Below are 55771 nucleotides of genomic sequence, written 5' to 3' on the forward strand. Positions count from 1 at the left end.
CAGCCGCCGAGCCCCAGAAACACGAGCAGTGAGAAAGCCTGGAATGTGCGCCAATGACCGAGCATGGTTTAACTCCCTTTGCTGCCCAGTCTAGCCTCAGCTGCCGAAATACCCCGCACAGCATTTCTTGAACTTCTGGCCACTGGCGCACGGGCAGGCGTCGTTGCGGCCCAGCTTCAGTTGCACGGTCGGGTCGATGAAGTACCAGCGCCCGCTGTTCTGCACGAACGACGAGCGCTCGCGGTGGCTGTGTTCGCCCTGACCGTCATGCCAGCGCGCGGTGAAGGTGACGAACGCGTGTTCCGGCTGGCCACCGAGCACTTCCGAGCTTTCCACGTCCAGACCGAGCCAGGTGCTCTGGGCGCTCCAGTTGCTGATCGACTGGCGATCCAGCCCCGCTTGCTGAGCGGGCAGGGTGGTGGCCACCAGATAATCGATCAGGCCCAGCACGTAGGCGCTGTAGCGCGAGCGCATCAGGGCTTCGGCGCACGGGGCCGGGTGGCCGGCGTGATAGTGACCGCAGCAGGCATCCAGCAGGTTGCCGCTGCCGCAAGGGCAAATGGCTGTACTCATTGCATTACCACCAGTATTTCCCGAAGTTTTCCGGATTGGCCCAGAACCGTGAGTTGAGCCAGTCGGGGACTTGTTTGTAGTCAAGCAGATCGTAGGTGAACAGTGTCAGTACTTGCTCGTCGCGGGCGAAGCGTTCGCTGGCCTGCAGGGCCAGGGAATAAAAGTCGGTTTCCTGCCAGCCGCTGGCCGGCAGATCCGCCAGCACCGCGATGCGGCTGGCGTTGAGGTTGCGGATCCCGCCCAATAGATTCAGGCCGTCGCGCTTGGGCAAATGTTCCAGGCAATCGACCACCAGCGCCAGGTCGAAACGGCGGGCCGCCAGTTCCGCCGGCAACGCACCGGGCGCGGCGTGCGCGACGCAGGTGTCCGGGTGTGCTTCCTTGAAGGCAGCCAGCGCCGGGAACTCGCTGGCGCCGATCAGCAGCAGGCGTGCAGGGGCGTAGCGGTCGAGCAGGGCGGCCAATGCCTGCTGCGGCGTGCGGGAAGAAATGGCGACGTTCATCGAAGCTCCTCAATCAGAGCGCCAAGACTAGCCTGCCCGGGCGCCAAGGCCTAGATCTCTGTCCTGCGGGTTTGCGGCAAACTCGTCGAAGTCCCGTGAACAGGCGCACAAACAGCAATGGCCTATTGCTGGCGGAGATTAAAACTCCGGTCTTTACTCCCTGAATCGGTTCTAAGCCGATCCCTCAGGAGAAAACTAGATGAGCATAGTTCGGACAGCATTACCCTTGGTTCTGCTAACCAGTGTGTTGACTGGTTGCGCAGGTTTGCAGAAAACCGACTGGCCGACCTGTGCGGCAGTCGGTGGTGTCGTCGGTGCGGGTCTCGGTGCGACCGAAAGCTCCGCATGGGCGGGGTATGGCGCGTTACTCGTCGGCGGTACGGCAGCGGCCTATTGCTGGGTTCACGGTGACGGCGATGAAGACGGCGATGGTGTGCCGGACAGTCGCGACAAGTGCCCGGGCACGCCTAAAGGCGTTCAGGTCGATGCCGACGGCTGCCCTCCACCAGCCCCTGCGCCAGTGGTCGAAGAAGCTGTGGTGGTCAAGGAAGAAACCATTGTCATCCGCGATGTTCACTTCCAGTTCGACAAGGCCACGCTGACCCCGGCCGACAAACTGGTCCTGGATAAGGTCGCTTCGCGCCTGAAACAGGAATCCAGCACCGCGCAACTGACCGTGACCGGCCACACCGACAGCGTCGGCAGCGATGCCTACAACCAGAAACTGTCGGATCGCCGCGCGCACTCGGTGGTCAAGTACCTGGTTGAAAGCGGCGTCCCGCAAAGCAGCTTCGTGTCGGTGACCGGTGCCGGTGAAAGCCAGCCGGTGGCAGACAACAAAACTGCGGACGGTCGCGCGCTGAACCGTCGTACCGAAATCAAAATCAACCGCTAGCCCCCTCGCATCCGCGGCTTGTGCAGTCGCGGATGCGGGTCTTTACTCCTGTGTAACCGGTATGGGCCGGTGACACAGGAGCTTTAACGATGAGTGTTCTTACAAGGTCCGTCTTGCCGGTTCTGCTGCTGGGCAGCCTGTTGACCGGTTGCGCCACCCACAGCGATGGCACCGCTCCCCTCAATCAACGTACCTGGCCGATCTGCAGCCTTATTGGCGGACTGGTCGGCGGCGGTCTCGGCGCGCTCGAAAGCAGCGGTTGGGCCGGCGGAGGCGCTGCGCTGGGGATCCTCACCGGCGGATTGATCTGCTATGCCCAGGATGGCGATGAAGACGACGACGGCGTGTTCGATCGCCGCGACCGTTGCCCCGATACCCCGGCCAACACCCCGGTCGACCACCGTGGCTGTCCGCTGCCGCAATATCCGGTCACCGAGAAACCGGCCGAACCGGCCCCGCAAACCGAAGTCATCACCCTCAACGATGCCGGCAACGTGCTGTTCGACTTCGACAAGTCGGATTTGAAACCGGCCGCAAAAAGCCAGCTCGACACGCTGATGGACAAACTGCGCAATGCCGACGTGGTGAGCATCAAGGTCATCGGCCACACCGACAGCAAGGGTTCGGATGCCTACAACCAGGCGCTTTCGGAACGTCGCGCCAGCAGCGTGGCGGAGTATTTGCTGAGCCAGGGCCTGGCGCCGAACAAACTCACCAGTGAAGGGCGCGGCGAGAGTGAACCGGTCGCCGACAACAACACGGACGAGGGGCGTGCGCAGAACCGTCGGGTGGAACTGCACATCAATCGTTAGGATGGGTCTGTAGTCCGCGGGCTAGAGCTGTCGGTCGATGATCATCGTCGAACCGGCAGCCATCCGGCGGTGGATCGGTTTTTTTCATTTTTCCCTCTGGCTTATCCCCTGCAGAAGCCGTTACTGTGCGCCCAAAGAATAATTCGCAACACGGGGGAGCGTATGAAGGTGTTCTGTGGGCTGGGGCGATTGTTGACCCTGCTGTTCTGCTGCGTGGTGCTGGCCAATCAGCTGGTGCCGTTTGTTCATCCGCTGCACCTGCTGGTCAATCTGGCCGGCGCTCTGCTGCTGGCGATCCACGTGCTCGAAGTGCTGCTGTGCAATCGCAGTCTCAAGGGGCGTCCGCACCCCTGGCGTGATCGTGGCCGCATCCTGCTGTTCGGCGTATTCCACCTGCAAACCATCCCGGCCCCGGCCGCTCCGGAGGCTTCCCATGCGTAAACTCTGCCTGCTCGCTGCATTCATCAGTCCATTGGCCTGCGCCCAGGTGGTCAGCGTCGAAACCAACTCGCTGATGCGTCTGCCGAACACCGCCAGCACTTTGCAGTTGGAAAAACTGGTGGTCGCCGACTACGGCACCTTGCTGATTCCCTCGAACGTGACCGAGCTGAGTGTCGGTGAACTGCAACTGGGCCACGAAGCGCGTATCGCCATCGTGCCGAGCGAACAGGCGCTGGAGATGAAAGTCAGCCGCGCCGAACTCGCCGAAGGCAGCCAGATCACTGCCCGTGGCGCACCGGGCACCTACGAAAAAGCTGCCCGCGCCGGGCGCAATCTGAATCTGCAGTTCAAGGCGTTGAACGCGCCGAAACTGGTGGTCGATGCCCGTGGCGGCACCGGTGCGCCGGGATTTGTCGGGCTTGATGGCGCCAACGGTCAGGAGCCGGGTTGCACCTGGGGTCAGGCGGGACACGGTTTTGATGGCAGCAACGGCAGCGATGGTCAGCCGGGTGCACCGGGCGCGCTGGTGCGACTTGAAGTACCGCGCGAGTTTCCGGCCGAGCTGATCAAGGTCGAAGTCGCCGGCGGTGCCGGTGGGCCGGCCGGTCCTGGCGGCAAACCGGGGGCGGGTGGCAAGTCCAAGGGCTGTCTGGTGTATCGCGCCGACGGCGGCAAGAGCGGCAAGCCGGGGGCTGACGGGCAGCCGGGGCCTGCGGGTGCGGCGGGGTCTGTCACCGTACAGCGCCTGTAATCGATTGTTTGATCGTTCCCACGCTCTGCGTGGGAATGCAGCCCGTGACGCTCTGCGTCACTGGACGCGGAGCGTCCCTTGAGGCATTCCCACGCGGACGGTTCGACGCCTCGACGTGGGAACGATCAACGATGCTCTAGTCAGAACGAGGGGCGCGCAGCCGCCACCGCCACCAGCACCACCCCGACCAACAGGTTGAACCCCACCACCTTGCGAATCCGCCCCAGCACCGCCGCGCCCGCCGGCCAGTCCTTCGCCTGCACCGCCGTGCGCAGTTCGGGCAGCATCAAGGCCTGAATCCGGATGAACAGCGCCGTCATCACCACATACAACCCCATCATCACCTGCACATAACGCGGCGCGTTGTCGAAGGCGATGTGTTGCAGATGCAACATGCCCACCCCGGTCACCGGGAGCAGAATCACCGCCCCCCACACCCAACGAAAAAAACCTTGAAACACTTCCACCCAGAGCGTCAGGCGCCCGGGACCGTCCAGGGCCTTCATCGCCGCAGGGCGCAGCACCATCCAGGCGAAAAACATGCCGCCGACCCAAACCAGCGCGGCCAGTACATGGATGGGGTAAACGAGGCTAAAAGGTGTCATTGGGGTACTCCGATCTGCGCAGGATTGATTCGCGGGGTATGATAGCCCCCCATCCGAACCACTGAAAATTTATCCAGCGTTTTTTGCGCCCGACACTCAATGATCAGCACTGAACTCAAAACCACGATCCAGGGCGCCTACTCGCGTTTTCTAGAGGCCAAGAGCCTCAAGCCGCGTTACGGCCAACGCCTGATGATCGCTGAAGTCGCCAAGGTCCTCGGGGATATCGACACCGACGACGAAGGCCGGCGCAGTGGCGACCCCGCGATTGTCGCGGTGGAAGCCGGCACCGGTACCGGCAAGACCGTGGCTTACAGCCTGGCCGCGATCCCGACGGCCAAACTGGCCGGCAAGCGCCTGGTGATCGCCACCGCCACCGTCGCCCTGCAAGAGCAGATCGTCTACAAGGATTTGCCCGACCTGATGCGCAACAGCGGGCTGAACTTCAGCTTCGCCCTGGCCAAGGGCCGTGGCCGCTACATGTGCCTGTCCAAGCTCGACATGCTGTTGCAGGAAGGCCACGCACAGACCGCCACCGCCCAGCTGTTCGAGGAAGAAGGCTTCAAGATCGAGGTCGACGAGGCCAGCCAGAAGCTGTTCACCAGCATGATCGAGAAGCTCGCCGGCAATAAATGGGACGGCGACCGCGACAGCTGGCCCAACGCGCTGGAAGACGCCGACTGGGCGCGCCTGACCACCGATCACAGCCAGTGCACCAACCGCCATTGCCCGAACTTCGGCCAGTGCGCCTTCTACAAGGCGCGCGAAGGCATGGGCAAGGTCGACGTGATCGTCACCAACCACGATATGGTGCTGGCCGACCTCGCACTGGGCGGCGGGGCAGTGTTGCCCGATCCGCGCGACACCATTTATGTGTTCGACGAAGGCCACCACCTGCCGGACAAGGCCATCGGCCACTTCGCCCACTACACGCGCCTGCGTTCCACCGCCGACTGGCTGGAAACCACCGCCAAGAACCTCACCAAACTGCTGGCCCAGCACCCGCTGCCGGGCGATCTCGGCAAGCTGATCGAGCAGGTGCCGGAGCTGGCGCGGGAGATCAAGACCCAGCAGCAGTTCATGTTCACCGCCTGCGAACAGATCGCCGACTTCAAGCCCGGTGAAGATGTCGAAGGCCGCGAACGTCCGCGTCACCGCTTCATCGGCGGGGTGATTCCCGAGCACATGCGCGAGATGGGCATCGAGCTGAAAAAAGGCTTCGCCCGCCTCAACGACCTGTTCACCCGCCTGACGGATCTGCTCAAGGAAGGCATGGACGGCGAAGTCAACATCGGCATCGCCAGCAATCAGGCTGAAGAGTGGTATCCGTTGTTCGGCAGCCTGTTGTCCCGTGCCTCCGGCAACTGGGAGCTGTGGACCGCGTTTACCGCCGAAGACCCGGAAGACAACCCGCCGATGGCCCGCTGGCTGACCCTGGCGGAAAGCGGTTCGCTATTCGACATCGAGGTCAACGCCAGCCCGATCCTTGCCGCCGAAACCTTGCGCCGCAGCCTGTGGAACGTGGCCTACGGCTGTCTGGTGACCTCGGCGACCTTGACCGCCCTCGGCACTTTCGACCGCTTCCGCATGCGCGCCGGTCTGCCGAAAAAAGCCGTCACCGCCGTGGTGCCGAGCCCGTTCCATCATGCCGATGCCGGTGTGTTGCGGGTGCCGGACCTGAAGGCCGACCCGCGGGATGCCGCTGCCCACACCGCCGCGATCATCCGCGACCTGCCGGAACTGGTCGAAGGCTCGCGCGGCAGTCTGGTGCTGTTCTCGTCGCGCAAACAGATGCAGGACGTGTTCGACGGCCTCGACCGTGACTGGCGCAAGCAAGTATTCATTCAAGGCAACCTGTCGAAACAGGAAACCCTGAACAAGCACAAGGCGCGGGTCGATGGCGGCGATTCCAGCGTGTTGTTCGGCCTCGCCAGTTTTGCCGAAGGCGTGGATTTGCCGGGGGCCTACTGCGAGCACGTGGTGATCGCCAAGATCCCGTTCTCGGTGCCGGACGATCCGGTCGAAGCCGCACTGTCGGAATGGATCGAAGCCCGGGGCGGCAATCCGTTCATGGAGATCTCGGTGCCTGACGCCTCGCTGAAGCTGGTTCAGGCCTGCGGCCGACTGCTGCGTACCGAAGAAGACCGCGGCACCATCACCTTGCTGGATCGGCGGCTGGTCACCCAGCGCTACGGCAAGGCGATCCTCAACGCGTTGCCTCCTTTCCGTCGTGAAATATCCTGAGACATCGGTGGGCAGTTTTGCCCGCCGCGCTGTCTATCTCTCTGTCACTGCTTTTCCATTGGCCCTTGCGGGTCGTTAGGGAGAATTCCGTTCTCATGATTCGTCGTTCGTTGCCTGCCGTTTTTGCCCTGGTTTTCGCTGCGCCTTTATTCGCGGCACCTGCCGGCCAGCAGACCCTGTTCAACTTTGTTCGCCCCGCCGATGTGGTGAAAGTGGCGACCGAAAACGCCGACCTGCCGCAAGCCAACGCCGAGCAGACTCCCGAGGGTGAAGTGCTGCGCCGGGTGACGTTCAACCCGACGGCTCGCCCGACCTTGCGTCTGTCCCCGCAGACCGGTGCCTGGGACTGGTCGCAGTCCGGCATGATGAGCCTGCGCATCCAGAGCGCGATGAACTGGGCGGTGACCGTCTACGTGCAAATCCAGAGCAACGACGGCAAGACCCTGGTCAGCCGCGTGGACCTGCCGGCCGGTCCGGCGCAGACCTTGCTCGTGCCGTTGACCGCGACCTCGCCACTGAGCCAGGGCATGAAGGCCGGGCCGGTGATGCCGATGACGATCGACGGGCAGCGCATCCTGCTGGCGAGCAGCAGCGGTGAGCTGGATCGCAGCCAGGTGGTATCGGTCAGCCTGTCGATGGACCAGCCGAAAGCCGCGCAAAGTCTCTTGCTCGAGCGCTTTGGCGTGCAGGACGAAGGCGAGGTGATCAAATCCGCCTACGGCAATCTGGTGGATGCCTATGGCCAATCCACTCGCGGCAAGTGGCCGGAGAAAGTCGCCAATGACGAACAACTGAAATCCGCCGCCGCCAAAGAACAGCAACAACTGAACACCTGGCTGGCCGAGCGCGAAAAATCCTCGCTGGACAAGTTCGGTGGCTGGAGCAAAGGCCCGGCGTTCAAGGCCAGCGGTTTCTTCCGCACCGAAAAGCGTGACGGCCGCTGGTATCTGGTGACACCAGAAGGCCATCCGTTCTATTCCCTGGGCGTGAACACCGTCAGCCCGGAGGTCAACCAGACCTACGTGGCCGGTCGCGAATACATGTTCGAATCCCTGCCCAAACCAGGAGAGCCGCTGGCCAGCCACTTCGGCGAAGGCGACAACCGTGGCGGCAACGGCGCCGATCAGGGCCGTGGCTACAACTTCGGGCGTTGGTACGACTTCTACGGCGCCAACCTTCAGCGCCTGTATGGCGAGCCGTGCACTTCGGACAGCGGCAACAAGGCCGGCGTGGCCGAAGCCGCCAAGGCCGGGGCCGCTGAAGAAGCGGCGACCAACGCCAGTGCGCCGGTCGCCGCCTCCGAACAGCCGAAAGCCGGGGTTGCCGAGTCGGCAGCCACCAGTGGGCAAAGCGTCTCTGTACCCTGCAAAAACACCGTCGACGAGCAAAAGTGGGCCAGCCACACGCTTGATCGTCTGCAAGCCTGGGGCTTCAACACCGTCGGTAATTGGAGCGCCCCTGTCCTTGGCGACGCCGAGCGCATGCCTTACACCTTGCCGCTGTCGATCGTCGGCGATTACACCAGCATCAGCACCGGCACCGACTGGTGGGGCGGCATGCCAGACCCGTTCGATCCACGTTTCGCCATGGCCACCGAACGCGCCGTGGCGATTGCCGCCCGTGACCATCGCGATGATCCGTGGTTGATCGGCTATTTCGCCGACAACGAACTGGCCTGGGCCGGCCCCGGCGATGATCCGAAATCCCGTTACGCGCTGGCCTACGGCACCCTGAAAATGACCACCGACGTTCCGGCCAAACGCGCGTTCCTCAAGCAGTTGCGCGACAAGTACCGCAATCAGGCGGGGCTGTCGAAGGCCTGGGGCATTGATCTTCCGGCATGGGAATTGATGGAAGACCCGGGTTTCGAAGCGCCGCTGCCGAACCCGGAGCATCCGGAAATCGAGGCCGACTTCAAATACTTCCAGAAGGTCTTCGCCGACACCTACTTCAAGACCATTTCCGACTCGCTGAAATGGCACGCGCCGAACCAGTTGCTGCTCGGCGGCCGTTTCGCCACCAGCACCCCGGAAGCCGTGGCGTCCTGCGCCCAGTATTGCGACGTGCTGAGCTTCAACATGTACACCCTGCAACCGCAGGACGGTTATGACTTCGCAGCGCTGCGCAACCTCGACAAACCGGTGCTGATCACCGAATTCAACTTCGGCTCCACCGACCGTGGCCCGTTCTGGGGCGGCGTGACCCCGTTGAGCAAGGAAGAAGATCGCGGCCCTGCCTATGCCAACTTCCTCAAACAGGCGCTGAGCGAACCGTCGATTGTCGGCGTGCACTGGTTCCAGTATCTGGACCAACCGGTGACCGGGCGCCTGCTCGATGGCGAGAACGGCCACTTCGGTCTGGTTGGCGTCACCGATCTGCCGTTCCAGGGTTTTGTCGAAGCCGTGCGCAAGAGCAACCTGGCCACCGTCGATCAGTTGAGCAAAGACGCGCAGAAAGCGGCTGCCGCAGCGGTCAAGGCCGGCCACGAAGCCGAAGGCGGCCGCAAGGCTGACGCCGGCAAAGGCCCGGGGCAGGGCGCAGGCCACACCGGCGGGCATTCCGGCAACGGCCACTGATCAATACGAAACCTGAAGACCGCCCGGCCCGCAGCGGTTCCCAAAAGCCTCACGGGCTGGAACAATGCGGGCCACTTTGTAGAGCGTTTTCGCGGGGGAGTTGCGGGTGCAGATTCAGGGACATTACGAGCTTCAATTCGAAGCGGTGCGCGAAGCCTTCGCTGCACTGTTCGACGATCCCCAGGAACGCGGCGCCGCGTTGTGCATCCGGGTCGGCGGGGAAACCGTCCTCGACCTCTGGTCCGGTACCGCCGACAAGGACGGCGCCGAAGCCTGGCACAGCGACACCATCGCCAACCTGTTCTCCTGCACCAAGACCTTCACCGCCGTCACTGCGCTGCAACTGGTCGCCGAAGGCAAGTTGCAGCTCGATGCGCCGGTCGCCCGTTACTGGCCGGAATTCGCCGCTGCCGGCAAGGAATCCGTCACCCTGCGCCAGCTGCTTTGCCATCAGGCCGGTCTGCCGGCCCTGCGCGAATTGCTCGCGCCGGAAGCGCTGTACGACTGGCAAACCATGGTCGACGCCCTCGCGGCCGAAGCACCGTGGTGGACGCCGGGCACCGGTCACGGCTATGCCGCGATCACCTACGGCTGGCTGATCGGCGAATTGCTGCGGCGTGCCGACGGTCGCGGGCCGGGGGAAGCGATCGTGGCGCGGGTCGCGAAACCGCTGGGGCTGGATTTTCATGTCGGTCTGGCCGACGCAGAATTCCATCGCGTGGCGCACATTGCCCGTGGCAAGGGCAACACCGGCGACGCCGCTGCCCAGCGCCTGCTGCAAGTGACCATGCGCGAGCCGACGGCGATGACCACCCGGGCCTTCACCAATCCGCCGTCGGTGCTCACCAGCACCAACAAGCCGGAATGGCGCCGCATGCAGCAACCGGCGGCCAACGGCCACGGCAATGCGCGCAGTCTGGCCGGGTTCTACGCCGGTCTGCTCGACGGCAGCCTGCTGGAAAGCGAAATGCTCGACGAACTGACCCGCGAACACAGCCTCGGCGAGGACAAGACCTTGCTGACCCGCACCCGTTTCGGTCTCGGTTGCATGCTTGATCAACCCGACGTGCCGAATGCCACCTACGGCCTCGGCCCGCGTGCATTCGGGCATCCGGGTGCGGGTGGTTCCATCGGTTTTGCTGATCCGGAGCATGATGTTGCCTTCGGATTTGTGACAAACACCCTTGGGCCGTATGTCCTGATGGATCCGCGCGCGCAGAAGCTGGCGCGGGTACTTGCCACTTGTCTGTAAAGCGTCGTCCGAGGGTCCAGGGCCGGAACCTCATGGCGAATTTCGTTTCAAAGCGTCTGTTTATCCGGGCGAAAGTCCTCTGATTGTTCACTAATTATTTTTGTGGGTTTCCAATGTCGTCCAAACAAACTCTCGCCCTGGCCCTGTGTTTCGCAATGACCGGTTGTGCACAGACTCCGAAGAACGACGCCGATGGCGGCAGCTGGTGGCCGTTCGGTTCTTCCGACAAAGTCGCAGCCAAGGAGCCGGCTCCGGCGCCTGCACCGTTGAAGCCGGCCGCCACCGCGCCGGTGGCCAAGGCCGAGAGCAGCAGCCCGTGGTACTGGCCGTTTGGGTCGGACGACTCGGCGGCCAAGCCTGAAGTGAAAGCTGAGGCCAAACCCGAGGCCAAACCGGTCGAAGTCGCCAAGGCTGAAGCCGACAAGGGCGGCAAATGGTGGTGGCCGTTCGGCGGCAAGGAGCAGGACACGGCCAAAGTCGTGCCGATGCCCGATCCGAAAGTCACTCAAGCCTGGCTGGATGACTACGAACCGCGCCTGCGCACCGCGATCAAGGACAGCAATCTGCAACTCGAACGCCGTGAAAACGTGCTGGTCGTGACCGCGCCGGTGGAAGGCTCGTTCAACCCGGATCGCCCGGCCATGCTGCTGCCGGTGACTCTCGGCCCGTTCACCCGCGTCGCGAAAATCCTCGAAGCCGATCCGAAAACCGCCGTGTTGGTTCTCGGTCACAGTGACACCACCGGTGCCGCTCCGGCCAACATCAAGCTGAGCCAGGAACGCGCCCAGGCCGTGGCGGCGATCTTCCGCCTCAGCGGTCTGCAGCGTGATCGCCTGATGCTGCGCGGCATGGGTTCCGAAGCACCGCGTGCCGCCAACGACAGCGTTGAAGGTCGCGCCCTGAACCGTCGTGTCGAACTGCTGGTGACCCCGCAGAACACCATGGTCGCGCTGCTGAGCAAATACAACATGCCGGCACCGAAGCCAGTGACCATGGTCGCTGTTCAGGACGTCAAGCCTGCCGCCAAACCGGTGAGCCCGGCGCCAGCTGCGAAGAAAGCCGCTGTACCGGCCACCAAAAAGGCCCCGGCCAAGAAAGCCGCTGCCAAGGCTCCAGCGAAAAAGGCCCCGGCCAAGACTCCGGCGAAAAAGACCGCGCCCGCCAAAGCCGCTGCAACCGACAAGAAAGTCGCTGCGACCGATACCACCAAAAAGTGATCCGCTAACGAAAAGGAATGCGCCGTGACTCAGTCTCTGGCAGATATGCGTCGTGATTACACCCGGGACGGCCTGACCGAGGCGCAAGCCCCGGCGGAGCCCTTTGCGTTGTTTCACCAGTGGTTTGCCGAAGCGGTGAAAACCGAACAGGCGCCAGTGGAAGCCAACGCCATGACCCTGGCCACAGTGGATGCGGACGGCCGTCCGCATTGCCGCATTCTGCTGCTCAAGGGGCTGGACGAGCAGGGCTTCACCTTCTTCACCAACTACGAAAGCGCCAAGGGCCAGCATCTGGCGGCGAACCCGTTCGCTGCCATGACGTTCTTCTGGCCGACCCTCGAGCGCCAGGTGCGGATTGAAGGGCGGGTGCTGAAGGTCTCGCCTGAAGAGTCTGACGCGTATTATCAGGTGCGGCCGCTGGGCAGCCGACTCGGCGCCTGGGCCTCACCGCAGAGCCGGGTGATCAACGGCCGGGGTGAACTGGAAGACTTGCTCAAGGCGACCGAGCAACGCTTCACCGACACTCAGCCTCACTGCCCGGAACACTGGGGCGGTTACCGCCTGCTCCCCGAGCGCATCGAGTTCTGGCAGGGCCGCGCGAGCCGTCTGCACGATCGCCTCAACTACCGTGTGCAGGGCGCCGATTGGATTCTTGAACGTCTGGCACCCTGAGCAGTCTACCGAGCGGGATAGCCTGCCGCAGCGGCTTCGAGCCACTTCGGCAGGTCCCGACGCTTGATCTTCTGCGCCTGAGCCTGCTCCAGCCGTTCGAGCATGAACGCGCGTTTGCCTTCATCCTTGCCGGCCAGTGACAATGCCAGATCGCGATCCATCCAGCGTTTGATCCGTACATACAGCCACCAATGGAAGTACAGACCGGCGGCGGTGGTGACGACAATGATGAAGTAATCCATGGAAATCCTTGGGTCGGCGGCGCAGGAAATGGAATTTGGCGCTACTGTTGGGTGAGTTCGCGGGCGCCTGTACCGGGCCTGAATGAAAGCAACTTAATCCGGGCGACGCTGTGACAGGCGTCAAGCTGCGGAGTTTAATGAATACCTGTCCTTTGGAGTTGATGCTATGCGTAAGTCTGTTCTGCTGGTTGCTTCCTTTTCCACGATGGCGATGTTGCTGACCGGCTGCCAGTCGAGCCTGACCGGTGACTCCTACTCCCGTGACGAAGCGCGTCGCGTGCAGACGATTCGCATGGGCACCATCGAATCCCTGCGTCCGGTGAAAATTGAAGGCACCAAGACCCCGATCGGCGGCGCTGCCGGTGCAGTGGTTGGCGGCGTCGGTGGCAGCGCGATCGGCGGCGGCAAAGGCAGCATCGTTGCAGCCGTTATCGGTGCCGTGGCTGGCGGCCTGATCGGTTCGGCCACCGAAGAAGGCCTGACCCGCACCCAAGGTGTTGAAATCACCGTACGTGAAGACGACGGCAGCATGCGCGCCTATGTGCAGCAAGTGCAGGAGAATGAAGTGTTCCGCGTGGGTGAGCGGGTACGGATTTCGACCGTTGGCGGGACCAGCCGCGTTTCGCACTAAGCGCAAACGAGCGGTAAAAGAAAACCCCGATCAGGTGACTGGTCGGGGTTTTTTGTTGGGTTGCGCCATTAACGAAGCAGGAAAATCGTGGCTGTAGGACGCGTCTCTAAAGACGTGAGGATTGTTCGCTACAGCGATCCACGGAGTATCAGGAAGGCAACGCGGTGTTCTTTCTGCTCGCAGCCGCCGTCACCGCATAACCGATCAATGCCGCAAACACCGAGCCGGTGAGAATGCCCATTCGGTCCATCCCGGCGTATTCACTGGCGCCCGGCACGAAGGCGAGGGAGCCGACAAACAGGCTCATGGTGAAGCCGATCCCGCAGAGGATCGCCACGCCCAGCACCTGGCCCCAGTTGGCGCCGTGGGGCAGGGCGGCGATGCCGATTTTTACGGCGAGCCAGGTCAGGCCGAATACGCCGAGGGTCTTGCCCAGCAGCAGGCCGACGGCGATGCCCATCGGGACGTGGTGGGTGAAGCTTTCGGCGGTCACGCCGGTCAGCGACAGGCCGGCGTTGGCGAAGGCGAACAGCGGCAGAATGCCGTAGGCGACCCACGGGTGCAGCGCGTGTTCTAGGGCCAATAGCGGCGAAGGCTCGGCATTCTTGGTGCGCAGCGGGATGCAGAATGCCAGGGTTACGCCGGCCAGCGTGGCGTGGACACCGCTCTTGAGCACGCAGACCCAGAGAATCAAACCAATGATCATGTACGGCCCGAGCTTGACCACCCCGAGCCGGTTCATCGCCACCAGCGCCGCGATGCACGCCGCCGCCAGGCCCAGCGACAGGGTCGACAACTCACCGGAGTAGAAGATCGCAATGATCACGATGGCACCGAGGTCATCGATGATCGCCAGGGTCATCAGGAACAGCTTCAGCGACACCGGCACGCGCTTGCCGAGCAAGGCCAGTACGCCGAGGGCGAAGGCGATGTCGGTGGCGGTCGGAATCGCCCAGCCATCGAGGGCGGCCGGGTTGTCGCGGTTGAGGAACCAGTAGATCAGTGCCGGCACCAGCATGCCGCCGATCGCCGCCGCACCGGGCAGGACGATCTGCGACGGCTTGGACAACTGACCGTCGAGGACTTCGCGCTTCACTTCCAGGCCGATCAGCAGGAAGAACAGCGCCATCAGGCCGTCGTTGATCCACAGCAGCAGAGGCTTGGCGATTTTCAATGCGCCGATCTGCGCCACCACCGGGGTGTCGAGCAGGCCGTTGTACAACCACGACAGCGGCGAGTTGTTGATGATCAGAGCCAGGATGGCCGCGGCGATCAATAACAGACCGCTGGCAGCTTCCAACTGAAAGAAACGCGTGAAAGTGCTACGCAGAGGCAAGGTCGCTCTCCATCGATAAAGTCAAAAGGTGGCACACCCTAACCCGTACCGTTAGTTGTTAAAACAAAAGTTATATTCTTTTTTGTTATATATGGTTACAGGCATCGGCCCCCACGTGCAGGAGAGCCTAGCAGTTGCCCAAGGGATTGAAGTTCAGCTGTATCTGTCGGTGCCGTAGGTTTTTTCCTAAGCTTGGGGGCTGAGCCTGTAAAGGCACTTCTGCCCGATTCAACGAGAACGACAGCCATGAGCGACAACCGACAGTGGGCCCGCGAAGCCATCCGGATCATCGAAGCGGACTTCCAGCGCAGCGCCGACACCCACCTGATCCCCTTGCCGCTGCCGGGGTTTCCGGGCATCGAGTTGTATTTCAAGGATGAATCCAGCCACCCGACCGGCAGCCTCAAGCACCGGCTGGCCCGTTCGCTGTTTCTCTACGCCTTGTGTAACGGCTGGCTCAAGCCCGGCGCACCGGTGATCGAGGCGTCCAGCGGTTCGACGGCGATTTCCGAAGCGTATTTCGCGCGGATGCTCGGCCTGCCATTTATTGCGGTGATGCCGGCGACCACCTCCAAGGAGAAGATTGCGCAGATTGCGTTCTACGGTGGCCAGAGTCATCTGGTGGACGATCCGACGCAAATCTACGCCGAATCCGAACGCCTGGCCCGCGAGCACGACGGTCACTTCATCGACCAGTTCACCTACGCCGAACGCGCCACTGACTGGCGGGCGAACAACAACATCGCCGAATCGATCTTCCAGCAGATGCGCTACGAACAGCATCCATGCCCGGCCTGGCTGATTTCCAGCCCCGGCACCGGCGGCACCACGGCGACCCTCGGTCGCTACGTGCGTTATCGCCAGCACTGCACCCGCGTGCTGTGCGCTGATGCCGAGCGTTCGGTGTTTTTCGACTACTACCAGACTGGCGACGCCAGCCTGCGTCTGGACCACGGTTCGCGCATCGAAGGCATCGGCCGGCCACGGGTAGAAGCGTCGTTCCTGCCGAAGGTGATCGATGCGATGGTCAAGGTGCCGGATGCGTTGTCGCTGGCGGCCATGCATTACCTGGCGCAGCGTCTGGGCCGGCATGTCGGCGGGTCGAGCGGCACTAACCTGATCGGCGCATTGATGGCGGCGCAGCAGATGAAAGCGGCGGGGGAGTCGGGCTCGATCGTGGCGATCCTGTGCGATGGTGGCGAGCGTTACGCGGACACCTATTACGATCAGGCGTGGCTCAAGGCGCAGGGCTATGAGCTGGAGGGATTGATAGCGGCTGTGGCGGCGAGTGCCGAGAAGGGTGAGGCGCTGCCGGCCTCGGTTCTGCGCGCCAATATTTGATACACCCGGAACCTGATGTGGGAGCGGGCTTGCTCCGGGCGGCGATCCGACGAATGCGGTCTTACATTCAACCATTATGTTGACTGATCCAACGCATTCGCGAGCAAGCCCGCTCCCACAATTTTCCGGTGTCAGGCCTCGAGACCGAGAATGTCACGCGCCACGGCTTCCGCGATGCGAATCCCGTCCACACCCGCCGACAGAATCCCGCCCGCATAACCCGCGCCTTCACCGGCCGGGAACAGGCCTTTGACGTTCATGCTCTGCAGCGCCTCGTTACGCGTGATGCGCAGCGGCGAAGAGGTGCGGGTCTCGATCCCGGTCAGCACTGCATCGTGCAGCGAATAACCGCGAATCTGTTTCTCGAACGCCGGCAGTGCTTCGCGGATCGCTTCGATGGCGAAGTCCGGCAGGGCCAGGGCCAGATCGCCCAGGGCCACGCCCGGTTTGTACGAGGGTTCGACTTCGCCCAGTTCGGTCGAAGGAATGTCGTTGATGAAGTCGCCGACCAGTTGCGCCGGCGCCTTGTAGTCGCTGCCGCCAAGGATGAAGGCGTGGGACTCCAGACGTTCCTGCAGCTCGATCCCGGCCAGCGGGCCGCCTGGATAGTCGACTTCCGGGGTGATGCCGACGACGATGCCGGAGTTGGCGTTGCGCTCGTTACGCGAGTACTGGCTCATGCCGTTGGTGACCACGCGGTTCGGCTCGGAAGTCGCCGCCACCACGGTGCCGCCCGGGCACATGCAGAAGCTGTAGACCGAACGGCCGTTCTTGGCGTGGTGCACCAGTTTGTAGTCGGCGGCGCCCAACTTGGGGTGGCCGGCGTACTTGCCGAGGCGCGCACGGTCGATCAGCGACTGCGGGTGTTCGATGCGAAAACCCACCGAGAACGGCTTGGCTTCCATGAACACGCCACGGCTGTGGAGCATGCGGAACGTGTCGCGGGCACTGTGGCCGAGGGCCAGGATCACGTGTCTGGAGTGCAGGATTTCGCCGCTGGCCAGCTCGACGCCGACCAGTTGGCCGTCTTCGATCAGCACGTCGGTGACGCGTTCCTGGAAGCGCACTTCACCGCCCAGGGCGCGGATCTCTTCGCGCATGGTCTCGACCATGCCGGTCAGACGGAACGTACCGATGTGCGGTTTGCTGACGTAGAGGATTTCTTCCGGCGCGCCGGCCTTGACGAACTCGTGCAGAACCTTGCGGCCGAGGAATTTCGGATCCTTGATCTGGCTGTACAGCTTGCCGTCGGAGAACGTGCCCGCGCCGCCTTCGCCGAACTGCACGTTGGACTCGGGGTTGAGCACACTTTTGCGCCACAGGCCCCAGGTGTCCTTGGTGCGCTGGCGCACTTCGGTGCCGCGCTCAAGGATGATCGGCTTGAAGCCCATCTGTGCCAGCAGCAGACCGGCGAAGATCCCGCACGGGCCGAAACCGACCACGATCGGGCGCTGGCTCAGGTCGCTTGGCGCCTGCCCGACGAATTTGTAGCTGACATCCGGCGCCACGTTGACGTTACGGTCGTCGGCGAACTTGCCCAGCACTTTGGCCTCGTCGCGCACTTCGAGGTCGATGGTGTAGATGAAGCACAGTTCGGAGGACTTTTTGCGCGCATCGTAGCTGCGCTTGAACAAGGTGAAATCGAGCAGGTCATCGCTGGCAATGCCCAAGCGTTGCACGATGGCAGCGCGCAGGTCTTCGTCGGGATGGTCGATCGGCAGCTTGAGTTCGGTGATTCGTAACATGACAGGATCCGGTTCGCGGGGCGCACAACTGCGCCAGGGCGTTTGAAGGCGGCGATTATAAGCCGCATCGGCCGGATCCCGTGAGGGTAAAACGATCAGTCGTTGCGCGAACCGCCGAAATACCCGCAACCGCGCTGTACCTGGCCGTCGATACGCAACTCGGCGCTCATGTGCTGCACGCTGCCGGTGCTGCTGTCGACACAGCGCTGCGGCGCCACCCACAATTCGATGCGCTGGTTGTTGGCTTCGCTGCTGAGGTTGAAGCGGCCATCGCCCAGTTGTTCTTCGACGTAAGGCACGGCGAGCGGCGGCTGGCCTTCGCGGTCGATGACCAGGCCCTTGCCGCTGACCTTGACGTTCCATTCCGGGCCATGACCGGCGGCGCGCAGGATCAACTGTTTGAAGTTGGGATCGTCGCAGGCAGTGCCGGAGCGTTCGACGCGATAGAGCTGGGTCAGGTCGAGGCGGTCGCCGGCGATCTTCCCGCGCACGTCGGCGAACAGCTTGCCTTGCTCATCGGCCAGGGTGGCGGCCTCTTGCAGGACGCTGGTGCCGCCGATGTCATTGACTACGTATTGGCGCTGCTCGCCGCAGGCCTGGAACACCAGTTTGCCGTCGGCAGCGGTCAGTTGCCCCTGCATCCGCGTCTGGCCGACGTGGGAGGCGCTTTCCCGCGCGCCATCGAACAACTGGCACGCGGCAAACAACGGGAGCAGGGCAACAACGATCAGGGAACGGGCAACACGCATCTTTGGCTCTCCAGACAAGTGCCGCCACGTTACGCAGGCTGACCGTTCATCACAAGGGTTTAGCCCACGTGAAATGTCTGACCTGTCTGCAAGCCTTCGACACTTTTGGCGTAGGCCAATGCCACATCCGCCGCAGGAACCGGCTTGTAGCCACGGAAGTATGGGGCGTAGCTGCCCATGGCTTCGACCAGCACGGTCGGGCTGATCGAGTTTACGCGCAGACCGCGTGGCAGTTCGATGGCGGCGGCCCGCACGAAGCTGTCCAGCGCGCCGTTGACCAGTGCAGCCGACGCGCCGCTGCGGATCGGATCGTGACTGAGTACGCCGGTGGTGAAGGTGAACGAGGCGCCGTCGTTGGCGAATTCGCGGCCGATCAGCAGCAGATTGACCTGGCCCATCAACTTGTCTTTCAGGCCGAGGGCGAAGCTGTCCTCGGTCATGTCACCCAGCGGGGCGAAGGTTACGTTGCCGGCGGCGCAGACCAGCGCGTCGAACTTGCCGGTCTGTTCGAACAGCTTGCGAATCGATGCGCTGTCGCTGATATCCACCTGATAATCGCCGCTGCTGCGACCGATACGAATGACTTCATGACGCTGCGACAGCTCTTTGTCCACGGCCGAACCGATGGTGCCGCCCGCGCCGATCAACAGAATTTTCATCGTGATTGCCTCAAGTGATTGAACGAGGTTTCAGTCTAGAGTGGTTTTTTCTGCGGATAAGCGCACTAATGGGCAACCTTTGGTTTTCAATTGGAAACAATCCATGAGCGAGATGGATGATCTGGCGGCGTTCGCGGTGTTGATCGAGGCCGGCAGCTTTACCCTGGCGGCGCAGCAACTGGGGTGCAGCAAGGGACAGTTGTCCAAGCGCATCAGTCAGTTGGAGGCGCGGTTTTCCGTGGTGTTGCTGCAACGCACCACGCGTCGTCTTAGCCTGACGGCGGCCGGTGCGGCATTGTTGCCACAGGCTCAGGCGCTTGTCGTCCAGGTTGAAAGAGCGCGTCAGGCATTGGCGCGATTGAAGGACGACATGGCCGGCCCGGTGCGTATGACCGTTCCGGTGTCGCTGGGAGAAACCTTCTTCGATGGCCTGTTGCTGGATTTCTCGCAGAAATACCCCGAAGTGCAGATTGAGCTGGAGCTGAACAACAGCTACCGCGACCTGTCCCGTGACGGCTTCGATCTGGCGATCCGCACCGAGGTGGCCAATGACGAACGACTGGTGGCCAGGCCGCTGCTGGCCTGGCAGGAAATGACCTGCGCCAGCCCTGACTATCTGGAGCGCTTTGGCGAACCGCTGACGCCGCAGGCGCTGGCCGAGCACCGTTGTCTGCTCAACAGTCATTACAGCGGTCGCGAGGAATGGCTCTATCACCAACAGCACGAACTGCTGCGGGTGCGGGTGTCGGGACCGTTCGCCAGCAATCACTACAACCTGTTGAAGAAAGCCGCACTGGCCGGCGCCGGGATCGCTCGCCTGCCGTCCTATCTGTTGCAGACGGAATTGGCTGACGGCCGATTGCGCTGGCTCCTGCGCGATTTTCAGACCCGCCGCATGCCGATGTATCTGGTGCATCCGTATCAGGGCGGGCTACCGAAACGCACTCAGGTACTGGCGGATTACCTGATCGGCTGGTTCAAACTCAGCGGCGAAGCGCTGGACCGGTTGTAGTGCCGGGCGATCAGGTGATCGATCGACACTTTTCCCGGCCCGGTGGCCATCAGGTACAGCAACACCGCCATCCAGGTGCCGTGGGTCGGGTAGGCATCGGGATACACGAACAGTTGAATGGTCAGGGTCATGCCCAGCAATGCCAGCGCCGAAAAGCGCGTGGCGAAGCCGATGAGGATCAGGATCGGGAAAAAGTGTTCGGCGAACGCTGCCAAGTGCGCGGCGATTTCCGGCGACAGCAGCGGCACGTGGTATTCGCTCTTGAACAGTGGAATCGTCGAGTCGGCCAGACGCGGCCAGCCGAACTCGAAGGTGCCATTGATCAGGTCGACGGCCAGCCCTTCGACCTTGGTCTGCCCGGATTTCCAGAACACCGCTGCGATGGAAAAACGCGCGATGAAAGCGATCAGACTGTGGGGGATTTTTTCCAGCAGCGCGATGGCGCGGACAATGAGGCTGTTCATGACGACACCTTTGGATGGAAATGAGTGATGACTTGGCGACTGATCAGCAGGGCGAGGGTCTGGCTGAGGTCGAAGGCCTCGGCGGATTCCAGAGCCTGCGTGAGTGACAGGCCGGCCTTGAGCTGGCGAATGAACTGGCTGGCGCCGCGATCCACGGCGAACACCTCGACCTCCAGTTCATTACGCAGGATCAGCGCGTGTTGGGCGTGATGCAGATCGATCCCGACCAGGGTCGCGTCGTGCTGATGCGCGGCCCAGATGTCCACCACGGCGAAGTTTGAATCGAGCAGATACAGCGAAGGGTGCAGGCCGATGCGCAGTTCATTCAGCGCATCGGCGTCTGCAAATACAGTGGCGATCCGCTCCTGACTCAGAGGCAACGCATCGGCCGCGTGATAGGCCAGCGTACGCAGGCGTTCCAGCCTTGCGACGTCGGCCAGATAGGGAACGCTCGAGGCAGGTTCGAACCCGCTGATGAAGTCCGCCAGCTCACCGCCGTAATAGCTCATCATCGGATTGTGGGGCGGATGGCTTTGCACAAAAACTCCGGCCATGGCCCGAAAGAATTCGTCACTCACCAACTGCATCACCACGGGATAACCGTCGGACAGTGCATTGATCAACGAACCCTGCACGTTGTTGCGGTACACCGCGAAACGGCTGGCCGGATCGGCGCCGTTGGCACTGTACAAACCGTCGGGGCAGGGCAGAGCGATATCGAGCAACGCTGCGCTGAATGCGGCTTGAGTGCTCATGGCCGACCTCCCGCGCACAGCAACAGCTCGTCGGCCTGCTGCGCTTCCGCCAACAGCACCTTGAAGGCCGGCACCTGATTGTCCCGTTCGATCAGCGTCGCCACCGGGCCGACACGTTCCAGCGCCAGCCGGTACAGCGACCAGACCGCTTGATCGATCGGTGCGCCGTGATCGTCGATCAGCAAGCGATCACCGAGGCTGTCGGAATCTTCGGCAAACCCCGCCAGATGAACCTCGCCTACCGCGTGCAGCGGCAGTGCATCGAGGTAAGTCAGGGGATCGCGCTGATGGTTGATGCATGAGACGTAGACATTGTTCACGTCCAGCAACAGACCGCAGCCAGTGCGCCGGATGACCTCACGGATGAAATCGGCTTCGTCGATGGTCGAGCGCTCGAATGCCAGGTAGGTCGCCGGGTTTTCCAGCAGCATCGGACGTTTGAGGGTGCTTTGTACCTGGTCGATGTGGTCGCAGACGCGGTTCAGCGTCGGCGTGTCGTAGGCCAGGGGCAACAAGTCATTGAGAAACACCGGTCCATGGCTCGACCAGGCCAGGTGTTCGGAAAAGGAGTGGGGTTGATAGCGCTCGATCAGCGCGGCCAGGCGTTTGAGGTGCTGGACATCCAGCGGGCCTTCGGCCCCGATGGACAGTCCGACGCCGTGCAGCGACAGCGGATACCCCTCGCGAATCAATCCCAGAAAGTGGTGAAACGGTCCGCCGGCCACCATGTAGTTTTCGGCGTGGACTTCGAAGAAACCGATGTCCGGACGTGAGTCGAGCACTTCGCTGAAGTGCTCGCTCTTGAGTCCCAGCCCGGCACGGGACGGGAGCCCGGTGAGGGCTGCCCGAGTGCGGCGCAAGGCATGGTCGCAGGATGTGATCATGATCGACACTCGGGCGGCTCCCGGATCAGGACTTGGCTTTGAACGCTTCGAGCTGACCGAAACCGGTCGGCGAGGTTTTGCTTTCAGTGGTGGTGCAGGTGCCTTTCGGGACCAGTTTCCAGGCGTTGGCCTGATGATCCATTTTCGCGGTGCCGGCACAGGTGGTGCCTGCGCCTGCGGCGCAATCGTTCTTGCCTTTCATGGCCACGCCGAAGCATTTTTCCATGTTGTCGTCAGCGGCGTGGGCGGTGGTGACGGCAGCGATGCTCAGGGCGGAACCGAGGGCCAGAACCAGGGCGGTGGCGGACAGGGTGCGGGTGGTAGCAGTCATGATGTTTCTCCGGTTTGAACTTGGGTTTGAACAAGCGATTGCGCTTGCTTGCCCCACTAGAGAAACGACTCAGCGATGCGTTACAGCGATCAGTAAAAGTTTTTTTGCCGGGCACAAAAAAAACGGCCCGAAGGCCGTTTTTTTTGAAGCGATCGATCAACCGCCGAGGTACGCCTCGCGCACTTTCGGGTCGGTCAGCAGCGCTTCGCCGGTGCCTTGCATCACCACCCGGCCGTTCTCCAGAACGTAGGCGCGGTCGGCGATTTTCAGCGCCTGGTTGGCGTTCTGTTCGACCAGGAACACCGTCACACCGTCCTTGCGCAGCTGTTCGATGATGTCGAAGATCTGCTGGATGATGATCGGTGCCAGGCCCAGCGACGGCTCGTCGAGCAGCAGCAGTTTCGGCTTGCTCATCAGCGCACGGCCGATGGCGAGCATTTGCTGTTCGCCGCCGGACATGGTGCCGCCGCGCTGGTTGAAGCGTTCTTTCAGGCGTGGGAAAAGTCCGAGAACCTTGTCCATCTGTTCCTGATAGTCGCCCTTGTCGGTGAAGAATCCGCCCATGGACAGGTTTTCTTCGACGGTCAGACGGGCAAACACCCGACGACCTTCCGGCACCACGGCAATGCTCTTGCGCATGATCTGCGACGAGTCCTGGCCGACCAGTTCCTCACCCATGTAACGGATGCTGCCGCTGTGGGCCTGCGGCGAACCGCACAGCGTCATCAGCAGCGTGGACTTGCCGGCACCGTTGGCGCCGATCAGGGTCACGATCTCGCCCTGGCGGACTTCGACGTTGACGCTGTGCAGCGCCTGGATCTTGCCGTAGAAGGTGGAAACGTTTTCGAACTGCAGCATTTACGCTTCCCCCAGGTAGGCTTTGATCACTTCAGGATTGTCGCGGATCTGTTCCGGCGTGCCGTCGGCCAGAGGCGTGCCCTGGTTGATCACGACGATATGGTCAGAAATGCTCATGACCAGTTTCATGTCGTGTTCGATCAGCAGCACGGTCACGTTGTGCTCTTCACGCAGCACGCTGATCAGCGCCTTGAGGTCTTCGGTTTCCTTCGGGTTCAGGCCGGCGGCCGGTTCGTCGAGCATGAGGATCCGCGGACGGGTCATCATGCAGCGGGCGATTTCCAGGCGACGCTGCTGACCGTAAGCCAGGGTGCCGGCAGGGCGGTTGGCGAACTCTTTGAGGTTGACCTTTTCCAGCCAGTACTCGGCGAACTCCATGGCCTCACGCTCGCTCTTGCGAAACGCCGGAGTCTTGAACAGGCCGGACAGGAAGTTGGTGTTCAGGTGACGGTGCTGGGCGATCAACAGGTTCTCGACCGCCGTCATGTCCTTGAACAGGCGCACGTTCTGGAAGGTGCGCACCACGCCTTTGAGGGCGATCTTGTGGCCCGGCAGGCCGTGGATCGGCTCGCCGTCCAGCAGGATGCTGCCGCCCGATGGCTGGTAGAAACCGGTCAGGCAGTTGAACACGGTGGTCTTGCCCGCGCCGTTCGGCCCGATCAGTGCAACCACCTGTTTCTCTTTGACGGTCAGGGCCACGCCGTTGACCGCCAGCAGGCCGCCGAAGCGCATGCTCAGATTTTCGACTTTCAGGATCTCGCGGCTCATTTGCGCAGCTCCATGTGAGGACGTTGCATGGGCAGCAGACCTTGAGGTCGCCAGATCATCATCAGCACCATCAGGGCGCCGAACATCAACATGCGGTACTCACTGAACTCACGCATCATTTCCGGCAGCAGGATCATCACCACGGCCGCGAGAATCACGCCCAACTGCGAGCCCATGCCACCCAGCACCACGATGGCGAGGATGATGGCGGACTCGATGAAGGTGAACGATTCCGGCGTCACCAGACCCTGACGGGCGGCGAAGAAGCTGCCGGCGAAACCGGCGAAGCTCGCGCCCAGGGTAAACGCCGAGAGCTTGATCACGGTCGGGTTGAGACCCAGCGCACGGCAGGCAATTTCGTCTTCACGCAGCGCTTCCCACGCACGGCCGATCGGCATGCGCAGCAGGCGGTTGATGATGAACAGCGCCGCCAGCGCCAGCAGCAGGGCGACCAGGTAGAGGAAGATCACCTTGTTGATCGAGTTGTATTGCAGGCCGAAATACTCATGGAAGGTTTGCAGGCCTTCCGCAGCCTTGCGTTCGAAGGTCAGGCCGAAGAACGTCGGTTTCTCGATGTTGCTGATGCCGTTAGGGCCGCCGGTGATGTCGGTCAGGTTACGCAGGAACAGGCGGATGATTTCCCCGAAACCGAGGGTCACGATCGCCAGGTAGTCGCCGCGCAGACGCAACACCGGGAAGCCGAGCAGGAAGCCGAACGTCGCCGCCATCAGGCCGGCGATCGGCAGGCAGATCCAGAAGCTCAGGCCGTAGTAGTGCGACAGCAGCGCGTAGCTGTAGGCGCCGACGGCGTAGAAACCGACGTAACCCAGGTCGAGCAGACCGGCCAGACCGACCACGATGTTCAGGCCCAGGCCGAGCATCACGTAGATCAGGATCAGCGTCGCGATGTCCACCGCGCCACGGGAGCCGAAGAACGGCCACACCAGCGCACCGATGATCAGCGCGATGATGAAGTAGCGCTGGGTGGAAGGCAGGGTCAGGAAGTTGCTGGCCTTGGCCGGGATCAGCGGCATGCCCGGCGACGAACGCCACGCCTTGCTGATCTGCTGGTTGAACAGCACTCGCAGGAACATCAGCACCGAGCAGATGGCGATGGTCGCCAGAATGGCCGGGCTGGTGTTGTGCACTTCCAGGTTGATGCCGACGATGGTCAGTTTCAGACCCAGTACCGGATAGGCCACGGCCCAGACCAGCAAGGCGCTGAACAGCGCCTGTTTAAGATTCCTAGTCATACTTTCTCAACCTCCGGACGGCCCAGAATGCCGGTCGGACGGAACAACAGCACCAGAACCAACAAGCCGAAAGCCACGACGTCCTTGTACTGGTCGCCGAAGATATCGGCGCCAAAGGCTTCCGCCACCCCGAGCACCAGCCCGCCGAGCATCGCGCCGGGGATGCTGCCGATCCCGCCCAGTACCGCGGCGGTGAAGGCCTTGAGGCCGACGAGGAAACCGGCGTTCGGGTTGATCACGCCGTATTGCATGCTCAGCAGCACGGCCGCGACGGCCGCCAGCGCAGCACCGATGACGAAGGTCAGGGCGATGATGTTGTTGGTGTTGATGCCCAGCAGGTTGGCCATCTTGATGTCTTCGGCGCAGGCGCGGCAGGCGCGGCCCAGGCGAGAGCGGGAGATGAACAGCGTGAGGCCGAGCATGGCGATCAGGGTCACCACGAACACCACGATTTGCATGTAGGAAATCAGCACTTCATGTGCGCCACCCGGGCCGAAGGCGAAGTTGCCCGGAATCAGGTTGGGGATTGCTTTGTCCTTGGAGTCTTGCGCCAGCAGAACCGTGTTCTGCAGGAAGATCGACATACCGATCGCGGAAATCAGCGGGATCAGACGGTTGCTGCCGCGCAACGGGCGGTAGGCAATGCGTTCGATGCTGTAACCGTAGGAACTGGTGACGACGATGCTGGCGATGAACGCCACGGTCATCAGCAGCGGGACGCTTTCGAGTCCCATCATGGTCAGCCCGGCGATGGCGATGAACGCCACGTAGGAACCGATCATGTACACCTCGCCGTGGGCGAAGTTGATCATTCCAATGATGCCGTAGACCATCGTGTAGCCGATGGCGATCAGGGCATACATGCTGCCAACGTTCAAGCCGTTAACCAGCTGTTGGAAGAAGTGATAGATGTCAGGCATTACAGCGCTCCTAAAAACCTGATACGCATTTCACTGGTGGAGTCATTTTCCCGCCCGGTCCCGTGGATCTATATCCACTTCGAATCCGGGTTTTGCCAGCGAACCGCTGATGACGGTTTTGAGATTTTCAGGTGGGGAGACTGGCGGATCACGCCAGCGCGGCCCAATACATTCGTAAAACAAAGCCCACGGCACGCCGTGGGCTTTATTGGCAGTCAGTCAGGCAGCGCCTTACTGAGGCGACACTTCGGTTTTAGGTTTGCCGTTGTGCCACTCGTAAACCACGAATTTGAAGTCCTTCAGGTCGCCCTTGTCGTCGAAGCTCAGGTCGCCGGTAGGTGTCTTGAAGGTGCCTTTGTGGATGGCTTCAGCCACCTTGGCAGCATCTTCGGACTTGGCAGCCTTGATACCTTCGGCAATCACTTCAACGGCCGAGTAGGACGGGAACACGAACGGACCGCTCGGGTCTTCTTTCTTGGCCTTGAATGCATCGGCCAGGGCCACGTTGGCCGGATCCTGGTCGAAGGATTTCGGCAGGGTCACCAGCAGGCCTTCGGACGCGTCCTTGGCGATCTGGGTGATCGAGTCGTTACCCACGCCTTCCGGACCCATGAATTTGGCTTTCAGGCCTTTTTCCTGGGCTTGACGCAGGATCAGGCCCAGCTCCGGGTGGTAGCCGCCGTAGTAGACGAAGTCGACGTTGGCTTGCTTGAGCTTGGCGATGATCGCGGAGAAGTCCTTGTCGCCGGCGTTGACGCCTTCGAACACGGCAACCTTGGTGCCTTTCTTCTCGAGGGTGGATTTGACGGCGGTGGCGATGCCTTCACCGTACTGCTGCTTGTCGTGCAGCACGCCGACGATTTTCGGCTTCACGTGATCGGCAATGTAGTTACCGGCGGCAGGGCCCTGGGCGCTGTCCAGACCGATGGTGCGGAAGACCATTTTGTAACCACGGTTGGTGATGTCCGGGCTGGTGGCAGCCGGGGTGATCATGATCACGCCTTCGTCTTCGTAGATGTCCGAAGCAGGCTGGGTGGAGCTGGAGCACAGGTGACCGACCACGAATTTGACGCCGTCGTTGACGACCTTGTTCGCGACCGCTACCGCTTGTTTGGGATCGCAGGCGTCATCGTATTCAACGGCTTCGAGCTTCTTGCCGTCGACGCCGCCCTTGGCGTTGATCTGCTCGATGGCCATTTTCGCGCCACTGAACTGCATGTCGCCGTACTGGGCTACTGGACCGGTTTTAGGGCCGGCGATACCGATCTTGATGGTGTCAGCTGCGAACGAATGGCTGGCAACCCCGGCCAGAACCATAGCGGCAAACAGTTTGGAAATCTGCTTAGTAGCCTTAGTCATAGTGCTCCACTCTTACTGTTGTATTTTTTTAGAGTCCTGACGCCGTAGCAGCAGAACCGGGACAGATATCTGGGCGATACCCTCCGGAAAAGCCCCCCGGCAACTGTACCGGTACAGTGTAGAGCGCCGGTTGTTGGCCTGGGAAGCTGGCGCCAGGGGGCAAAACCTGAGGGTGTCGCTTTAATGAAAGAAAAAGACAGAATTGCGGCGGGACGTTCAGAGGGCTTATGCCCCAATCATCAGCATTCCTTGGCGTTCCTGCTCTTTTCATTCGGTACGGCCTTTTGCAACCGGGTTTTTCTGCCGGACCACCGACGTTATCATTCGCGCCGATTTCTTTTCCGGACAGTCCCATGAATCAAGAACCTAGCACCCTCTATGCCAAGCTGCTTGGTGAAACCGCATCTATTACCTGGAAAGAGTTGGAGCGCTTCTATGCCCAGGGTGCCCTATTGTGGGTCGACGCCAGCCTGGATTTGATCGCGGTCGCCGAGGCCGTGGCATCGGATCAGGGCGAGAAAGTTGCTGCCTGGCTGGCCGAAGACAAGGTCGCCAAGCTGTCTGAAACGCGGGCGCTGGATATCTTCGAGCGTGATCCCGAGATGTGGGCGGTGGTAGTCCGGCCGTGGATCCTGATCCAGGAAAGGGCGGCGACCTGACGGGTTGCACCTTGTTGGTGCGGGCGCTGACCGGCAAAAAGTGTGTAGCGGAGTAGCGTGATGGCCGATTGCCGTAGAGAAATGCCACAGGCGGGGGTGGCATAACGGTGACGTAAACGTAACGGGCACAGTTTATTGAGCAGCCTGACGGCTGCTTAATTGTTTCGGGATGTTGGAAAGGCTGAAATCTTCAGTGAATTAGCGGGCCTCTTCGCGAGCAAGCCCGCTCCCACAGGGGAATGCATTCCAAATGTGGGAGCGGCGGTGCGACGATTCGACTTGCTCGCGAATGGGGCGACTCGGGTCTGGATCAGACCGTGTAAGTCTTGCCCGTATGGTTATTGAGGGAAATAACCTTGGTCTTGCCGATCCGGTGACGGTAGATCTCGCGCAGGTACTTGATCGACTTCTTCACGCAATCGCGCGACAGGCGAATGTCATTGATCGAGACAAACTTCTCTTTGTCGTTGATCAACTCGCGGTACTTCTTCTCGTACATCGGCTTGATCGCGTACCAGTTGGTATCGAGGATCTTCGCCGGGTTCTCGAATTCGTTGAGCAGGTCGTCGATGCGGTCCTCGTCGAACTCTTCCTGAATGATGAAATCGAGGATCGAGTTGTCCAGGGTCTCGTCGAAACGGTACGGCGTCTTGGCAAAGCAACGCTTGATGAATGCCACGATCAGCGTCAGGAAGTCGTCCGACAGGCACGGGCTCTTGGCGATCAGGGTGGTCAGCGACAGGTTGGCCGAGGCGCCGATCACCAGCGCGTAGCGCTTGAGCGTGGTGTTGGGGAACAGGCTGTTGAGGTGAGTCTTCAACCGGTTCAGGTCCATGTACGACAGCTTGTAGTCTTTCGGCAGCGAAACGATCGAGACCACCGACGAGCAGTTCTTGAAGAAGTGCAGGTCGTGCAGCGCAGCCGCGTCGTAGCCGGAGTTCTTGTATTGCTCAAGCGAGGCGCGATAACGCTTGGACTCGATCGGCAGCAGGCTGATGCCTTCGATGGCCTGGGTCACTTTATTGAAGTGCGGCAGGTCGATCGAGCGGAAAAACAGGTCGTCGATGTTCAGGCGCTGCGGCTCTTTGTCGAATACTTTGAACTTGTCACTGCTTGGCGGCGGGGTTTCCGGCACCACGGATTCGGCGTAGGCAATCGCCACCGGGCCAGCCAGACTCATGAACAGGTCGTTGGCGTCCAGGCGAATGGTCTCGCCGATGTCGATGCCGGCGCGGCGGAAATAGTTCTGGTCGTAGTCGGTCGTGACTGCCTGGGCCGTCAGAATGTTGAAGATCTGCTGCGAGATGTATTGGTTGGCGTGCTTCTCCATCGCATTGACATCAATATTCTGGATGTTGCCGTCATCGCTCTCTTCGGCGTAACGCATGATGTCGTTGGAAATCAGCATCATCGCGTTCCATGGGCGGATACGGCCCATGACGCTGGCTTCGCTGCTGTCTTCGTTGGCGAAGTTGTACGAGAAATCCCATTCTTCCGAGAGGTATTTGCACAGCAGACGACCGGCGTTGATGTGCAGCGCCTCGGACATTTCGCTGCGGTGGTCGGAAATGTTCGGCAGCACGCAGATGCCGCTGGTGAAGATCGGTTCGAACACGAAGGAATGACCGCTCTTGCCGTCATGCTCGTCCATCGGCTTGGTGTCGAACGTCTTGTTCATGTACGAGTGCTGCTGGGCCAGGCCGAATTCCGAGGCCATGCCCGAACCGGTACCACCGCCGGCACTGAAGATCGAGAAATACAGGCGCGACTGGTTGGCCTTGATGCCGCAGCTGTCGATCAGGTACGAGTGGATCATTTTCCAGTCAGGGCTGGAGAAACGCTGGGTGTCCTTGTTGAGGATGATCTTCGCCAGGTACTGGCCGAGAATCGGCGCGTTACCGGCGCCACCGGCGTGGACTTCGGACAAGTCCATGATCTTCATCTTGCTGTAGTCGCGCAGGAAACCGCTTTTTTCGCCCTTGCGCGAGAAACGGATACGCCCGGCAATGTCCTTGTCTAGGTCGCCGAGCATCACCAGCGGTTCCACCAGGAACACCGGTTTGGTCGACTTGTTCGGGCCGATCCGCAGGTTCTGCTTGATCCACTGGGCCGGGCTGTAGCCTTTGTCGGAGGCCAGGCGACGGTCAGCCGCGCGATCTTCGCTGTTGAATTCGTTGAGGTAGAACTTGCGCGCGTTGTACACCAGCTCCGCCACGTCGAGGGCGATGTTGGAACCGCAGCGACCGAGGCCGATCAGGCACACCGACGGGAATTCCTGATCGTTGTGCTGTTCGTTGTCGCCCTCCAGGTGCGGCGGGCGCGGGAACACCAGGTCACGCAGGCCATCGAGGTTGTCGAGGATGCGGTCGGTATTGGTTTCGGTGAAGTACAGGTATTGCTGGGTGCCCAGCGGGCGCGAGGGGGGCAATGGCTTCATCGGGGCAGGGCTGTTCGCCGCAGGGCTCAGAGTCAGATCGGATACCGCAGTGGCCGGATTGTTTTTAGAAGTCATTGAGCGCCATCTACCTGGACTGGTTGGTTCATCGACCGCTGTCGTCGAACCTCACGGAATGGGAATCTCGCGTCTTTTTCTTGCGCGTGTTTGGCCCGTGCGTCAGGGGGTATGACCTGAGTGCCGCGCGGGGGAATCCTTTCCTGATTGATGATGGATCGGCCATTATTCGGCGATCTTTAATCAAAAGGAGGCTAAATGATGTCAACGCGACCTTCGTTGGGTTTTGCCGGAATCGGCCTGATGGGCCTGCCGATGTGCCGCCGTCTGCTGGCCGCCGGTTACCCGCTGACCGTGTGGAACCGCAACCCGGCCAAGTGCGCGCCGCTGGTCGAGGCCGGCGCCCGGCAGGTGGCGACTCCCGCCGAACTCTGTGAGCAAGCTGACGTGCTGATGCTGTGCCTGGCCGACACGGCGGTGGTGCGCGAAGTGGTGTTCGGTCCGGCCGGCGTGGCTGAGGGGGCGAAACCCGGTCAGTTGCTGGTGGATTTTTCCAGCCTCGAACCGACGGCCACCCGTGAAATGGCCGCCGAACTGGCCGACAAGACAGGCATGGCCTGGCTCGATTCGCCGGTGTCCGGCGGGGTGGTCGGCGCCGAAGCCGGCAGCCTGGCGATCATGGTGGGCGGTGATGCAGCGGATCTTGATCGCGTACGACCGGTACTGCTCGAACTCGGGCAGCGCGTCACGCACATGGGTGGCGTCGGCGCCGGTCAGGTGACCAAGGCCTGCAATCAGATGATCGTCGCCTGCAACGCTTTGGTGATCGCCGAAGTGGTGGCGCTGGCCGAGCAGGCCGGGGTCGATGCCAGCCTTATCGCCGATGCGCTGGCCGGTGGTTTTGCCGATTCCAAACCGTTGCAGATTCTTGCACCGCAAATGGCCGAAAGCCGTTTCGAGCCGGTGAAATGGCACGTGCGCACGCTGCTCAAGGATCTGGATACCGCGGTGAAATTTTCCCGGGAAACCGGCTCGGCCACACCGATCAGCGGATTGGCCGCACAACTGATGCGCCTGCATGGGGCACAAGGTTTTTTGCAGAAGGATCCAGCGACACTGGTGCAAATGTACCGCGCGCCAGACTCAGCGGATTGAGCACGTGCGCGTGTTTGCGCTGGTTGATTTCCTCCAGTACCGGGCGCAGTTCGGCCAGTGGCACCGGACGGCTGAGCAGGTAGCCCTGAATGAAGTCGCAGCCCGAGCGCTCGAGGAATTCGTATTGCTCCAGGCTTTCGACGCCTTCGGTGACCACCTGCAAATGCAGGGTGTGCGCCATGACGATGATCGCCTGGACGATTTCCATGTCGGCGGTGGCCTTGGGGATGTCGAGGATGAACGAGCGGTCGACCTTGAGGGTGTTGAGCGGCAGGCGCTTGAGATAGGCCAGCGACGAATAGCCGGTGCCGAAGTCGTCGATCGACAATGACACGCCGAGGGCGCGGATCTGCCGCAGCAGCACCAGGGTGTTGGCGATGTTGCCCATCAAGGCGTTTTCGGTGACCTCCAGTTCCAGCCGTTCCGGGGCGACCCCGGCGCTGCGCAAGGCGTGCTCGATTTCATTGGCCAGCTCTTCCCGGGCCAGGTTCAGCGGTGAGCAGTTCCAGGCAATCTTCAGCTCTTCACAGCCATGGCGCGACAGCTCGCCGAGATCTTCACAGGCCTTGCGCAGGACCCAGTTGTCGAGCTCGGCAATCAGGCCGTTGTTTTCGGCGATGGCAATGAAGCGATCCGGGGTGAGCAGGCCGTGCACCGGGTGCTGCCAGCGGATCAGCGCTTCAAGCTTGGTGACCTTGCCGGTCTTGAGTTCGAAGATCGGCTGGTAATACAGCAGCAGACCGTTTTCCTGACGCAGCGCGTGGCGCAGCTCTTCCTCCAGTTGCAGTTCGAGGCTGGCGCGGTTTTTCAGGTTGGAATCGAAAAAGTGCACGCCGTTGCGCCCGGCGCCTTTGGATTGGTACAGCGCCAGATCCGCATGCTTGAGCAGTTCATCGCAGGTCGAGCCGTCCTCGGGAAACAGGCTGATGCCGATGCTGGTGGTCATCACCATGCGTCGTCCGGCAAGTTCGATCGGTTCTTTCATCTTGAGCATGATGCGCTGAGCCAGATTGCGCGCTTCTTCGCGGTCGCGCAGGCCGATGAGGATGCAGAACTCGTCGCCGCCGAATCGCGCCACCACGTCTTCATGGCTGCGCACCGAGCCCTTGATGTGCTGGGCGATGACCTTGAGCAGTTCGTCGCCGGCGTCATGGCCGAGGCTGTCGTTGATGCGTTTGAAGTGGTCGATGTCGAGGAACATCACTGCCAGCATCCCGCCTTCGCTGGATTTCTGACTGAGTTTTTCGGCGAAGATCTGATTGAAACCGCGTCGGTTGATCAGGTTGGTCAGGGCGTCGTAGTTGGCCACGTGCTGCAGCGACATGCGCGCCTGATCAAGCTGGCTGAGCAGGGCGTTGACCCGGCGCAGATCGTGTTCCTTGTTCTGCAGCTTCTTGTCGGCCAGCGCGGCGCTGATCGCGCTGCCCAGGATCAGCAACGTGATCAGGGCGACGGTGAGGCCCAACTGCAAGTGACTGGATTGCGACGCCAGGGTCGGCAATTGCCCCTCGGGCAGCACCAGTTGCAGCGCCGCCATGCCAGTGAAATGCATGCTGAGGATGCCGGCGCCGAGAATCAGCGCGGCCAGGTATTTGAGCATCTGGATGTGCAGGCCACTGCCTTCGCGCAAGTTGCCGGCGACCCACAACGCCGCGAAGCTGGCGCCGATGGCGATCACGATCGACGACAGGAACAGGGTGGGCTCGTAGTAGGCCGTGGCGGCGGATTCGATGGCGGCCATGCCGACGTAATGCATGCCGGCGATGCCGAGGCCGATGACGATGGCGGTCTTGAGGTACTGCAGCAGGTTCGGTTGGGGCGTGCTCAGGGTGTGCATCGCCAGCCAGGACGCCAGTAACGCGATCACCAGGGAAAACAGGGTCACGGGCAGGTCGTACTGGATGTCGATCGGCGCCTGGAACGCCAGCATGCTGATGAAGTGCATCGCCCAGATGCCGCCGGCCAGGCAGGTTGCGCCGATCCAGCGCCACAGGCGTTGCGAACCGGGCTCTTCAGCGTGGGCGACCCGTTCGGCCATGTCGAGGGTGGCAAAACTCGCGGCGCAGGCAACCAGATAGGCCACCAGCACCAACAGGGGATTGTGTGTGCAATTGAGGATGACCTGCCCGCTCTCCGGCTGCTCGGCAACAAATTGCAAACCAAGCCACTCCATAGCATGCCCCGTCTCTGAATACGTCCTTACTGCGTCATCAACGCAGGCGAATGTTTGCAGTATAGAGGCGGTTTTTGCCGTGCAAGCGGTAGTGGCACATTGGCGCTAATGATTTCGGCATTAGCGTCATAGCGATTGGCTCTAAGCGTTGAAGCGCCTGAATTCAGGCGACTTCGTTCCAGTGCGGTTGCAGCGGTGGCAGGCCGAAACGGGCACGTGCCTTGTCGCAGTCGGTATTCTGTTCGCCGTTTTCCCACGACGCTTCGAACTCCCGGCAGGGGCTGGAACGCTTGTCGTAGATCGTGCAACTCACGGCTGTTCCGACTTCGCCCTCCAGCGCGGTGCAGCGCGGCGCCTTGCGGTCGGTGCCGATCATCGCGACCCGGCTGGGCGTGATCTGGGTGACCAGTTCATCGGGCACGGTCCCGCCGGAGGATGCGCATTCACCCCAGAAAAATGACACACGAAAATGGGAACAGCAGGCACCGCAATTCAGACACGGACTGACTTCGGACATGGGCGGGATATCAAAGGGGTTGATCGGCAGGATCCGGACGGATCCGGCGGCCATTCTAGGCTTCGCCACGGCGTTGGGAAGGGGGGCGTGAAAGTATTTTTTCATTGCCGGATTTTTCTGCAAAACCCCCGGTTTTCGGGGGATTCGAAGCATTTCAAGGGCTTACGTTTCGTTACACGGCCATGGCCCGTCATCAGGCTTGCGAATGATCACAGACAGCCCCGACGAGCGTGACTAGATTGCAGGTTCCGGGCTCGATGCGTTGGCAGTGAAGCCCTAATAACAATAAAGAGACGGACCCATGCAGAACTCGACCCAAGCGGCGAATGCCTGGCGCATTCTGTTCCTGCTGTTCCTTGCCAACCTGTTCAACTTCTTTGATCGCACCATCCCGGCGATCATCATCGAGCCGATCCGCATGGAATGGCACCTCAGCGATTTTCAGCTGGGGATCGTCGGCACCGCGTTCACTCTGGTTTACGCGATTGCCGGATTACCACTGGGCCGCCTGGCCGACACCGGTTCGCGCAGCAAACTGATGGGCTGGGGCCTGGCGACCTGGAGCGCGCTGACGGCGGTCAACGGTCTGGTCGGCAGTTTCTGGAGTTTCCTGCTGGTGCGCATGGGTATCGGCATTGGTGAAGCCAGTTACGCGCCCGCCGCCAACTCGCTGATCGGCGATCTGTTCCCGGCCCATCGCCGGGCCCGGGCCATGGGCATTTTCATGCTCGGCCTGCCGCTGGGACTGCTGCTGGCCTTCTTCACCATCGGCTGGATGGTCAAGGCGTTCGACAGCTGGCGCGCGCCGTTCTTCATCGCCGCCGTGCCGGGGCTGGTGCTGGCGGTGTTCATGTTCTTCATCAAGGAACCCAAGCGCGGTGCGGCGGAAACCGTGCAGGTGTCTCAGGAGAAAGTCGACAGGCCGATCCGCCGGGTCCTCGCCGTGCCGACCTTCCTGTGGCTGGTGATGGCCGGGCTGTGCTTCAACTTCGCGACCTACGCCTGCAACTCGTTTCTGGTGCCGATGCTCCAGCGTTATTTTCTGATGCCGTTGCAGGACGCGGCGGTGGCGACCGGGGTGATCGTCGGGGTAACCGGGTTGATCGGCCTGACCCTCGGTGGCTGGATCGCCGACAAGATTCACCAGCGGGTGGCTAACGGGCGACTGCTGTTTGCCGCGTTCAGCCTGATCATCTCGACCCTGTGCACGGCGTGGGCGCTGCATGCCGGGCGCATCGAGATCGGGGTGTTCGTCGCGGTGTTCAGTGTGGGCTGGCTGTTCGCCTACAACTTCTACACCTGTGTGTACACGGCGATTCAGGACGTGGTTGAACCGCGCCTGCGGGCCACGGCGATGGCGCTGTTTTTTGCCGGGTTGTATCTGCTCGGCGGCGGTCTGGGGCCGGTGGTGGTCGGTGGTTTGTCGGATCACTTCGCCAAGTCGGCGATGGCCGCCGCGGGCGCCGAGCAGATGACCGAGGCGTTCAAGGCCGTCGGGCTGCATGATGCGATGTACCTGATTCCGGTGGCGTTGTTCCTGACCATGGTGTTCCTGTTCCTCGCCTCGCGCTGTTTTGTGCGGGATGCGAAGCGGATGAAGGACGGGATGGTGGCGGTGGTTGAGCCGCAGAGTCAGGCCGTTACCGCTTGATGACCTGCATCGCCTGATCGTTCCCACGCTCTGCGTGGGAATGCAGCCGGGACGCTCTGCGTCCGATTCGAGAACTGGAACGCGGAGCGTCCCTTGAGGCATTCCCACGCGGAGCGTGGGAACGATCGGTGAGGGGGGCAGACAAAAAAGGCCCGCATCGCTGCGGGCCTTTTCTTTTTTTGGCGATGGAGCAGGGCGGTTTAGCCCGCCACCAGCACCCGGATCGCTTCCAGTCGCAGCGCCGCTTTGTCGAGCATCGCCAGACCTTGTTCACGCTGCTTGCGCAGGGCATCCAGTTCGCTGTCGCGCACGGTCGGATTGACCGCCTGCAACGCGGTCAGGCGTGCCAGTTCTTCGTCGGTGTCGGCTGCCAGACGGCGGCGGGCCTCGGCGACGCGCTCGGCGTGGCGCGGGGTGACCTTGTCTTCACCGGCGTTGATCCGTGGCGTCAGCTGATCGCGCTGGGCCTGGATGAACTTGTTGGCGCTGGCGCGCGGCACGCTTTCCAGTTGATCGTTCAAGGTCTCGAACGCCACGCGCGACGACAGGTCGTTGCCGTTGGCGTCGAGCAGGCAGCGCAGGGCGGCCGGCGGCAGGTAACGGCCCAATTGCAGCGAACGCGGGGCAACCACTTCGCTGACGTAGAGCAGTTCCAGCAGCACGGTGCCTGGCTTGAGCGCCTTGTTCTTGATCAGCGCGACGGCGGTGTTGCCCATCGAACCGGACAGCACCAGATCCATGCCGCCCTGCACCATCGGGTGTTCCCAGGTGATGAACTGCATGTCTTCGCGTGACAGCGCCTGGTTGCGGTCGTAGGTGATGGTCACGCCTTCGTCGTCGCCCAGCGGGAAACTGGCGTCGAGCATCTTCTCGCTCGGCTTGAGGATCAGGGCGTTTTCCGAATGGTCTTCGCTGTCGATGCCGAACGCGTCGAACAGGGTTTCCATGTAGATCGGCAGGGCGAACTGGTCGTCCTGTTCGAGGATGGCCTCGACCAGCGCTTCACCTTCGCCGGCGCCGCCGGAGTTGAGTTCCAGCAGGCGGTCGCGACCGGTGTGCAGCTCGGCTTCCAGGCGCTCGCGCTCGGTGCGCGCCTCGTCGATCAGCGCTTGCCACTCGCCGTCGTCGGCCTCTTCGAGCAGCGGCAGCAGGCGTGAGCCGAACTGATGCTGCAATGCGTTGCCGGTCGGGCAGGTGTTGAGGAACGCGTTCAGTGCTTCGTGATACCACTGGAACAGGCGCTCTTGCGGGCTGGTTTCCAGGTACGGCACGTGCAGTTCGATGATGTGCTTCTGGCCGATCCGGTCGAGACGACCGATCCGCTGTTCCAGCAGGTCCGGGTGCGACGGCAGGTCGAACAGCACCAGGTGGTGGGCGAACTGGAAGTTGCGACCTTCGCTGCCGATTTCCGAGCAGATCAGCACCTGCGCGCCGAACTCTTCGTCGGCGAAGTAGGCGGCGGCACGGTCACGCTCGAGGATGTTCATGCCTTCGTGGAACACCGTGGCCGGGATGCCGGAGCGCACGCGCAGGGCATCTTCCAGGTCCATCGCGGTTTCGGCGTGGGCGCAGATCACCAGCACTTTGGTGCGCTTGAGCATCTTCAGCTGGTCGATCAGCCACTCGACGCGCGGGTCGAATTTCCACCAGCGTTCTTCTTCGCTGGCGTCCGGCTGGGCCTGGAAGCTGACTTCCGGGTACAGCTCGGCGTGTTCGCCCAGGGGCAGTTCGAGGTATTCGTCCGGGCATGGCAGCGGGTACGGGTGCAGTTTGCGCTCCGGGAAACCCTGCACGGCGGCGCGGGTGTTACGGAACAGCACGCGGCCGGTGCCGTGGCGGTCGAGCAGTTCACGCACGAGGCGGGCGCTGGCTTCGGTGTCGCCATCGTTGACGGCGGTGAGCAGGGCTTCGCCTTCGTTGCCGAGGAAACCGTGGATGGTCTTGTGCGCGGCCGGCGACAGGCGCCCCTTGTCCAGCAGCTCCTGAACGGCTTCGGCCACCGGGCGATAGTTTTCGCTCTCGGCGCGGAAGGCGGCCAGGTCATGGAAACGGTTCGGGTCGAGCAGGCGCAGACGGGCGAAGTGGCTGTCCTGGCCGAGTTGTTCCGGGGTGGCGGTGAGCAGCAGCACGCCGGGAATGACTTCGGCCAGCTGTTCAACCAGCGAGTATTCCGGGCTGACTTTCTCTTCGTGCCACACCAGGTGGTGGGCTTCGTCGACCACCATCAGGTCCCAACCGGCAGCGAACAGGGCGTCCTGCGCCTTTTCATCGTCGACCAGCCACTCCAGCGCCACCAGGGCCAGCTGGGTGTCTTCGAACGGGTTGGTGGCATCGCTTTCGATGAAGCGTTCTTCGTCGAACAGCGCGACCTGCAGGTTGAAGCGGCGGCGCATTTCCACCAGCCATTGGTGCTGGAGGTTTTCCGGCACCAGGATCAGCACGCGGTTGGCGCGGCCCGACAGCAACTGGCGATGGATCACCAGACCGGCTTCGATGGTCTTGCCCAGACCCACTTCGTCCGCCAGCAGTACGCGCGGTGCGATGCGGTCGGCGACTTCACGGGCAATGTGCAACTGGTGGGCGATCGGTTGCGCACGCACGCCGCCCAGGCCCCAGAGCGAAGACTGCAACTGGCGGCTGGTGTGTTCCAGAGTGTGATAACGCAGGGAGAACCACGCCAGCGGGTCGATCTGCCCGGCGAACAGACGGTCGCTGGCCAGACGGAACTGAATGAAGTTCGACAGCTGGGTTTCCGGCAGGGTGACCGCTTCGTTCTGTGCGTTGAGGCCGTGGTAGACCATCAGGCCGTCGACGTCGTCGACTTGCTGCACGGTCATCTTCCAGCCTTCGAAGTGAGTGATCGAATCGCCGGGCGAGAACCGCACGCGGGTGAGGGGCGCATTCCGTAGCGCGTACTGGCGAGTCTCGCCAGTGGCCGGGTAAAGCACGGTCAACAAGCGGCCGTCCTGTGCCAGAACGGTGCCTAAACCAAGCTCTGCTTCGCTGTCACTGATCCAGCGTTGCCCCGGTTGATACTGCTGCGCCATGCTGCCTGACTCCCACCTTGAAAAAGCGGGCTATCTTAACGGAATGAGGGCCCGAGGCCAAAGGATTAGGAGCCTCGGCCCGGCTTTTAACCGCAATCGGCCAATTGCAGGGAAGATTAGGTCATGCATCGGTTTTACGGGATGTTGCGGCACCCTTGAGTGCCAAACCGGTCACAAGTTTGCGACCGATGGCTCAAGGCACCTTGGGCGCCGCCGATAACCTGCTGACAGGAGACCCTTCATATGCTGCCACCGATGCTCCCCCTGAGCGCCGTGCCGATCACCTCCCAGCAGGATCCGATCCGCCAGCGACCGGATATTCCCCCTGTGGTGCCGGTGCAGGAAAGCTCAAACGAAAGCACCATCGACCTGCAAAAGCGCGACCCGGAAGAAGACGGCTATCTGCTGCGTGAAGAGCAGCGCCGCCAGCAGGAACGTGATCGCCGCCGCCGCGAAGCCGACGACGACCCCGAGGCGCACCTCGCGGTGCCCGGCACCGAACTGAACGCCGACAACACGGTGCCGGTGGCGCCGTTGATGGAAGATCAGCCGCGTCAGGGGCTTTGGGTCGACATCGAAATCTGAGGCCGAGCGGCCAGCTGTGTCAGGTTTTCCAGCAACACGTCGATTTCTTCTTGTGTGTTCAAGTAGCTCACCGCCACCCGCGCAATATTTGTCAGCCCGCGCGCCTGCATGTCCAGCGGCGTGTAGGACACGCCATTGGCGCCGATGTTGATTCGTCGTCCGGCCAACGTCTGCTTCAGCGCCACGCTGTCCCAGCCCTCAAGCGTGAAGGCGATCAGCCCGGATTGTTGATTGGCCGCGCCGAGATTCCGCAGTGTCAGACCGGGAATCGCCTTCAGGCGTTGGCGCAATCCGCTGCTCAGTTGTTCGATGCGCTGGCGGACGGGGATCGCGCCGAGGCGGTTGTACTCCTCCAGCGCATTGGCCAGACCGGCCAGCAGGGCCAGCGATACCTCGCTGGTTTCAAAGCGGCGGGCGTCGTCACGCAGGGTAAAGCGCTTGCCGTCCCACGGCGCCGACAGTACATCGCGTTGCACGGGGAGCAACCGTTGCAGGAATTGCGGCCGGATGTACATCAACGCCGTGCCGCGCGGCCCGCGCAGAAACTTGCGTCCGGCACCCTTGAGCACGTCGCACTGCAAGGCCTGAACATCGCAGGGCAACTGTCCCAGTGCCTGGCCGGCGTCGATGAAATAAGGGATGCCGTGGCGCCGCGCGACATTGCCGATCTGCGCGGCGGGGTTGATCAGACCGCCGTTGGCCGGCAGCCAGGTCAGGGCGATCAGGCGTACCTGGCCGTCGATCATCTGCGCCAGGGCTTGCGGATCGACCGCACCTTTGGCATCGCAAGGAATCACTTCGAGCCGCGCGCCGGCCTTCACCGCTTCGGCCATGCACGCCAGATTGCCGGCCCATTCATGGCGACCCACCAGAATCCGTTCGCCGGGCTGCCACGGCCCCAGCGCGTTGAACGCCTGGCTCCAGGCCGCCGAGCCGCTGCTGGCGAAGGCGATGTCTTCGGGCTGGGCGTTGAGCAGGGCGGCGGCCGCATTGCGCGCGCGTTCCTGGACCCGGTTGTCTGCCGACTCCATCGGCCCGCCGAGTGCTTCGCGTTGCAGCTGTTCGATCACTGCATCGAGAGTGGCGTGGCTTGGCAGCGAGGCGCCGGCGTGGTTGAAGTGGATCACCTGGGCGCAGCCGGGCGTGGCGGCGCGCAGACGCAAGATGTCGTCGATGTTCACGGCTTGAGCTCGAAGATTGCGTCGATTTCCACCGCGACGCCGGCCGGCAGGCTCGCCACGCCGACCGCGGTGCGCACGTGTCGGCCCTTGTCGCCGAGGGCGTTGACCAGCAGATTCGAGGCGCCGTTCGCGACCACGCCCTGAGCCTTGAAGTCCGGCGTGGCGGCCACGAAAACCCCGAGGCGCAGGATGCGCACCAGTTTCGACAGGTCATCGCCCAGCGCATGGCTCAACTGGGCGAGCAGGCCCAAGGCAGCCAGTTCAGCGGCGTTAACCCCTTCTTCGTCGGAAATTGCTTCGCCCAGTCGTCCGATGAACGCAGGTTTGCCGTCGAGCAATGGAATCTGCCCGGAGATGAACAACTGGTTCTGGCTGACCACGTGGTTGACGTAGTTGGCGATCGGCTGGCTTGGTTCGGGCAGACGCAGGCCGAGTTGTTGAACGCGTTGGCTGAGGGAATCGGTCATGGGAAGTCCTCCTGAGTGAGGGCTTCAGCATGTTGGGGCGAGCGAAGGGCGACAAACGGATAGATTTAATCTGACGCATCCAAAAAACTCATGCGTTCGCGGTTTCCTCCAGCCATTCGCAGAAACTCTGCGCCGCCGGAGTTTGTGGGCGCTGCGGGGTGACCAGCCAATAACCGATCTCGCCGAGCATCGGCGGGGTGTCGAAGGCCGGTATCAGCGCGCCTTCCTTGATCCGCCGTTCGATCATTCGCTGGCGGCCCATGGCAATGCCCTGGCCGGCAACCGCGGCTTCGACGACGATGTTGTAGTCGTGCAGCATGACGCTGGGCACATGAGCCAGATCGATGCCGCTGTGTTGCTGCCAGTCGATCCACTCGAACGGCTGGTACGACTTGGCCATCAGCAACGGCCCTTTGCTCACGCCCTTGGCCTTGAACGCCGGGCTGCACACCGGCGTCAGGGTCTCGCCCATGAACCGGCGGGCCTGGACTTTCGGCCAGCCGCCCTTGCCGTAGCGGATCGCCAGATCCACCTCGCCGGCGTCGACATCCGCCAGTTGTACGGCGGGCAGCAGTTCGACGTGGATGTTCGGGTATTTCGCGTTGAAATCCGCCAGACGCGGCGCCAGCCACAAGGTGGCGAAAGAGGCGAGCAGACCGATGCGCAGGTTGGTGGGGCGCTCGCCGCGCAGGTCGTGGGTGGCGGCGGCAATCGCGGCGAGGGCCGGTTCGATCTGCCGGTAGTAATGTTCGCCGGCGACCGTCAGATCGATCGCCCGGGTGCGGCGCACGAACAGTCGCTGATCGAGGAATTCTTCGAGTTTGTGCACCTGATGGCTGATCGCACTTTGGGTCACCGACAGCTCATCGGCAGCCTTGATGAAACTCAAATGACGGGCCACGGCCTCAAAGGCACGCAAGGCCATCAGCGGTGGCAGGTCCTGATGCAGGGGCACGGCGCAGATCCTTCGGGTTCAGGGCGAGGCGCCGATTGTGCAAGTAAATCCGGTGGGCGGTACATGAAATGTTGTAGAGGGTTCAGGCGAGTGGCTGGTCAGCGCCCGCGCCAGGCCGCATTATTGGCGCAGTCCTGCCGTTGAAGCGGCAGTTGTGATTCAGTCCAAGCGATGCACCGAACGCCATGAGCCAAGACGACAAGCTGATCGACCTCAACACCGAACGCGCCAAGCGGGTTCATGACCTCAACGAGAAGCGCCTGAATGAAGTGCGCCAGGCTTTCGAGCAGGCCATGCCGTTGGGTAAACCGAAGAAAAAGCCGAAAAACAAACCGAAAAAGCGTTGATCTCCCCTGCATCCGTTGATGCAGGTCAGTTATTTCCCTTCCTTTCCTCCTCTCTGTGACCGGCATTGATCCCGGTCAATTCCTGCGCCTGCCTGATTGGTTAACTTAGTTCCATCGCAGTAAAGCAGGGGCCAGGAGGCCAGTCATGTTTTTCGATAACGTGGTGTTTGCCGGGGTCCTGACTGTGGGCCTGATGGTTCTGTTTTTTGCAGGGTTTGGATTTTTTATCTGGAAGGATGCGAACAAGCGCAAGAAGCCTTGATTCTTCTGGATTTGATGAGCACGCAAGGCATTTTGGGCAACTTCGGTTGCCCTTTTTTTTGTCTACTTGGCGGCCTCTGGGCCGACCATGTTGTGGTTCGATTTGTGTGAATATCCGTTTCTTCGGGTGCTGCCGCTGGCGGTTTCGCCCTTACGGCGAGTCCCTTTGGCAAACGCCCCAAAGGAACCAAAGGTCTGGGCCCCGGCGTTCGGCGCCTCGCTAAAGCTCGGCGTTCCTTCGTTCCGGGATTCATCCGGGGGCATCGCCTACGGTTTGCTTCGCTGCACCTCCTCTCGATGCATGCGGCTTCGCCGCACGGTCGCTGCGCTCCCACCCCCGGATAAATCCCTCCACTCAGCCTTCCGATGGGGCCGGCACGTCAAAAGCGGTACTCGAGCTAACGCTCATCGTTTTGAGTGGTGAGGAGCGGAAAGCGGACTGCTTTTGCTTTGATCGTTCCCACGCTCCGCGTGGGAATGCAGCCCGGGACGCTCTGCGTCCCATTTCTGGAAGCAACAAAAAAGGCGTGATCCTCTCGAATCACGCCTTTTTCATTCCAGCGGTCTATCAGCTGCCCAGCGCCTTCGACGCCAGCCAGAACAGGCCGGCCGACAGGGCCACGGTGGCTGGCAGGGTCAGGACCCAGGCCAGCAGGATGGTTTTCACCGTGCCGCCTTGCAGGCCGCTTTTGTTGGCGACCATGGTGCCGGCCACGCCCGAGGAGAGGACGTGGGTGGTGGACACCGGCAGGCTGAAGATGTTGGCCATGCCGATCAGGCTGGCGGTGGTGATCTGGGCCGACATGCCTTGCGAGTAGGTCATGCCTTGCTTGCCGATCTTCTCGCCGATGGTCAGTACCACGCGTTTCCAGCCGACCATGGTGCCCAGGCCCAGGGCCAGCGCTACCGCCAGAATGACCCAGAACGGGGCGTATTCGGTGGTGGTGGTCAGGTCTTTGCGCAGTTTGTCCAGGTCGGCTTTTTCACGAGCGGCGAGGCCTGGCAGTTTGCTGACTTTCTTCGCAGTGTCGTCCAGGCAGAGCAGGTAACGACGCACTTCGATGCGGCTTTCCGCGGACAGCGAGTGGTAGTCGGCTACACCTTTGAGGGTGTCGAGCAGGGCGGCGATGGTCGGTTCGGTCTGTTGCGGGTTGCAACGGAATTTCTCCGGCAGGTCGCCTTCCACGCTTTTGCCCAGGGCCAGGAATTCACCCAGGGTGTCGGCGTTGCGCTTGTAGAACTGGCTCAGGTGCAGGGTCGCGTCGCGGGTACGTTCGATCTGGTAGGTGGTGCTATTCAGGTCGAGTACGAACTGCGCAGGCACGATACCGATCAGTACCAGCATGATCAGGCCGATGCCTTTCTGGCCGTCGTTGGAACCGTGCACGAAGCTCACGGCCATGGCCGAGATCACCAGGACCAGGCGGTTCCAGAACGGTGGGTGCTTCTTGTCGTCGATCTTGCGGCGCTGTTCCGGCGTCTTGTGCATCTTCGACAGCGGACGCCACCACTTCAAGCCGATCAGCACCAGCGCGGCGATCAGGAAGCCGGCCATCGGCGAGAACACCAGCGAGGCGCCGATATCGATCGCTTTCTGCCAGTTGACGCCGTCAGCCAGTGGAATTTCGTTGATCAGGGCGTTGGCCAGGCCGACACCGAGGATCGAACCGATCAGGGTGTGCGAACTGGAGGCCGGGATACCGAAGTACCAGGTGCCCAGGTTCCAGGCGATCGCGGCGGCGAGCAGCGAGAACACCATTGCCAGACCATGGCCGGTGTTCACGTTGATCAACAGTTCTACCGGCAGCAGGTGCACGATGGCATACGCCACGCCAACGCCGCCCAGCAGTACGCCGAGGAAGTTGAACACGCCCGAGAAGAACACCGCCAAGTGAGGCGGCATCGCTTTGGTGTAGATAACAGTGGCTACCGCGTTAGCGGTGTCATGAAATCCATTGATGAACTCGAAGGCGAGGACAAATGTCAGGGCGAGCAGGAGGCTCACAAGCACCCAGGCATCCAGTCCGCTGAATAAATCGATCATGAAGGTTTTCTGACCCGGTCATAAGGGGGCGCGATTATGCCAGAAAAGACTGGAAATCGATCCCCTACCTGCTCATCGGTAACATTCTTCAACGAATTAATTTGTATCAGGGGGCGTTACCCAAGCTTTTTGCAGGGATTTTCAAGCCTTTGATTCTATTGGGAAAAATGCGAGGAGTCGGCGGATTGGCCGGTTGTCGGGAGGGGGCTGAAACTTGTATGAAATATCTGAGAAACGCGTCTGACATGCTCCCAGCCTGTGCAATACAGGGGGGAGTTGGCCGCTGCCCGCGGGTAGCGGGCGCGCAAGGCATCGTCAGCCCACCGTGCTTGTAACCCGGTGAGTACGCTTACCCTCGAAAGATGCAAAGGACGGCGTCAAGGCTCTTCGGCTTTGAGTTCCTCTTCCATTTTTTTCAGTTCTTGCTGGAAGACCTGATCCTGAACGGTAGGGCGTTTACGCCAGGCTTTGCGTTCCGGTTCGGGCTGGGCGGCGTAGGTGGTGACTTCCCCGCCGTAAACTTCCTTGTAACGTTGTTCCTGGCGCTCAAGTTCCGCGCGCAGTTCGTCTTTCGTCACAGTGCTACCTGTATAAGTTGAGAAAAATGTCTGGTGAACGCACTGCACGAATCATTTAACCGAATCGCCAACAAGGACTTGCCTGTAAAGGCAGCGGTGTTGTCGGGAAGACGGTCAGGACTTCCATGTTGCAGGCGGCTACGGCACCAGATTAAAACTGACGCAGCATCAGTTTCCTGTTTCAGCGAGCGCGCTGGCGGTGCATGAGTAATGAGCGTCAGGCGCTGGCCGGGGCCGGCGGCGATGGACATCGCGCCAGCGGGTGGCACCGTCGGCAAATAAAAGCGCGGTGTCACTGAGGTGCATTATAGCGGCCGAATCGGGATTGACTATCTTTGCCAAGTTAAAAACGGTTCCGGATGTGTGATTGTTTTGTGACGTGCAACTTTCATCAATAGTTGCATCGCCGTTGCGCAGTGTTTGATTTCTGGCGCCATTTAGTCGGACAACTAAGGCGCTTAAACCGCACCGGCGTTCCAAGTTCAAATCTGTTGCGCACAACCCAAACGAGGAGGTGAGGGCGATTGCGATTATCGGTCGACGGTTCGATAATCGCCCGGTGTTGGCGGTGTGTCGCTTGTGTATCTGCCGACGAGCCGCTTGTATAGCCGTTGATCCGAACAAGAAAAAAGGACCTGACATGAACGATCAAATGCGCAATTCCTTCACCTCGGTAGCGCCGCCGATCGTCGCTTCGCCGGCCAAGCGTATCCAGGCCCTGACCGGTGATCCGGATTTCATGACCTCCCTGGCCCGTGGCCTGGCGGTGGTGCAGGCGTTTCAGGAGCGCAAGCGCCACCTGACCATCGCCCAGATCAGCCATCGCACGGAAATTCCCCGCGCCGCTGTGCGCCGTTGCCTGCACACACTGATCAAGCTCGGCTACGCCACCACCGATGGGCGCACTTATTCGCTTCTGCCGAAAGTGCTGACCCTCGGTCACGCCTATCTGTCGTCGACGCCGCTGGCGGTTTCGGCCCAGCCGTACCTCGACCGCATGAGCGAGCAACTGCACGAGGCCTGCAACATGGCCACGCTGGAAGGCGACGACATTCTCTACATTGCCCGTTCGGCCACTACCCAGCGTCTGATTTCGGTGGACCTGTCGGTGGGCGGGCGTTTGCCGGCGTACTGCACGTCGATGGGGCGAATCCTGCTGGCGGCGCTGGACGACACCTCGCTGCGCGAATATCTCGACCACGCCGAACTGGTGGCCAAGACCAGCCGCACGATTCACACCCCCGACGCCTTGCTCGAATGTCTGCAGGAAGTCCGGCAGCAGGGCTGGTGCATCGTCGATCAGGAACTGGAACAAGGTCTGCGTTCGATTGCCGTGCCGGTGTACGACGCGTCCGGCCAGGTGGTGGCCGCGCTCAATGTCAGCACCCACGCCGGTCGGGTCAGTCGTACCGAGCTCGAGCAGCGCTTTCTGCCGGGCCTGTTGAGCGCCAGTCGCGACCTCAGTGCGCAGTTGTTCGCCTGATGAAGCTGTTCGATAAACGCACAGAGTTGCGTTTATCGAATTGACGCTAAAACCCCCGGATCATTAATGTCGCGGCAGCGTCATCCGGCACGAATGTGAATGAGCCCGCCGGATCGTCGACTCCCATAATAATGACAAGAGGCAACTTCCCATGCGCACGTTCCCCGACTGTCGCCGCTCCCGTTCCTGTTGCCGGTATTAGCGCAACGCCTGATTTCTTCCTTATATAGTTGTGACCGTGCCGCTCTCTGGCCGGCCGCCGTTCGACTGCGTTTTCTTGCGTGGAATAAAAATAATGAACCAGCCTCAGTCCGCTGTAGGTCACTGCCTCGACGTGCAGTCCTTCATCAATGCCCAACCGATCTCGCGCTATCAGTGGCGCGTCGTGATCCTGTGTTTCCTGATTGTGTTCCTCGATGGCCTCGACACCGCGGCCATGGGTTTTATCGCGCCGGCCCTGTCCCAGGACTGGGGCATCGACCGCGCCAGCCTCGGCCCGGTGATGAGTGCCGCGCTGATCGGAATGGTCTTCGGTGCGCTGGGCTCCGGGCCGCTGGCTGACCGCTTCGGGCGAAAAGTCGTACTGGTAGGCGCGGTTTTTCTGTTCGGTGCTTTCAGCCTGGCGTCGGCCTACGCCACCAATGTCGATCAGTTGCTGGTGCTGCGTTTCCTCACTGGTCTGGGACTGGGCGCCGGCATGCCGAACGCCACCACGCTGCTGTCGGAATACACCCCGGAGCGCAAGAAGTCCCTGTTGGTGACCAGCATGTTCTGCGGCTTCAACCTGGGCATGGCCGGTGGCGGGTTTATTTCGGCCAAGTTGATCCCGGCATTCGGCTGGCACAGTCTGTTGCTGATCGGCGGGATCCTGCCGCTGATCCTCACCGTGGTGCTGCTGCTCTGGCTGCCGGAATCGGCGCGCTATCTGGTGGTGCGCAATCGCGGCACCGACAAGGTGCGCAAGACCCTCGCACCCATTGATCCTGCCATCGTCGCTCAGGCCGCGAGTTTCAGCGTGCCGGAACAGAAAACCGTGAAAGCGCGCAACGTGTTTGCGGTGATTTTTTCCGGCACCTACAGCGTCGGCACGTTGCTGCTGTGGCTGACCTATTTCATGGGTCTGGTGATCGTGTACCTGCTGACCAGCTGGCTGCCGACCCTGATGCGCGACAGCGGCGCGAGCATGGAGCAGGCGGCCTTCATCGGCGCGTTGTTCCAGTTCGGTGGGGTGCTGAGTGCGGTGGGCGTAGGCTGGGCGATGGACCGCTTCAATCCGCACAAGGTGATCGGCATTTTCTACCTGCTGGCCGGGGTGTTTGCCTACGCGGTCGGGCAGAGTCTGGGCAACATCACGCTGCTGGCGACCCTGGTGCTGGTGGCGGGCATGTGCGTCAACGGCGCGCAGTCGGCGATGCCGTCGCTCGCGGCGCGGTTTTATCCGACGCAGGGCCGGGCGACCGGTGTGTCGTGGATGCTCGGGATCGGCCGCTTCGGCGCGATTCTCGGAGCGTGGATGGGCGCGACCCTGCTGGGCCTGGGCTGGAATTTCGAGCAAGTGCTGACGGCGCTGGTGATTCCGGCCGGGCTGGCCACGGCAGCGGTGGTGATCAAGGGTCTGGTCAGTCACGCGGACGCGACCTGAGTTTCATTGCAGGATCGTTCCCGCGTCGAACTGGCCGCAGAGGTTGCTCCGCGTTCGGCTTCGGAAGGGACGCGGAGCGTCCCGGGCTGCGTTCCCACGCAGAGCGTGGGAACGATCAGTGCCACTCCCGCACGCGGTGCGGGAGTGATCATTAGGCAGATAACAATCTGTTCGATAAACGAACACTCAGTCGATTATCGGATTGTTTGGTGAAAATCAGCGGCTTAATCTTCAGTGACTCCGGCGCAGAACCTCGCGCCTTTTTATTCACTGGCGATTCATTACAAAAACGGGAGCCCGCTCCATGGCTGAGATCCTTTCGCTGCACGACGCGGTGAAGCAATTCGTCAACGACGGCGATACCGTCGCGCTCGAAGGCTTCACTCACCTGATCCCTACGGCGGCGGGTCACGAAATCATTCGTCAGGGCAAGAAAGATCTGACCCTGGTGCGGATGACGCCTGACCTGATCTACGACCAACTGATCGGCGCCGGCTGTGCACGCAAGCTGATCTTCTCCTGGGGCGGCAACCCTGGCGTGGGTTCGCTGCACCGTCTGCGCGACGCGGTCGAGAAGCAATGGCCGCACGCGCTGGAAATCGAAGAACACAGCCACGCCGACCTGGCCAATGCCTACGTCGCCGGCGCCTCCGGCCTGCCGTTCGCGGTGTTGCGGGCCTACGCCGGTTCCGACCTGCCGAAGGTCAACCCGCTGATCAAATCCGTGACTTGCCCGTTCACCGGCGAAGTGCTGGCGGCGGTGCCGTCGGTGCGTCCGGACGTGACGGTGATCCACGCCCAGAAAGCCGACCGTCAGGGCAACGTGCTGCTGTGGGGCATTCTCGGTGTGCAGAAAGAAGCCGCACTGGCCGCCAAGCGTTGCATCGTCACCGTCGAAGAAATCGTCGACAACCTCAACGCCCCGATGAACGCCTGCGTGCTGCCGACCTGGGCCTTGAGTGCGGTCTGCCATGTACCCGGTGGCGCGCATCCGTCCTACGCCCACGGTTACACCGAGCGTGACAACCGCTTCTATCAGGCGTGGGATCCGATCGCCCGCGACCGTGAGACGTTTACCGCGTGGATCAACGAATACATCCATGGCTGCGCTGACTTCAGCGAGTTCCAGGCCAAGTTGGCCGCTGCTTCGGAGGCCAAGTAATGACCTACACCACCAATGAAATGATGACCGTCGCCGCAGCCCGTCGCCTGAAGAACGGCTCGGTGTGCTTCGTCGGCATCGGCCTGCCGTCGAAAGCCGCCAACCTGGCGCGCCTGACCTCGTCGCCGGACGTGGTGTTGATCTACGAGTCCGGCCCTATCGGCGCCAAACCCAGCGTGTTGCCACTGTCCATCGGTGACGGCGAACTGGCAGAAACCGCAGACACCGTCGTGCCGACCGGTGAGATTTTTCGCTACTGGCTGCAGGGCGGACGCATCGACGTCGGTTTCCTCGGCGCAGCCCAGGTCGACCGTTTCGGTAACATCAACACCACCGTGGTCGGCGACTATCACCAGCCGAAAGTACGCCTGCCGGGTGCCGGTGGTGCGCCGGAGATCGCCGGCTCCGCGAAAAGCGTGCTGATCATCCTTAAACAGTCGGCGCGTTCGTTTGTCGACAAGCTCGATTTCATCACCTCGGTCGGCCATGGTGAGGGTGGTGATTCGCGCAAACGTCTGGGCCTGCCGGGCGCCGGCCCGGTCGGGATCATCACCGACCTGTGCATCATGGAGCCGGAAGAGGGCACCCATGAATTCGTGGTTACCGCACTGCACCCGGGCGTGACCCGCGAGCAAGTGGTCGCCGCCACCGGTTGGGCAATCCGTTTTGCTGACAACGTTGACACCACCGCCGAGCCGACCGAAGTCGAGCTGACCGCCCTGCGCGATCTCGAAGCCCGCACCGCAGCGGCCCACGGCCAGGCACCGGGAGAAGCATGATGCGCGACGTTTATATCTGCGATGCGATTCGTACCCCCATCGGTCGTTTCGGTGGCGGTCTGGCGGCTGTTCGCGCCGACGACCTGGCCGCCGTGCCGATCAAGGCCCTGATGGAGCGCAATCCGTCGGTGGACTGGAGCGCCATCGACGAAGTATTCCTCGGCTGCGCCAACCAGGCCGGTGAAGACAACCGCAATGTGGCGCGCATGGCGTTGTTGCTGGCCGGTCTGCCGGAGAGCGTTCCGGGCGTCACCCTCAATCGCCTTTGCGCGTCGGGCATGGACGCCATCGGTACGGCGTTCCGCGCCATTGCCAGCGGTGAAATGGAGCTGGCGATTGCCGGCGGCGTCGAGTCGATGTCCCGCGCACCGTTCGTGATGGGCAAGGCTGATGCGGCGTTCTCGCGCAACATGAAGCTGGAGGACACCACCATCGGCTGGCGTTTCATCAACCCGCTGATGAAGGCCCAGTATGGCGTTGACGCGATGCCGCAGACCGCCGACAACGTCGCCGACGACTACGAAGTTTCCCGCGAGGATCAGGATGCTTTCGCCCTGCGCAGTCAGCAACGTACGGCCGCTGCCCAGGCTGCCGGCTACTTCGCCGAGGAAATCGTCGAAGTGCGGATCGCCCACAAAAAGGGCGAAACCGTGGTCAGCCAGGACGAACACCCCCGCGCCGACACCACGCTTGAAGCGCTGAGCAAACTGAAACCGGTCAACGGCCCGGACAAGACCGTCACCGCCGGCAACGCTTCGGGCGTCAACGACGGTGCCGCCGCGCTGATTCTGGCCTCGGCGGAAGCGGTGAAAAAACACGGTTTGACTGCCCGCGCCAAAGTGCTGGGCATGGCCAGCGCCGGGGTTGCGCCACGGGTGATGGGCATCGGCCCGGTGCCGGCGGTGCGCAAACTCACCGAACGCCTCGGCGTTGCGGTCAGCGATTTCGATGTGATCGAACTCAACGAAGCCTTCGCCAGTCAGGGCCTGGCGGTGCTGCGCGAACTGGGGCTGGCGGACGACGCAGCCCAGGTCAACCCGAACGGTGGCGCGATTGCCTTGGGCCACCCGTTGGGCATGAGCGGCGCGCGGCTGGTGCTGACTGCGCTGCATCAGCTGGAAAAGACTGGTGGCAAGAAAGGTCTGGCGACCATGTGCGTCGGTGTCGGCCAGGGCCTGGCCCTGGCCATCGAACGCGTCTGACGCAAGCCGTGACGAAAAAGAACAGAGGAAAGCGAAATGACTGACAAGCCTGGTTACCGCCGCCCGCAGGAAGGCACCCAGCCGCCGTACCTGCACCCGACCTATCAATCCACCAATCTGCGCTCGCCGTCCAAGCCGTTGGTGTTTCTGCCGCATTCGCTGTCGGAAATCACCGGGCCGACCATCGGTGCCGAGCGTGTGGCCGATACCGACAACGATTTGACCGCCCAGCATCAGGGTGAACCCCTCGGTGAGCGGATCATCATTCACGGGCGTGTGCTCGACGAAGACGGTCTGCCGGTCCCGGGAATTCTGGTGGAGATCTGGCAAGCCAACGCCGCCGGTCGCTACAACCATGCCCGTGACCTGCACGACGCGCCGCTGGACCCGAATTTCACCGGCACCGGCCGCACCGTGACCGACGCCGACGGCTGGTATCAGTTCCAGACCATCAAGCCCGGCGCCTATCCGTGGGGCAACCACCACAATGCCTGGCGTCCGGCGCACGTGCATTTCTCGTTGTTCGGGCCGAGCATCCTGACGCGCCTGGTCACGCAGATGTATTTCCCGGGCGACCCGCTGCTGGCCTACGACCCGATCTACAACTGCGTGCCGGACACCTCGGCCAAGGAACGCCTGATCGCCGCTTTCGATCTGGAAAAAACCATTCCGTCCTACGCCCTCGCTTATCGCTGGGACATTGTGCTGCGCGGCCGCGAAGCCACGCCGATGGAGAAATGAGATGACCCTGACTGCGACCACGTCCCACACCGTCGGGCCGTATTACCATATCGGCCTGACCTGGCTGAACCGTGAAAACCTCGCCGACGAACTGACCCTCGGCCAGCGCGTGGCGATCACCGGGCAAGTGGTGGACGGCAACGGCGATGTCGTCAACGACGCCATGCTCGAAGTCTGGCAGGCCAACGCCGCCGGCAAATATGACCACCCGGAGGACGAGCAGGCCAAGCCGCTCGATCCGAATTTCGAAGGCTTCGGCCGGGTGCCGGTGGATGCGGAAGGGCGCTTTCGTTTCACCACCATCAAGCCGGGCACGGTTGAAGGCCTGAAGGGCTCGACCCAGGCGCCGCACCTGGTGGTGCTGGTGTTTGCGCGCGGTCTGGTGAAGCACTTGCTGACGCGGATCTACTTCGAGGGTGATCCGGCGAACGTCAATGATCCGCTGCTCGAATGCGTACCGGCCGAGCGCCGCGATACGTTGCTGGCGAAGCCGGACGCGGCGGGTGTCTATCAGTGGAATGTGATCCTGCAGGGCACTGATGCGGAGACCGTGTTCTTCGATTACTAGAACACCAGAGTTCCAATGTGGGAGCGAGCCTGCTCGCGATTGCGCAGTGTCATTCAGCACAAAGGTTGGTGATGTACCGCCATCGCGAGCAGGCTCGCTCCCACAGGGGGGGAACTGAGTTGCTGATCCAATGTGGAACGGGGCTGTTGCAAAGTGTGTCTAGACTCTCACTGTCCCTATCGAGTGAAACAATAATGACAACCACCACCTCCCATTACACCGGCGAAGAGCGCAGCAAGCGCATTTTTGCCATTGTCGGTGCGTCGTCCGGCAACCTCGTCGAATGGTTCGACTTCTATGTCTACGCCTTCTGCGCGATATATTTCGCCCCGGCGTTTTTCCCCTCCGACAACCCCACGGTGCAGTTGGTCAACACGGCAGGCGTCTTCGCCGCCGGGTTCCTGATGCGACCGATCGGCGGTTGGATTTTCGGCCGGGTCGCGGACAAGCACGGGCGCAAGAACTCGATGCTGATCTCGATCCTGATGATGTGCTTCGGTTCGTTGCTGATCGCCTGCCTGCCGACCTACAAGGACATCGGCGTCTGGGCGCCGCTGCTGCTGTTGTTCGCGCGTCTGCTGCAAGGCCTGTCGGTGGGCGGTGAATACGGCACCACCGCGACCTACATGAGCGAAGTTGCGCTCAAGGGCCAGCGCGGGTTCTTCGCCTCGTTTCAGTACGTGACGCTGATCGGCGGGCAACTGCTGGCGGTGCTGCTGGTGGTGATCCTGCAACAGTTCCTCTCTGAAGAAGAATTGCGTGCCTACGGCTGGCGGATTCCGTTCGTGGTCGGTGCGGCCGCCGCGCTGATTTCGCTGTTCCTGCGCCGTTCGCTGAAAGAAACCACCAGCAAGGAAATGCGCGAGAACAAGGACGCCGGCAGCATCCGCGCACTGTTCCGCGATCACAAGGCTGCGTTCATCACCGTGCTCGGCTATACCGCCGGCGGCTCGCTGATTTTCTACACCTTCACCACGTACATGCAGAAGTACCTGGTGAACACCGCCGGCATGCACGCCAAGACCGCCAGCTACATCATGACCGGCGCGCTGTTCCTGTACATGTGCATGCAGCCGCTGTTCGGCATGCTCGCCGACAAGATCGGCCGGCGTAACTCGATGCTCTGGTTCGGCGGCCTCGGCACGTTGTTCACAGTGCCGATCCTGCTCAGCCTGAAAAGTGTCGGCAGCCCGTTCCTGGCCTTTGTGCTGATTACCGTGGCGCTGGCGATCGTCAGTTTCTACACCTCGATCAGCGGTCTGGTGAAAGCCGAGATGTTCCCGCCGGAAGTCCGCGCCCTCGGCGTCGGCCTGGCCTACGCGGTAGCGAATGCGATCTTTGGTGGTTCGGCAGAATACGTGGCCCTGAGCCTCAAGGCTGGCGGCATGGAAAACGCGTTCTACTGGTATGTCACGATCATGATGGCCGTGGCGTTCCTGTTCAGCCTGCGCCTGCCCAAAGAAGCGAAGTATTTGCACCACGATCTTTAAACCGATGCGCGCGGGCCACATCGGCCCGCGCCGGCAAGGACTGTTTATGACTCAGCGACCGGGCAATCAATTGTTCGATGCCTACTTTACTGCCCGCGATATGCGCGACGTGTTCTGCGATCAGGGCCGGGTGCAGGCGATGCTCGACTTCGAAGCAGCGCTGGCCCGGGCCGAAGCGCGTGTCGGGTTGATTCCGGCGGGCGCCGTCGAGTCGATCGAAAACGCCTGCCGCGCCGGACTGTTCGATTTCGCAGCGCTGGGCGAGGCGATTGCCACGGCCGGCAATTCGGCGATTCCGCTGGTCAAGGCATTGGGCAAACAGATTGCCGCGACCGATGCCGAAGCCGAGCGCTATGTACATCTGGGCGCCACCAGTCAGGACGTGATGGATTCCGGTCTGGTGCTGCAATTGCGTCAGGCGCTGGAATTGATTGAAAGGGAGCTGGCGCAACTGGCCGACGCTCTCGCCATTCAGGCGCAGCGCCACGCCGCGACGCCACTGGCCGGGCGCACCTGGCTGCAACATGCGACGCCGGTGACGCTCGGCATGAAGATCGCCGGTTGGCTCGGTGCGATCACGCGCAGCCGTCAGCGTCTGCGCGAGCTCAAGCCACGGCTGCTGGTGCTGCAATTCGGCGGCGCGTCCGGCACCCTCGCGGCGCTCGGCGAACAGGCGTTGCCGATCGCCCAGGCGCTGGCCGAAGAACTGCAACTGACCCTGCCGGAGCAACCGTGGCACACCCAGCGTGATCGCATCGTTGAGTTCGGCGCGGTGCTCGGTCTGA

The 55771-nt window shown here is 61.9% G+C and carries 54 protein-coding genes (2 of these 54 cut by a window edge); 27 read left to right on the forward strand and 27 right to left on the reverse strand.

What is annotated here, in order from left to right; all coding sequences use genetic code 11:
* The 3 genes in view from CAF76_RS16765 to CAF76_RS16775 are tightly spaced (at most 31 nt apart) and all read right to left on the reverse strand, a layout consistent with a single transcriptional unit that may run on beyond the window.
* A protein-coding gene (locus CAF76_RS16765; protein ID WP_064593919.1) for an LEA type 2 family protein crosses the window boundary here: on the reverse strand, positions 1 to 65 show its start. It extends 421 nt beyond the left edge of the window; 65 of the gene's 486 nt are visible here — the first part of the coding sequence; the start codon lies at positions 63 to 65; its stop codon lies off the left edge, out of view.
* 31 nt (positions 66 to 96) lie between these two features.
* Positions 97 to 573, reverse strand: a complete 477-nt coding sequence (locus CAF76_RS16770; protein ID WP_011332777.1) for a YchJ family protein — start codon at positions 571 to 573, stop codon at positions 97 to 99.
* A 4-nt stretch (positions 574 to 577) separates the two neighbouring features.
* Positions 578 to 1075, reverse strand: coding sequence for a DUF6231 family protein (locus CAF76_RS16775; protein WP_011332778.1), 498 nt, complete (start codon positions 1073 to 1075; stop codon positions 578 to 580).
* Positions 1076 to 1274: 199 nt separating this feature from the next.
* On the opposite strand from CAF76_RS16775, the gene CAF76_RS16780 reads away from it, so the two are divergent.
* The 4 genes from CAF76_RS16780 (at position 1275) to CAF76_RS16795 (ending at position 3974) form a co-directional block, all read left to right on the forward strand.
* Complete coding sequence (locus CAF76_RS16780) at positions 1275 to 1970, forward strand: OmpA family protein (RefSeq protein ID WP_011332779.1); 696 nt, start codon at positions 1275 to 1277, stop codon at positions 1968 to 1970.
* Between the two features lie 89 nt (positions 1971 to 2059).
* Positions 2060 to 2782: an OmpA family protein gene (locus CAF76_RS16785; RefSeq protein ID WP_039771352.1), complete on the forward strand. Its 723-nt coding sequence runs from the start codon at positions 2060 to 2062 to the stop codon at positions 2780 to 2782.
* A gap of 162 nt (positions 2783 to 2944) precedes the next feature.
* Complete coding sequence (locus tag CAF76_RS16790) at positions 2945 to 3223, forward strand: DUF1145 domain-containing protein (protein WP_085612355.1); 279 nt, start codon at positions 2945 to 2947, stop codon at positions 3221 to 3223.
* A complete protein-coding gene (locus tag CAF76_RS16795) occupies positions 3216 to 3974 on the forward strand; it encodes a collagen-like triple helix repeat-containing protein (protein ID WP_039771355.1) in 759 nt (252 codons plus the stop codon). The genes CAF76_RS16790 and CAF76_RS16795 overlap by 8 nt, the downstream gene beginning before the upstream one ends.
* A 140-nt stretch (positions 3975 to 4114) precedes the next feature.
* On the opposite strand, the gene CAF76_RS16800 is transcribed toward CAF76_RS16795, so the two are convergent.
* Complete coding sequence (locus CAF76_RS16800) at positions 4115 to 4579, reverse strand: CopD family protein (RefSeq protein WP_064382929.1); 465 nt, start codon at positions 4577 to 4579, stop codon at positions 4115 to 4117.
* 99 nt (positions 4580 to 4678) lie between these two features.
* Here CAF76_RS16800 and dinG point away from each other — a divergent pair, with 99 nt between their 5' ends.
* From dinG to pdxH, 5 genes are all read left to right on the forward strand, one after another.
* Positions 4679 to 6823, forward strand: a complete 2145-nt coding sequence (dinG, locus tag CAF76_RS16805) for an ATP-dependent DNA helicase DinG (protein WP_007952008.1) — start codon at positions 4679 to 4681, stop codon at positions 6821 to 6823.
* A gap of 95 nt (positions 6824 to 6918) precedes the next feature.
* A complete protein-coding gene (locus CAF76_RS16810; RefSeq protein ID WP_085647841.1) occupies positions 6919 to 9399 on the forward strand; it encodes a beta-galactosidase in 2481 nt (826 codons plus the stop codon).
* 106 nt (positions 9400 to 9505) lie between these two features.
* Complete coding sequence (locus CAF76_RS16815) at positions 9506 to 10651, forward strand: serine hydrolase domain-containing protein (protein ID WP_085647842.1); 1146 nt, start codon at positions 9506 to 9508, stop codon at positions 10649 to 10651.
* Positions 10652 to 10764: 113 nt separating this feature from the next.
* Complete coding sequence (locus CAF76_RS16820) at positions 10765 to 11868, forward strand: OmpA family protein (RefSeq protein ID WP_085647843.1); 1104 nt, start codon at positions 10765 to 10767, stop codon at positions 11866 to 11868.
* Between the two features lie 24 nt (positions 11869 to 11892).
* Positions 11893 to 12540: a pyridoxamine 5'-phosphate oxidase gene (gene pdxH, locus CAF76_RS16825; RefSeq protein WP_085647844.1), complete on the forward strand. Its 648-nt coding sequence runs from the start codon at positions 11893 to 11895 to the stop codon at positions 12538 to 12540.
* Between the two features lie 5 nt (positions 12541 to 12545).
* Here the strand turns inward: pdxH and CAF76_RS16830 are convergent, their stop codons facing one another.
* Positions 12546 to 12782 (reverse strand): hypothetical protein, encoded by a 237-nt coding sequence (locus CAF76_RS16830; protein WP_039771369.1) that lies wholly within the window; start codon positions 12780 to 12782, stop codon positions 12546 to 12548.
* Positions 12783 to 12948: 166 nt separating this feature from the next.
* On the opposite strand from CAF76_RS16830, the gene CAF76_RS16835 reads away from it, so the two are divergent.
* A complete protein-coding gene (locus CAF76_RS16835; RefSeq protein WP_007969461.1) occupies positions 12949 to 13413 on the forward strand; it encodes a glycine zipper 2TM domain-containing protein in 465 nt (154 codons plus the stop codon).
* 148 nt (positions 13414 to 13561) lie between these two features.
* On the opposite strand, the gene nhaA is transcribed toward CAF76_RS16835, so the two are convergent.
* Positions 13562 to 14749 (reverse strand): Na+/H+ antiporter NhaA, encoded by a 1188-nt coding sequence (gene nhaA / locus CAF76_RS16840; protein ID WP_085647845.1) that lies wholly within the window; start codon positions 14747 to 14749, stop codon positions 13562 to 13564.
* A 246-nt stretch (positions 14750 to 14995) separates the two neighbouring features.
* On the opposite strand from nhaA, the gene CAF76_RS16845 reads away from it, so the two are divergent.
* Positions 14996 to 16090 carry a PLP-dependent cysteine synthase family protein gene (locus CAF76_RS16845; RefSeq protein ID WP_085612362.1) on the forward strand — a complete coding sequence of 365 codons (1095 nt, stop codon included), beginning with the start codon at positions 14996 to 14998 and terminating at the stop codon, positions 16088 to 16090.
* Positions 16091 to 16221: 131 nt separating this feature from the next.
* On the opposite strand, the gene CAF76_RS16850 is transcribed toward CAF76_RS16845, so the two are convergent.
* The 3 genes from CAF76_RS16850 to CAF76_RS16860 all read right to left on the reverse strand — a co-directional run bounded on the left by CAF76_RS16850 (position 16222) and on the right by CAF76_RS16860 (position 19243).
* Positions 16222 to 17835, reverse strand: coding sequence for an NAD(P)/FAD-dependent oxidoreductase (locus CAF76_RS16850; protein WP_085647846.1), 1614 nt, complete (start codon positions 17833 to 17835; stop codon positions 16222 to 16224).
* A gap of 95 nt (positions 17836 to 17930) precedes the next feature.
* Positions 17931 to 18584 (reverse strand): COG3650 family protein, encoded by a 654-nt coding sequence (locus CAF76_RS16855; RefSeq protein ID WP_064593947.1) that lies wholly within the window; start codon positions 18582 to 18584, stop codon positions 17931 to 17933.
* Positions 18585 to 18643: 59 nt separating this feature from the next.
* The gene (locus CAF76_RS16860; RefSeq protein ID WP_064593949.1) at positions 18644 to 19243 is read right to left on the reverse strand and encodes a short chain dehydrogenase; all 600 of its coding nucleotides are present in this window, start codon (positions 19241 to 19243) and stop codon (positions 18644 to 18646) included.
* 103 nt (positions 19244 to 19346) lie between these two features.
* On the opposite strand from CAF76_RS16860, the gene CAF76_RS16865 reads away from it, so the two are divergent.
* A complete protein-coding gene (locus tag CAF76_RS16865) occupies positions 19347 to 20255 on the forward strand; it encodes a LysR family transcriptional regulator (RefSeq protein ID WP_064593951.1) in 909 nt (302 codons plus the stop codon).
* Here CAF76_RS16865 and CAF76_RS16870 read toward each other — a convergent pair.
* The 9 genes from CAF76_RS16870 to CAF76_RS16910 form a co-directional block, all read right to left on the reverse strand.
* A complete protein-coding gene (locus CAF76_RS16870) occupies positions 20204 to 20719 on the reverse strand; it encodes a DoxX family protein (protein ID WP_085647847.1) in 516 nt (171 codons plus the stop codon). The two genes, CAF76_RS16865 and CAF76_RS16870, sit on opposite strands and share 52 nt — an antisense overlap.
* A complete protein-coding gene (locus tag CAF76_RS16875) occupies positions 20716 to 21474 on the reverse strand; it encodes a DUF2063 domain-containing protein (RefSeq protein ID WP_085647848.1) in 759 nt (252 codons plus the stop codon). The genes CAF76_RS16870 and CAF76_RS16875 overlap by 4 nt, the downstream gene beginning before the upstream one ends.
* Positions 21471 to 22358 (reverse strand): DUF692 domain-containing protein, encoded by an 888-nt coding sequence (locus CAF76_RS16880; RefSeq protein WP_085647882.1) that lies wholly within the window; start codon positions 22356 to 22358, stop codon positions 21471 to 21473. Before CAF76_RS16880 ends, CAF76_RS16875 begins: the two co-directional genes overlap by 4 nt.
* Before the next feature lie 25 nt (positions 22359 to 22383).
* Positions 22384 to 22689: a DUF2282 domain-containing protein gene (locus CAF76_RS16885; protein ID WP_085647849.1), complete on the reverse strand. Its 306-nt coding sequence runs from the start codon at positions 22687 to 22689 to the stop codon at positions 22384 to 22386.
* A 156-nt stretch (positions 22690 to 22845) separates the two neighbouring features.
* Positions 22846 to 23547, reverse strand: a complete 702-nt coding sequence (locus CAF76_RS16890) for an ABC transporter ATP-binding protein (protein WP_003222380.1) — start codon at positions 23545 to 23547, stop codon at positions 22846 to 22848.
* A complete protein-coding gene (gene livG / locus CAF76_RS16895) occupies positions 23548 to 24315 on the reverse strand; it encodes a high-affinity branched-chain amino acid ABC transporter ATP-binding protein LivG (protein WP_007959160.1) in 768 nt (255 codons plus the stop codon).
* A complete protein-coding gene (locus CAF76_RS16900) occupies positions 24312 to 25568 on the reverse strand; it encodes a high-affinity branched-chain amino acid ABC transporter permease LivM (RefSeq protein ID WP_039771392.1) in 1257 nt (418 codons plus the stop codon). Before CAF76_RS16900 ends, livG begins: the two co-directional genes overlap by 4 nt.
* Positions 25565 to 26488, reverse strand: coding sequence for a high-affinity branched-chain amino acid ABC transporter permease LivH (livH, locus tag CAF76_RS16905; protein WP_007959165.1), 924 nt, complete (start codon positions 26486 to 26488; stop codon positions 25565 to 25567). Before livH ends, CAF76_RS16900 begins: the two co-directional genes overlap by 4 nt.
* Positions 26489 to 26719: 231 nt before the next feature.
* Positions 26720 to 27847 (reverse strand): branched-chain amino acid ABC transporter substrate-binding protein, encoded by a 1128-nt coding sequence (locus tag CAF76_RS16910; protein ID WP_039771394.1) that lies wholly within the window; start codon positions 27845 to 27847, stop codon positions 26720 to 26722.
* A 353-nt stretch (positions 27848 to 28200) separates the two neighbouring features.
* Here CAF76_RS16910 and CAF76_RS16920 point away from each other — a divergent pair, with 353 nt between their 5' ends.
* The gene (locus CAF76_RS16920) at positions 28201 to 28506 is read left to right on the forward strand and encodes a DUF2288 domain-containing protein (RefSeq protein ID WP_085612373.1); all 306 of its coding nucleotides are present in this window, start codon (positions 28201 to 28203) and stop codon (positions 28504 to 28506) included.
* 310 nt (positions 28507 to 28816) lie between these two features.
* Here CAF76_RS16920 and CAF76_RS16925 read toward each other — a convergent pair whose 3' ends face one another.
* Entirely contained in the window at positions 28817 to 31018 is a 2202-nt protein-coding gene (locus CAF76_RS16925; protein WP_064593964.1) for a hypothetical protein, read from the reverse strand.
* A gap of 198 nt (positions 31019 to 31216) precedes the next feature.
* Here CAF76_RS16925 and CAF76_RS16930 point away from each other — a divergent pair, with 198 nt between their 5' ends.
* Complete coding sequence (locus tag CAF76_RS16930; protein ID WP_178076183.1) at positions 31217 to 32113, forward strand: NAD(P)-dependent oxidoreductase; 897 nt, start codon at positions 31217 to 31219, stop codon at positions 32111 to 32113.
* Here CAF76_RS16930 and CAF76_RS16935 read toward each other — a convergent pair.
* Together CAF76_RS16935 and CAF76_RS16940 are read right to left on the reverse strand one after the other, a co-directional pair.
* Positions 32004 to 34286: a bifunctional diguanylate cyclase/phosphodiesterase gene (locus CAF76_RS16935; RefSeq protein WP_085647850.1), complete on the reverse strand. Its 2283-nt coding sequence runs from the start codon at positions 34284 to 34286 to the stop codon at positions 32004 to 32006. The genes CAF76_RS16930 and CAF76_RS16935 overlap by 110 nt on opposite strands.
* A gap of 163 nt (positions 34287 to 34449) precedes the next feature.
* Positions 34450 to 34803, reverse strand: coding sequence for a YkgJ family cysteine cluster protein (locus CAF76_RS16940; RefSeq protein WP_039771496.1), 354 nt, complete (start codon positions 34801 to 34803; stop codon positions 34450 to 34452).
* 301 nt (positions 34804 to 35104) lie between these two features.
* Between CAF76_RS16940 and CAF76_RS16945 the strand changes: the two genes are divergently transcribed.
* A complete protein-coding gene (locus tag CAF76_RS16945) occupies positions 35105 to 36454 on the forward strand; it encodes an MFS transporter (RefSeq protein ID WP_085647851.1) in 1350 nt (449 codons plus the stop codon).
* 200 nt (positions 36455 to 36654) lie between these two features.
* Here CAF76_RS16945 and rapA read toward each other — a convergent pair whose 3' ends face one another.
* Positions 36655 to 39501: an RNA polymerase-associated protein RapA gene (gene rapA / locus CAF76_RS16950; RefSeq protein ID WP_039771405.1), complete on the reverse strand. Its 2847-nt coding sequence runs from the start codon at positions 39499 to 39501 to the stop codon at positions 36655 to 36657.
* A gap of 243 nt (positions 39502 to 39744) precedes the next feature.
* Here rapA and CAF76_RS16955 point away from each other — a divergent pair, with 243 nt between their 5' ends.
* On the forward strand, positions 39745 to 40086 hold the full coding sequence (locus CAF76_RS16955) for a hypothetical protein (RefSeq protein WP_007959194.1): 342 nt from the start codon (positions 39745 to 39747) through the stop codon (positions 40084 to 40086).
* On the opposite strand, the gene CAF76_RS16960 is transcribed toward CAF76_RS16955, so the two are convergent.
* The 3 genes from CAF76_RS16960 to CAF76_RS16970 form a co-directional block, all read right to left on the reverse strand.
* The gene (locus CAF76_RS16960) at positions 40056 to 41267 is read right to left on the reverse strand and encodes an aminotransferase class V-fold PLP-dependent enzyme (protein WP_085647852.1); all 1212 of its coding nucleotides are present in this window, start codon (positions 41265 to 41267) and stop codon (positions 40056 to 40058) included. The genes CAF76_RS16955 and CAF76_RS16960 overlap by 31 nt on opposite strands.
* A complete protein-coding gene (locus CAF76_RS16965) occupies positions 41264 to 41734 on the reverse strand; it encodes a RidA family protein (protein ID WP_064593972.1) in 471 nt (156 codons plus the stop codon). Before CAF76_RS16965 ends, CAF76_RS16960 begins: the two co-directional genes overlap by 4 nt.
* A gap of 88 nt (positions 41735 to 41822) precedes the next feature.
* On the reverse strand, positions 41823 to 42689 hold the full coding sequence (locus tag CAF76_RS16970; protein ID WP_085647853.1) for a LysR substrate-binding domain-containing protein: 867 nt from the start codon (positions 42687 to 42689) through the stop codon (positions 41823 to 41825).
* Positions 42690 to 42874: 185 nt separating this feature from the next.
* Between CAF76_RS16970 and CAF76_RS28750 the strand changes: the two genes are divergently transcribed.
* Complete coding sequence (locus CAF76_RS28750) at positions 42875 to 43036, forward strand: hypothetical protein (protein WP_007959203.1); 162 nt, start codon at positions 42875 to 42877, stop codon at positions 43034 to 43036.
* 145 nt (positions 43037 to 43181) lie between these two features.
* Positions 43182 to 43298 (forward strand): cytochrome c oxidase subunit CcoM, encoded by a 117-nt coding sequence (ccoM, locus tag CAF76_RS28960; RefSeq protein WP_007959205.1) that lies wholly within the window; start codon positions 43182 to 43184, stop codon positions 43296 to 43298.
* Positions 43299 to 43865: 567 nt separating this feature from the next.
* Here the strand turns inward: ccoM and CAF76_RS16975 are convergent.
* Positions 43866 to 45341 (reverse strand): inorganic phosphate transporter, encoded by a 1476-nt coding sequence (locus tag CAF76_RS16975; protein WP_011332813.1) that lies wholly within the window; start codon positions 45339 to 45341, stop codon positions 43866 to 43868.
* Positions 45342 to 45718: 377 nt separating this feature from the next.
* On the reverse strand, positions 45719 to 45919 hold the full coding sequence (locus tag CAF76_RS16980) for a hypothetical protein (RefSeq protein WP_007957826.1): 201 nt from the start codon (positions 45917 to 45919) through the stop codon (positions 45719 to 45721).
* A 640-nt stretch (positions 45920 to 46559) separates the two neighbouring features.
* On the opposite strand from CAF76_RS16980, the gene pcaR reads away from it, so the two are divergent.
* The 9 genes from pcaR to CAF76_RS17025 form a co-directional block, all read left to right on the forward strand.
* The gene (gene pcaR, locus CAF76_RS16985; RefSeq protein WP_007917109.1) at positions 46560 to 47402 is read left to right on the forward strand and encodes a pca regulon transcriptional regulator PcaR; all 843 of its coding nucleotides are present in this window, start codon (positions 46560 to 46562) and stop codon (positions 47400 to 47402) included.
* Between the two features lie 295 nt (positions 47403 to 47697).
* Positions 47698 to 49044, forward strand: a complete 1347-nt coding sequence (locus tag CAF76_RS16990) for an MFS transporter (RefSeq protein WP_011332817.1) — start codon at positions 47698 to 47700, stop codon at positions 49042 to 49044.
* Positions 49045 to 49348: 304 nt separating this feature from the next.
* Positions 49349 to 50206, forward strand: a complete 858-nt coding sequence (locus CAF76_RS16995; RefSeq protein ID WP_003222404.1) for a CoA transferase subunit A — start codon at positions 49349 to 49351, stop codon at positions 50204 to 50206.
* Positions 50206 to 50985: a CoA-transferase subunit beta gene (locus CAF76_RS17000; RefSeq protein WP_085612381.1), complete on the forward strand. Its 780-nt coding sequence runs from the start codon at positions 50206 to 50208 to the stop codon at positions 50983 to 50985. The genes CAF76_RS16995 and CAF76_RS17000 overlap by 1 nt, the downstream gene beginning before the upstream one ends.
* Positions 50982 to 52187 carry a 3-oxoadipyl-CoA thiolase gene (pcaF, locus tag CAF76_RS17005; protein WP_178076184.1) on the forward strand — a complete coding sequence of 402 codons (1206 nt, stop codon included), beginning with the start codon at positions 50982 to 50984 and terminating at the stop codon, positions 52185 to 52187. Before CAF76_RS17000 ends, pcaF begins: the two co-directional genes overlap by 4 nt.
* Before the next feature lie 36 nt (positions 52188 to 52223).
* Positions 52224 to 52928, forward strand: a complete 705-nt coding sequence (gene pcaH / locus CAF76_RS17010; protein ID WP_011332820.1) for a protocatechuate 3,4-dioxygenase subunit beta — start codon at positions 52224 to 52226, stop codon at positions 52926 to 52928.
* Position 52929: 1 nt separating this feature from the next.
* Entirely contained in the window at positions 52930 to 53496 is a 567-nt protein-coding gene (gene pcaG / locus CAF76_RS17015; RefSeq protein ID WP_085647855.1) for a protocatechuate 3,4-dioxygenase subunit alpha, read from the forward strand.
* A 194-nt stretch (positions 53497 to 53690) separates the two neighbouring features.
* Entirely contained in the window at positions 53691 to 54986 is a 1296-nt protein-coding gene (locus tag CAF76_RS17020) for an MFS family transporter (protein WP_085647856.1), read from the forward strand.
* Between the two features lie 46 nt (positions 54987 to 55032).
* On the forward strand, positions 55033 to 55771 hold the 5' portion of the coding sequence (locus tag CAF76_RS17025; RefSeq protein WP_085647884.1) for a 3-carboxy-cis,cis-muconate cycloisomerase. Its footprint extends 626 nt past the window's final position; only the first 739 of its 1365 coding nucleotides appear in the window; the start codon lies at positions 55033 to 55035; its stop codon lies beyond the right edge, outside the window.

The organism is Pseudomonas sp. B40(2017) (assembly GCF_002112855.1).
Classification (GTDB): Bacteria; Pseudomonadota; Gammaproteobacteria; order Pseudomonadales; family Pseudomonadaceae; genus Aquipseudomonas; species Aquipseudomonas pharyngis.

Bases quoted from the DNA above. Each gene is read 5' to 3' on its own strand.
- CAF76_RS16860 (WP_064593949.1), bottom strand. From the start codon at position 19,243: ATGAAAATTCTGTTGATCGGCGCGGGCGGCACCATCGGTTCGGCCGTG.
- CAF76_RS16850 (WP_085647846.1), bottom strand. From the start codon at position 17,835: ATGTTACGAATCACCGAACTCAAGCTGCCGATCGACCATCCCGACGAA.
- livG (WP_007959160.1), bottom strand. From the start codon at position 24,315: ATGAGCCGCGAGATCCTGAAAGTCGAAAATCTGAGCATGCGCTTCGGC.
- CAF76_RS16965 (WP_064593972.1), bottom strand. From the start codon at position 41,734: ATGACCGATTCCCTCAGCCAACGCGTTCAACAACTCGGCCTGCGTCTG.
- CAF76_RS16875 (WP_085647848.1), bottom strand. From the start codon at position 21,474: ATGAGCACTCAAGCCGCATTCAGCGCAGCGTTGCTCGATATCGCTCTG.
- CAF76_RS16990 (WP_011332817.1), top strand. From the start codon at position 47,698: ATGAACCAGCCTCAGTCCGCTGTAGGTCACTGCCTCGACGTGCAGTCC.
- pcaF (WP_178076184.1), top strand. From the start codon at position 50,982: ATGATGCGCGACGTTTATATCTGCGATGCGATTCGTACCCCCATCGGT.
- CAF76_RS16780 (WP_011332779.1), top strand. From the start codon at position 1,275: ATGAGCATAGTTCGGACAGCATTACCCTTGGTTCTGCTAACCAGTGTG.
- livH (WP_007959165.1), bottom strand. From the start codon at position 26,488: ATGCCTGACATCTATCACTTCTTCCAACAGCTGGTTAACGGCTTGAAC.
- CAF76_RS16845 (WP_085612362.1), top strand. From the start codon at position 14,996: ATGAGCGACAACCGACAGTGGGCCCGCGAAGCCATCCGGATCATCGAA.
- CAF76_RS16800 (WP_064382929.1), bottom strand. From the start codon at position 4,579: ATGACACCTTTTAGCCTCGTTTACCCCATCCATGTACTGGCCGCGCTG.
- CAF76_RS16855 (WP_064593947.1), bottom strand. From the start codon at position 18,584: ATGCGTGTTGCCCGTTCCCTGATCGTTGTTGCCCTGCTCCCGTTGTTT.
- CAF76_RS16920 (WP_085612373.1), top strand. From the start codon at position 28,201: ATGAATCAAGAACCTAGCACCCTCTATGCCAAGCTGCTTGGTGAAACC.
- CAF76_RS16945 (WP_085647851.1), top strand. From the start codon at position 35,105: ATGCAGAACTCGACCCAAGCGGCGAATGCCTGGCGCATTCTGTTCCTG.
- CAF76_RS16890 (WP_003222380.1), bottom strand. From the start codon at position 23,547: ATGCTGCAGTTCGAAAACGTTTCCACCTTCTACGGCAAGATCCAGGCG.
- CAF76_RS16935 (WP_085647850.1), bottom strand. From the start codon at position 34,286: ATGGAGTGGCTTGGTTTGCAATTTGTTGCCGAGCAGCCGGAGAGCGGG.
- pcaG (WP_085647855.1), top strand. From the start codon at position 52,930: ATGACCCTGACTGCGACCACGTCCCACACCGTCGGGCCGTATTACCAT.
- CAF76_RS16910 (WP_039771394.1), bottom strand. From the start codon at position 27,847: ATGACTAAGGCTACTAAGCAGATTTCCAAACTGTTTGCCGCTATGGTT.
- CAF76_RS16775 (WP_011332778.1), bottom strand. From the start codon at position 1,075: ATGAACGTCGCCATTTCTTCCCGCACGCCGCAGCAGGCATTGGCCGCC.
- CAF76_RS17020 (WP_085647856.1), top strand. From the start codon at position 53,691: ATGACAACCACCACCTCCCATTACACCGGCGAAGAGCGCAGCAAGCGC.
- CAF76_RS16940 (WP_039771496.1), bottom strand. From the start codon at position 34,803: ATGTCCGAAGTCAGTCCGTGTCTGAATTGCGGTGCCTGCTGTTCCCAT.
- rapA (WP_039771405.1), bottom strand. From the start codon at position 39,501: ATGGCGCAGCAGTATCAACCGGGGCAACGCTGGATCAGTGACAGCGAA.
- CAF76_RS16790 (WP_085612355.1), top strand. From the start codon at position 2,945: ATGAAGGTGTTCTGTGGGCTGGGGCGATTGTTGACCCTGCTGTTCTGC.
- dinG (WP_007952008.1), top strand. From the start codon at position 4,679: ATGATCAGCACTGAACTCAAAACCACGATCCAGGGCGCCTACTCGCGT.
- CAF76_RS28750 (WP_007959203.1), top strand. From the start codon at position 42,875: ATGAGCCAAGACGACAAGCTGATCGACCTCAACACCGAACGCGCCAAG.
- pcaR (WP_007917109.1), top strand. From the start codon at position 46,560: ATGAACGATCAAATGCGCAATTCCTTCACCTCGGTAGCGCCGCCGATC.
- CAF76_RS16955 (WP_007959194.1), top strand. From the start codon at position 39,745: ATGCTGCCACCGATGCTCCCCCTGAGCGCCGTGCCGATCACCTCCCAG.
- CAF76_RS16900 (WP_039771392.1), bottom strand. From the start codon at position 25,568: ATGACTAGGAATCTTAAACAGGCGCTGTTCAGCGCCTTGCTGGTCTGG.
- CAF76_RS16925 (WP_064593964.1), bottom strand. From the start codon at position 31,018: ATGACTTCTAAAAACAATCCGGCCACTGCGGTATCCGATCTGACTCTG.
- CAF76_RS16795 (WP_039771355.1), top strand. From the start codon at position 3,216: ATGCGTAAACTCTGCCTGCTCGCTGCATTCATCAGTCCATTGGCCTGC.
- CAF76_RS16880 (WP_085647882.1), bottom strand. From the start codon at position 22,358: ATGATCACATCCTGCGACCATGCCTTGCGCCGCACTCGGGCAGCCCTC.
- CAF76_RS16830 (WP_039771369.1), bottom strand. From the start codon at position 12,782: ATGGATTACTTCATCATTGTCGTCACCACCGCCGCCGGTCTGTACTTC.
- CAF76_RS16975 (WP_011332813.1), bottom strand. From the start codon at position 45,341: ATGATCGATTTATTCAGCGGACTGGATGCCTGGGTGCTTGTGAGCCTC.
- pcaH (WP_011332820.1), top strand. From the start codon at position 52,224: ATGACTGACAAGCCTGGTTACCGCCGCCCGCAGGAAGGCACCCAGCCG.
- CAF76_RS16870 (WP_085647847.1), bottom strand. From the start codon at position 20,719: ATGAACAGCCTCATTGTCCGCGCCATCGCGCTGCTGGAAAAAATCCCC.
- CAF76_RS17000 (WP_085612381.1), top strand. From the start codon at position 50,206: ATGACCTACACCACCAATGAAATGATGACCGTCGCCGCAGCCCGTCGC.
- CAF76_RS16835 (WP_007969461.1), top strand. From the start codon at position 12,949: ATGCGTAAGTCTGTTCTGCTGGTTGCTTCCTTTTCCACGATGGCGATG.
- CAF76_RS16930 (WP_178076183.1), top strand. From the start codon at position 31,217: ATGATGTCAACGCGACCTTCGTTGGGTTTTGCCGGAATCGGCCTGATG.
- CAF76_RS16785 (WP_039771352.1), top strand. From the start codon at position 2,060: ATGAGTGTTCTTACAAGGTCCGTCTTGCCGGTTCTGCTGCTGGGCAGC.
- CAF76_RS16995 (WP_003222404.1), top strand. From the start codon at position 49,349: ATGGCTGAGATCCTTTCGCTGCACGACGCGGTGAAGCAATTCGTCAAC.
- CAF76_RS16810 (WP_085647841.1), top strand. From the start codon at position 6,919: ATGATTCGTCGTTCGTTGCCTGCCGTTTTTGCCCTGGTTTTCGCTGCG.
- CAF76_RS16865 (WP_064593951.1), top strand. From the start codon at position 19,347: ATGAGCGAGATGGATGATCTGGCGGCGTTCGCGGTGTTGATCGAGGCC.
- CAF76_RS16820 (WP_085647843.1), top strand. From the start codon at position 10,765: ATGTCGTCCAAACAAACTCTCGCCCTGGCCCTGTGTTTCGCAATGACC.
- ccoM (WP_007959205.1), top strand. From the start codon at position 43,182: ATGTTTTTCGATAACGTGGTGTTTGCCGGGGTCCTGACTGTGGGCCTG.
- CAF76_RS16885 (WP_085647849.1), bottom strand. From the start codon at position 22,689: ATGACTGCTACCACCCGCACCCTGTCCGCCACCGCCCTGGTTCTGGCC.
- CAF76_RS16770 (WP_011332777.1), bottom strand. From the start codon at position 573: ATGAGTACAGCCATTTGCCCTTGCGGCAGCGGCAACCTGCTGGATGCC.